The sequence below is a fragment of the Amycolatopsis camponoti genome, from assembly GCF_902497555.1.
Classification (GTDB): Bacteria; Actinomycetota; Actinomycetes; order Mycobacteriales; family Pseudonocardiaceae; genus Amycolatopsis; species Amycolatopsis camponoti.
The window spans coordinates 125,094-181,164 of the sequence record NZ_CABVGP010000002.1; the positions used below are offsets into that span (position 1 = coordinate 125,094).

54 protein-coding genes and 1 pseudogene (2 of these 55 only partly in view) are annotated in these 56,071 nt (G+C 71.4%); 25 read left to right on the plus strand and 30 right to left on the minus strand.

Features of this window, described 5'->3' with window-relative positions:
• The 7 genes in view from AA23TX_RS21365 to AA23TX_RS21395 are tightly spaced (at most 28 nt apart) and all read left to right on the plus strand, a layout consistent with a single transcriptional unit that may run on beyond the window.
• On the plus strand, positions 1-1,498 hold the 3' portion of the coding sequence (locus AA23TX_RS21365; RefSeq protein WP_155544651.1) for a fibronectin type III domain-containing protein. 515 nt of this gene lie to the left of the window's left edge; the window shows 1,498 of its 2,013 coding nt (coding positions 516-2,013); its start codon lies beyond the left edge, outside the window; its stop codon occupies positions 1,496-1,498.
• Positions 1,476-2,363, plus strand: coding sequence for a carbohydrate ABC transporter permease (locus AA23TX_RS21370; RefSeq protein WP_155544652.1), 888 nt, complete (start codon positions 1,476-1,478; stop codon positions 2,361-2,363). The genes AA23TX_RS21365 and AA23TX_RS21370 overlap by 23 nt, the downstream gene beginning before the upstream one ends.
• An 8-nt stretch (positions 2,364-2,371) precedes the next feature.
• Entirely contained in the window at positions 2,372-3,250 is an 879-nt protein-coding gene (locus AA23TX_RS21375; RefSeq protein WP_155544653.1) for a carbohydrate ABC transporter permease, read from the plus strand.
• The gene (locus AA23TX_RS21380; protein WP_155544654.1) at positions 3,247-5,532 is read left to right on the plus strand and encodes a glycosyl hydrolase family 95 catalytic domain-containing protein; all 2,286 of its coding nucleotides are present in this window, start codon (positions 3,247-3,249) and stop codon (positions 5,530-5,532) included. The genes AA23TX_RS21375 and AA23TX_RS21380 overlap by 4 nt, the downstream gene beginning before the upstream one ends.
• Complete coding sequence (locus AA23TX_RS21385) at positions 5,532-6,491, plus strand: acetylxylan esterase (protein WP_155544655.1); 960 nt, start codon at positions 5,532-5,534, stop codon at positions 6,489-6,491. Before AA23TX_RS21380 ends, AA23TX_RS21385 begins: the two co-directional genes overlap by 1 nt.
• Position 6,492: 1 nt before the next feature.
• Complete coding sequence (locus AA23TX_RS21390) at positions 6,493-7,848, plus strand: ABC transporter substrate-binding protein (RefSeq protein ID WP_155544656.1); 1,356 nt, start codon at positions 6,493-6,495, stop codon at positions 7,846-7,848.
• Positions 7,849-7,876: 28 nt separating this feature from the next.
• Positions 7,877-8,548, plus strand: a complete 672-nt coding sequence (locus AA23TX_RS21395; protein WP_155544657.1) for a GntR family transcriptional regulator — start codon at positions 7,877-7,879, stop codon at positions 8,546-8,548.
• A gap of 60 nt (positions 8,549-8,608) precedes the next feature.
• Here AA23TX_RS21395 and AA23TX_RS21400 read toward each other — a convergent pair whose 3' ends face one another.
• A complete protein-coding gene (locus tag AA23TX_RS21400) occupies positions 8,609-9,172 on the minus strand; it encodes a snapalysin family zinc-dependent metalloprotease (RefSeq protein WP_155544658.1) in 564 nt (187 codons plus the stop codon).
• Positions 9,173-9,348: 176 nt separating this feature from the next.
• Entirely contained in the window at positions 9,349-9,840 is a 492-nt protein-coding gene (locus AA23TX_RS21405; RefSeq protein WP_155544659.1) for a winged helix-turn-helix transcriptional regulator, read from the minus strand.
• A 102-nt stretch (positions 9,841-9,942) separates the two neighbouring features.
• On the opposite strand from AA23TX_RS21405, the gene AA23TX_RS21410 reads away from it, so the two are divergent.
• The 3 genes from AA23TX_RS21410 (at position 9,943) to AA23TX_RS21420 (ending at position 12,653) form a co-directional block, all read left to right on the plus strand.
• On the plus strand, positions 9,943-10,644 hold the full coding sequence (locus tag AA23TX_RS21410; protein WP_155544660.1) for an SDR family oxidoreductase: 702 nt from the start codon (positions 9,943-9,945) through the stop codon (positions 10,642-10,644).
• 151 nt (positions 10,645-10,795) lie between these two features.
• Positions 10,796-11,359 (plus strand): WHG domain-containing protein, encoded by a 564-nt coding sequence (locus AA23TX_RS21415; protein ID WP_155547207.1) that lies wholly within the window; start codon positions 10,796-10,798, stop codon positions 11,357-11,359.
• A 130-nt stretch (positions 11,360-11,489) separates the two neighbouring features.
• Complete coding sequence (locus AA23TX_RS21420; RefSeq protein WP_155547208.1) at positions 11,490-12,653, plus strand: cytochrome P450; 1,164 nt, start codon at positions 11,490-11,492, stop codon at positions 12,651-12,653.
• A 72-nt stretch (positions 12,654-12,725) separates the two neighbouring features.
• On the opposite strand, the gene AA23TX_RS21425 is transcribed toward AA23TX_RS21420, so the two are convergent.
• From AA23TX_RS21425 to AA23TX_RS21435, 3 genes are read right to left on the minus strand one after another with little or no spacing between them, the layout of a single operon-like run.
• The gene (locus AA23TX_RS21425) at positions 12,726-13,616 is read right to left on the minus strand and encodes a phosphotransferase family protein (RefSeq protein WP_230862646.1); all 891 of its coding nucleotides are present in this window, start codon (positions 13,614-13,616) and stop codon (positions 12,726-12,728) included.
• Between the two features lie 16 nt (positions 13,617-13,632).
• Positions 13,633-14,427: a siderophore-interacting protein gene (locus AA23TX_RS21430; protein ID WP_155544661.1), complete on the minus strand. Its 795-nt coding sequence runs from the start codon at positions 14,425-14,427 to the stop codon at positions 13,633-13,635.
• Positions 14,424-16,697 (minus strand): ATP-binding cassette domain-containing protein, encoded by a 2,274-nt coding sequence (locus AA23TX_RS21435; RefSeq protein WP_155544662.1) that lies wholly within the window; start codon positions 16,695-16,697, stop codon positions 14,424-14,426. The genes AA23TX_RS21430 and AA23TX_RS21435 overlap by 4 nt, the downstream gene beginning before the upstream one ends.
• A 76-nt stretch (positions 16,698-16,773) precedes the next feature.
• Between AA23TX_RS21435 and AA23TX_RS21440 the strand changes: the two genes are divergently transcribed.
• On the plus strand, positions 16,774-17,568 hold the full coding sequence (locus AA23TX_RS21440) for a TetR/AcrR family transcriptional regulator (RefSeq protein WP_155544663.1): 795 nt from the start codon (positions 16,774-16,776) through the stop codon (positions 17,566-17,568).
• On the opposite strand, the gene AA23TX_RS21445 is transcribed toward AA23TX_RS21440, so the two are convergent.
• The 8 genes and pseudogenes from AA23TX_RS21445 to AA23TX_RS21475 form a co-directional block, all read right to left on the minus strand.
• Positions 17,546-18,298, minus strand: a complete 753-nt coding sequence (locus AA23TX_RS21445) for a methyltransferase domain-containing protein (protein WP_155547210.1) — start codon at positions 18,296-18,298, stop codon at positions 17,546-17,548. The genes AA23TX_RS21440 and AA23TX_RS21445 overlap by 23 nt on opposite strands.
• Positions 18,287-18,490, minus strand: a pseudogene (locus AA23TX_RS50235) (putative acetyltransferase); the annotation flags it as partial. The pseudogene AA23TX_RS50235 and the gene AA23TX_RS21445, both read right to left, overlap by 12 nt.
• Entirely contained in the window at positions 18,487-18,717 is a 231-nt protein-coding gene (locus AA23TX_RS21450; protein ID WP_155544664.1) for a glutaredoxin domain-containing protein, read from the minus strand. The pseudogene AA23TX_RS50235 and the gene AA23TX_RS21450, both read right to left, overlap by 4 nt.
• Positions 18,714-20,819 (minus strand): phage holin family protein, encoded by a 2,106-nt coding sequence (locus AA23TX_RS21455; protein WP_155544665.1) that lies wholly within the window; start codon positions 20,817-20,819, stop codon positions 18,714-18,716. The genes AA23TX_RS21450 and AA23TX_RS21455 overlap by 4 nt, the downstream gene beginning before the upstream one ends.
• Positions 20,816-21,397, minus strand: coding sequence for a DedA family protein (locus tag AA23TX_RS21460; protein ID WP_155544666.1), 582 nt, complete (start codon positions 21,395-21,397; stop codon positions 20,816-20,818). Before AA23TX_RS21460 ends, AA23TX_RS21455 begins: the two co-directional genes overlap by 4 nt.
• Positions 21,394-22,185, minus strand: a complete 792-nt coding sequence (locus AA23TX_RS21465) for an MBL fold metallo-hydrolase (RefSeq protein WP_155544667.1) — start codon at positions 22,183-22,185, stop codon at positions 21,394-21,396. The genes AA23TX_RS21460 and AA23TX_RS21465 overlap by 4 nt, the downstream gene beginning before the upstream one ends.
• A gap of 75 nt (positions 22,186-22,260) precedes the next feature.
• Complete coding sequence (locus AA23TX_RS21470; protein ID WP_155544668.1) at positions 22,261-22,434, minus strand: hypothetical protein; 174 nt, start codon at positions 22,432-22,434, stop codon at positions 22,261-22,263.
• A 1-nt stretch (position 22,435) separates the two neighbouring features.
• Entirely contained in the window at positions 22,436-24,466 is a 2,031-nt protein-coding gene (locus AA23TX_RS21475) for a terpene synthase family protein (RefSeq protein ID WP_196425684.1), read from the minus strand.
• 202 nt (positions 24,467-24,668) lie between these two features.
• Here AA23TX_RS21475 and AA23TX_RS21480 point away from each other — a divergent pair, with 202 nt between their 5' ends.
• Positions 24,669-24,962, plus strand: coding sequence for a GNAT family N-acetyltransferase (locus AA23TX_RS21480; protein ID WP_155544670.1), 294 nt, complete (start codon positions 24,669-24,671; stop codon positions 24,960-24,962).
• 162 nt (positions 24,963-25,124) lie between these two features.
• Positions 25,125-26,141 carry a S1 family peptidase gene (locus AA23TX_RS21485; RefSeq protein WP_155544671.1) on the plus strand — a complete coding sequence of 339 codons (1,017 nt, stop codon included), beginning with the start codon at positions 25,125-25,127 and terminating at the stop codon, positions 26,139-26,141.
• A gap of 60 nt (positions 26,142-26,201) precedes the next feature.
• Here AA23TX_RS21485 and AA23TX_RS21490 read toward each other — a convergent pair whose 3' ends face one another.
• Both AA23TX_RS21490 and AA23TX_RS21495 read right to left on the minus strand, forming a co-directional pair.
• Positions 26,202-26,825 (minus strand): SAM-dependent methyltransferase, encoded by a 624-nt coding sequence (locus AA23TX_RS21490; RefSeq protein WP_155544672.1) that lies wholly within the window; start codon positions 26,823-26,825, stop codon positions 26,202-26,204.
• A 76-nt stretch (positions 26,826-26,901) separates the two neighbouring features.
• Positions 26,902-28,479: a discoidin domain-containing protein gene (locus tag AA23TX_RS21495; protein WP_155544673.1), complete on the minus strand. Its 1,578-nt coding sequence runs from the start codon at positions 28,477-28,479 to the stop codon at positions 26,902-26,904.
• A 173-nt stretch (positions 28,480-28,652) separates the two neighbouring features.
• On the opposite strand from AA23TX_RS21495, the gene AA23TX_RS21500 reads away from it, so the two are divergent.
• The 4 genes from AA23TX_RS21500 to AA23TX_RS21515 all read left to right on the plus strand — a co-directional run bounded on the left by AA23TX_RS21500 (position 28,653) and on the right by AA23TX_RS21515 (position 32,359).
• Positions 28,653-29,381, plus strand: a complete 729-nt coding sequence (locus AA23TX_RS21500) for an SDR family oxidoreductase (RefSeq protein ID WP_155544674.1) — start codon at positions 28,653-28,655, stop codon at positions 29,379-29,381.
• A 97-nt stretch (positions 29,382-29,478) separates the two neighbouring features.
• On the plus strand, positions 29,479-30,684 hold the full coding sequence (locus AA23TX_RS21505; protein WP_155544675.1) for a cytochrome P450: 1,206 nt from the start codon (positions 29,479-29,481) through the stop codon (positions 30,682-30,684).
• A 10-nt stretch (positions 30,685-30,694) separates the two neighbouring features.
• On the plus strand, positions 30,695-31,540 hold the full coding sequence (locus tag AA23TX_RS21510) for an SCO6745 family protein (RefSeq protein WP_155544676.1): 846 nt from the start codon (positions 30,695-30,697) through the stop codon (positions 31,538-31,540).
• 63 nt (positions 31,541-31,603) lie between these two features.
• Complete coding sequence (locus AA23TX_RS21515) at positions 31,604-32,359, plus strand: SDR family NAD(P)-dependent oxidoreductase (protein WP_155544677.1); 756 nt, start codon at positions 31,604-31,606, stop codon at positions 32,357-32,359.
• Between the two features lie 241 nt (positions 32,360-32,600).
• On the opposite strand, the gene AA23TX_RS21520 is transcribed toward AA23TX_RS21515, so the two are convergent.
• Together AA23TX_RS21520 and AA23TX_RS21525 are read right to left on the minus strand one after the other, a co-directional pair.
• Positions 32,601-33,008, minus strand: a complete 408-nt coding sequence (locus AA23TX_RS21520; RefSeq protein ID WP_155544678.1) for a VOC family protein — start codon at positions 33,006-33,008, stop codon at positions 32,601-32,603.
• Positions 33,009-33,080: 72 nt separating this feature from the next.
• Positions 33,081-33,641 carry a TetR/AcrR family transcriptional regulator gene (locus AA23TX_RS21525; protein WP_155544679.1) on the minus strand — a complete coding sequence of 187 codons (561 nt, stop codon included), beginning with the start codon at positions 33,639-33,641 and terminating at the stop codon, positions 33,081-33,083.
• A gap of 112 nt (positions 33,642-33,753) precedes the next feature.
• On the opposite strand from AA23TX_RS21525, the gene AA23TX_RS21530 reads away from it, so the two are divergent.
• Positions 33,754-34,590 carry an oxidoreductase gene (locus AA23TX_RS21530; protein ID WP_155544680.1) on the plus strand — a complete coding sequence of 279 codons (837 nt, stop codon included), beginning with the start codon at positions 33,754-33,756 and terminating at the stop codon, positions 34,588-34,590.
• Positions 34,591-34,728: 138 nt separating this feature from the next.
• On the opposite strand, the gene AA23TX_RS21535 is transcribed toward AA23TX_RS21530, so the two are convergent.
• Positions 34,729-35,292, minus strand: coding sequence for a CGNR zinc finger domain-containing protein (locus AA23TX_RS21535; protein WP_155544681.1), 564 nt, complete (start codon positions 35,290-35,292; stop codon positions 34,729-34,731).
• 102 nt (positions 35,293-35,394) lie between these two features.
• Between AA23TX_RS21535 and AA23TX_RS21540 the strand changes: the two genes are divergently transcribed.
• Both AA23TX_RS21540 and AA23TX_RS21545 read left to right on the plus strand, forming a co-directional pair.
• Entirely contained in the window at positions 35,395-36,249 is an 855-nt protein-coding gene (locus AA23TX_RS21540) for an alpha/beta fold hydrolase (protein WP_155544682.1), read from the plus strand.
• Positions 36,250-36,534: 285 nt separating this feature from the next.
• Entirely contained in the window at positions 36,535-38,601 is a 2,067-nt protein-coding gene (locus AA23TX_RS21545) for a PQQ-dependent sugar dehydrogenase (protein WP_230862647.1), read from the plus strand.
• Here the strand turns inward: AA23TX_RS21545 and AA23TX_RS21550 are convergent.
• The 5 genes from AA23TX_RS21550 to AA23TX_RS21570 all read right to left on the minus strand — a co-directional run bounded on the left by AA23TX_RS21550 (position 38,598) and on the right by AA23TX_RS21570 (position 42,678).
• Entirely contained in the window at positions 38,598-38,999 is a 402-nt protein-coding gene (locus AA23TX_RS21550) for a hypothetical protein (protein WP_155544683.1), read from the minus strand. The two genes, AA23TX_RS21545 and AA23TX_RS21550, sit on opposite strands and share 4 nt — an antisense overlap.
• Positions 38,999-39,817, minus strand: a complete 819-nt coding sequence (locus tag AA23TX_RS21555) for a heavy metal-binding domain-containing protein (protein ID WP_230862648.1) — start codon at positions 39,815-39,817, stop codon at positions 38,999-39,001. Before AA23TX_RS21555 ends, AA23TX_RS21550 begins: the two co-directional genes overlap by 1 nt.
• A 9-nt stretch (positions 39,818-39,826) precedes the next feature.
• Positions 39,827-40,624 (minus strand): heavy metal-binding domain-containing protein, encoded by a 798-nt coding sequence (locus AA23TX_RS21560; protein ID WP_155544684.1) that lies wholly within the window; start codon positions 40,622-40,624, stop codon positions 39,827-39,829.
• A gap of 303 nt (positions 40,625-40,927) precedes the next feature.
• Positions 40,928-41,650, minus strand: a complete 723-nt coding sequence (locus AA23TX_RS21565; RefSeq protein WP_230862649.1) for a heavy metal-binding domain-containing protein — start codon at positions 41,648-41,650, stop codon at positions 40,928-40,930.
• The gene (locus AA23TX_RS21570) at positions 41,650-42,678 is read right to left on the minus strand and encodes a PfkB family carbohydrate kinase (RefSeq protein WP_155544685.1); all 1,029 of its coding nucleotides are present in this window, start codon (positions 42,676-42,678) and stop codon (positions 41,650-41,652) included. The genes AA23TX_RS21565 and AA23TX_RS21570 overlap by 1 nt, the downstream gene beginning before the upstream one ends.
• A gap of 113 nt (positions 42,679-42,791) precedes the next feature.
• Here AA23TX_RS21570 and AA23TX_RS21575 point away from each other — a divergent pair, with 113 nt between their 5' ends.
• Complete coding sequence (locus tag AA23TX_RS21575; RefSeq protein ID WP_155544686.1) at positions 42,792-43,535, plus strand: DeoR/GlpR family DNA-binding transcription regulator; 744 nt, start codon at positions 42,792-42,794, stop codon at positions 43,533-43,535.
• A complete protein-coding gene (locus AA23TX_RS21580; RefSeq protein ID WP_155544687.1) occupies positions 43,532-44,839 on the plus strand; it encodes a 6-phospho-beta-glucosidase in 1,308 nt (435 codons plus the stop codon). Before AA23TX_RS21575 ends, AA23TX_RS21580 begins: the two co-directional genes overlap by 4 nt.
• On the opposite strand, the gene AA23TX_RS21585 is transcribed toward AA23TX_RS21580, so the two are convergent.
• Both AA23TX_RS21585 and AA23TX_RS21590 read right to left on the minus strand, forming a co-directional pair.
• Positions 44,800-45,528 carry a nucleotidyltransferase domain-containing protein gene (locus AA23TX_RS21585; RefSeq protein WP_155544688.1) on the minus strand — a complete coding sequence of 243 codons (729 nt, stop codon included), beginning with the start codon at positions 45,526-45,528 and terminating at the stop codon, positions 44,800-44,802. The genes AA23TX_RS21580 and AA23TX_RS21585 overlap by 40 nt on opposite strands.
• Before the next feature lie 10 nt (positions 45,529-45,538).
• Positions 45,539-46,246, minus strand: coding sequence for an SDR family oxidoreductase (locus AA23TX_RS21590; protein WP_155544689.1), 708 nt, complete (start codon positions 46,244-46,246; stop codon positions 45,539-45,541).
• A 204-nt stretch (positions 46,247-46,450) separates the two neighbouring features.
• Between AA23TX_RS21590 and kstD the strand changes: the two genes are divergently transcribed.
• Complete coding sequence (gene kstD, locus AA23TX_RS21595; protein ID WP_155544690.1) at positions 46,451-48,181, plus strand: 3-oxosteroid 1-dehydrogenase; 1,731 nt, start codon at positions 46,451-46,453, stop codon at positions 48,179-48,181.
• Here kstD and AA23TX_RS21600 read toward each other — a convergent pair.
• From AA23TX_RS21600 to AA23TX_RS21625, 5 genes are all read right to left on the minus strand, one after another.
• On the minus strand, positions 48,178-49,206 hold the full coding sequence (locus AA23TX_RS21600; RefSeq protein WP_155544691.1) for an LLM class flavin-dependent oxidoreductase: 1,029 nt from the start codon (positions 49,204-49,206) through the stop codon (positions 48,178-48,180). The genes kstD and AA23TX_RS21600 overlap by 4 nt on opposite strands.
• A gap of 39 nt (positions 49,207-49,245) precedes the next feature.
• Positions 49,246-50,415, minus strand: a complete 1,170-nt coding sequence (locus AA23TX_RS21605) for a Glu/Leu/Phe/Val dehydrogenase dimerization domain-containing protein (protein ID WP_155544692.1) — start codon at positions 50,413-50,415, stop codon at positions 49,246-49,248.
• Positions 50,416-50,442: 27 nt separating this feature from the next.
• Positions 50,443-51,060, minus strand: a complete 618-nt coding sequence (locus tag AA23TX_RS21610; RefSeq protein WP_155544693.1) for a TetR/AcrR family transcriptional regulator — start codon at positions 51,058-51,060, stop codon at positions 50,443-50,445.
• A gap of 50 nt (positions 51,061-51,110) precedes the next feature.
• Entirely contained in the window at positions 51,111-51,950 is an 840-nt protein-coding gene (locus tag AA23TX_RS21615; protein WP_230862650.1) for a hypothetical protein, read from the minus strand.
• A 925-nt stretch (positions 51,951-52,875) separates the two neighbouring features.
• Entirely contained in the window at positions 52,876-54,609 is a 1,734-nt protein-coding gene (locus AA23TX_RS21625) for a TIGR03086 family metal-binding protein (RefSeq protein WP_155544694.1), read from the minus strand.
• Between the two features lie 92 nt (positions 54,610-54,701).
• Between AA23TX_RS21625 and AA23TX_RS21630 the strand changes: the two genes are divergently transcribed.
• Together AA23TX_RS21630 and AA23TX_RS21635 are read left to right on the plus strand one after the other, a co-directional pair.
• A complete protein-coding gene (locus AA23TX_RS21630) occupies positions 54,702-55,331 on the plus strand; it encodes a TetR/AcrR family transcriptional regulator (RefSeq protein ID WP_155544695.1) in 630 nt (209 codons plus the stop codon).
• Between the two features lie 176 nt (positions 55,332-55,507).
• Positions 55,508-56,071, plus strand: the 5' portion of a protein-coding gene (locus AA23TX_RS21635; RefSeq protein ID WP_155544696.1) for a DUF11 domain-containing protein. The gene runs 264 nt beyond the window's last position; the window shows 564 of its 828 coding nt (coding positions 1-564); its start codon is at positions 55,508-55,510; its stop codon lies beyond the right edge, outside the window.

The following is a 56,071-nucleotide window of genomic DNA, read 5'->3' on the forward strand; positions in this document are numbered from 1 at the left end:
CCCGGACCTGCGCAAGACCAACGGCTGGGACTCCGCCTACAAGATCGACTTCGCGAACCCGTGCGCCCAGTCCTACGTGGACTCGGTGGCGCAGCTGCTGGCCGGCTGGGGCGTCGACTTCCTCAAGCTCGACGGCGTCGGCCCCGGCTCCTTCAAGGGCGGCGAGAACTACACCAACACCACCGACGTCGAGGCGTGGCACCGGGCGATCGCCAAGACCGGCCGCCCGATGGAGTTCGTCATCTCCTGGGCGCTGAGCCACCGCCAGGCGGACGTCTGGAAGGCCAACACCAACGGCTGGCGGGTCGACACCGACGTCGAGTGCTACTGCGACACGCTCGTGACCTGGGACAACTCGGTCAAGCAGCGCTGGAACGACGTCGTGCAGTGGATCCCCGACGCCGGCCCCGGGCACTGGAACAACCTCGACTCGCTCGACGTCGGCAGCGGCAAGATGGACGGCCTCACCCCGGCCGAGCGCCAGAGCTACCTGACGCTCTGGGCGATCGAAGCCGCGCCGCTCTACATCGGCGACGACCTGACCCAGCTCGACGACTACGGTGTCGAGCTGCTCACCAACGACGAGGTCATCGCGCTCAACCAGGCCGGCGTCCCGGCCAAGCTCGTCAGCCAGACCACCGACCAGCAGGTCTGGTACAACCGCAACGCCGACGGCAGCTACACGGTCGCGCTGTTCAACCTCGCCGCGACGCCGGCTCGCGTCAGTGCCGACTTCGCGCAGCTCGGCATTTCCGGTCCGGTCGAAATCCGCGACCTCTGGGCGCACGACACCGTCAGTTCCGCATCGGCCGATCTGCCGGTGCACGGTTCGCGCCTGTTCAAGGTCACCCCGCGCGACCGCAACGCGCTGCAGGCGCCCGCTGTCGTGCACGGCACCGCGGCCACCGGCACCAGCGTCTCGCTCGCCTGGGACGCCTCGAAGGGCGCGCAGAGCTACGACGTCTTCGCCGGGACCAAGAAGGTCGCCACGACCGGCACCCCGAGCGTCACGGTCACCGGTCTCAAGCCCTCGACGAACTACGACTTCACCGTCGTCGCGAACCAGCGGTACGGGCGGCCCTCGGCCGCGAGCAAGAAGATCGGCGTGACCACACCCGCGGCGGACGGCCCGAAGTCCTACGAGGCCGAGAACGGCAGTCCCCAGGGCGGCGCGACGGTCTACGACTGCGCGTGCAGCAACGGCAAGAAGGTCGGCTACCTCGGCGGCAGCGGCTACGTCGTGCTGCCGACGGTCACGACGGCCAAGGACGGCACCTACCTGATGCAGCTGTCCTATGTGGACGGCGACTCCAGCCGCACCGGCATCGTCACGGTGAACGGGACGTCCTTCCCGCTGCCGGTCGCCGGGAGCAACGACAACGACTGGAACACGCCGCAGACGGTGACCGTCCCGGTGTACCTGCGGGCCGGCGCCAACACGATCCAGGTCGGCAACCAGGCCGGGTACGTTTACGATGTCGACAAGATCACCGTCTAGGGGCCGGGACGCGCCGGTCGCGTGGCTGCTCATCGCCCCCGCGCTCGCCGGGTTCGCCGTGTTCTTCGCCTACCCGACCCTGCGCGGGCTCTACCTCAGCTTCACCGAGTTCCACGTCCTCAGCGAGCCGCGCTGGATCGGCCTGGGCAACTTCCACGAACTGCTCCAAGACGCCGAGTTCTGGCACTCCCTGCTCGTGACGGTCTACTTCGTCGCGCTGTCGGTGGTCCTGGGCGTGCTGGTTTCGCTGGTGACGGCGGTGATCCTGCACCGGCTCGCGGTGTCGGCGACCGTCCGCGGGCTGATGATCCTGCCGTTCCTCATCTCCGGTGTGGTCACCGCGCTGGTGTGGTCGTGGATGCTCGACCCGCAGCTCGGCATCGTCAACATCCTGCTCACGAAGCTCACCGGCGAGCCGGTGCTGTTCTTCGGCTCGGGCGGCTGGGCGGTGCCGACGCTCGCCGGGCTCAACATCTGGAAGTCCATGGGCTACAACGCGGTGCTGATCTTCGCCGGGCTGCAGACCATTCCGTCCACGGTGTACGAAGCGGGCCGGATCGACGGCGCGAGCGAGCTGCAGATGTTCCGCCGGCTCACCGTCCCGCTGCTGCGGCCGATCCTGGTGATGGTCGTGGTGCTGACCGTGATCAGCTCGTTCCAGATCTTCGACATCGTGCAGGTGACCACCAAGGGTGGGCCGGCGAACGCGTCGAAGGTGCTGCAGATGTACATCTACGACAAGGCGTTCGGCCAGTTCGACTTCGGCTACGCCGCGACCATGTCGCTGGCCCTGTTCGTGCTGCTGGCCGCCGTCACGTTCGCCCAGCTCCGGATGGCTCGCGCCGGCGAGTCCGACACCAACTAGGAGGGACCGTGCGCCGGATCTCGCCGGGCCGGGTCGTCGCCTGGGCGTACCTCGTGCTCGTCCTGGTCGTCACGATCTTCCCGTTCTACTGGATCGTGCGGACCGCGCTGTCGAACAACTACGCGCTCGCGACGGACCCGTCGTCGCCGGGCCCGGTGGGCTTCACGCTGGGTGCGTTCGAACGCGCGCTCGGCCTGGCGACGCCCGCCGAAGCCGCCGCCCAGGGCGGGTCGGCGGCGTCGATCGACCTGTTGTCCGCGCTGCGGAACTCGATCGTCTACGCCGTGCTGCTCACCGTCTGCACGGTGTTCTTCTCCGCGCTGGCCGCGTTCGCGTTCTCGCGGCTGCGGTGGAAGGGCCGCGACGCCGTGTTCGCCGTCCTGCTGAGCGCGCTGATGGTGCCGCAGGTGCTGACGCTGCTGCCGAACTTCGTGCTGATCAAGGATCTCGGCCTGCTCAACAGCTTCGGCGGGATGATCCTGCCGACGGCCTTCTTCTCGGCTTTTAACATCTTCTTCCTGCGCCAGTTCATGCAGGGGCTCAGCACGGAGATCGAGGAGGCCGCGATCATCGACGGCGCCGGGCCGCTGCGCGTCTGCTTCCGGATCGTGCTCCCGATGAGCGCCGCCCCGATCGCGACGCTGGCGCTGCTGACGTTCATCAACACCTGGAACGACTACCTGTGGCCGTTGCTGGTCACCAACGACGACACCGTCCGCCCGCTGACCCTGGCGCTCGCGGTGTTCAAGCAGTCCTCGCCGCAGGCGGCGCTGGACTGGGCCGGCCTGATGGCCGCCACGCTCGTCGCCGCGCTGCCGATGCTGCTGCTGTTCGTGGTCTTCGGCCGCCGGCTCGTCAATTCCATCGGCTTCACGGGGGTGAAATGACCGATCTCCTGCTCTCCTGGCCCCGGCCGGCGATCGACTGGACCGAGGCGATGCCGGTCGGCAACGGCCGGCTCGGCGCGATGGTCTTCGGCGGCGCCGGCCGCACGCGGATCCAGGTCAACGACGCCACGATCTGGTCCGGTACCCCGGGCGGCCCGGCCGCCGCGCTGGCCGGGATCGACGCCGGACCGGACCGGCTCGCCGAGGTGCGCGAGGCCGTGTTCGCGAAGGACTTCCGGCGCGCCGAAGAACTCCTGATGACGTTCGAAGGCCCGTACAGCCAGGAGTTCCTGCCCTATGTGGACCTCTGGCTGACGCTGCCCGAAGGCACCTCGCACGGCCGGACCCTCAACCTGGACAACGGCGTCGCGACCGAACGGCTGACCATCGACGGCCACGACGTCGAACGGACGACCTGGGTGAGCCGTCCGGCTCAGGTCCTCTGCGTCGCGCTGTCCGGTCCGATCGACGTGGATGTCGATGTGTCGACACCGCTGCGGGAAGTCTCGCGCGACGGTCTCGACCTCGGCATCGAAATCCCGATCGACGGCGCACCACGGCACGAGCCGCGGGTCGAGGAGCCGCTGCGGTACGGCACCGCGGCCGGGTACGACCCGTTCGGTGCCGTCGCCGTTCGCGTGGCCCGGACCGACACGCAAGTCCTGATCGTCCTGGCCAGTTCGACCAGCGCGTACGACGCCTGGATCGGCGACCGGCAGCACACCCGGGACGAGCACCGGCGACGCGCGGCGGTCCTCGCCGAACGGGCCGCGGCGACCGGGATCGAGGCGTTGCGACAGGCGCACGAGGCCGACCTTCGCCCGCTCCTCAGCGCGTCTTCGCTGCGAATCGGCGACCGGCGAGGCGGCACCCACGACGTCGCCGAGCTGCTGTCCGGAAAGGACGAGCAGCTCACCGCCACCGTCCTGTTCCAGTACGGCCGCTACCTCCTGGCGAGCGCGTCCCGGCCCGGCGCGCCGCCGGCGAACCTGCAGGGCATCTGGAACGACGACCTCCGCCCGGCCTGGTCGTCGAACTACACGATCAACATCAACACCCAGATGAACTACTGGGCCGCCGAGACGACCGGGCTCGGCGAGTGCCACCTCCCGCTGTTCGACCTGCTCGGCAAGCTCGCGGTCACCGGCGCCGACGTCGCGCGCGAGCTGTACGGCACCCGTGGCTGGGTCACCCACCACAACGCGGACCCGTGGGGCTGGGCGCTGCCGGCCGGGATGGGGCACGGCAACCCGTCGTGGGCGATCTGGCAGCTGGGTGGCGCCTGGCTGGTCCAGCACGCCTGGGAGCACTACGACTTCACCCGCGACCGCGCCTTCCTCGAAAGGACGGCGTGGCCGTTGCTGCGCGGCTGTGCCGAGTTCTGTCTGGACTGGCTGGTCGAACGCGACGGCGTCCTCGAGACGTGTCCTTCGACGTCCCCGGAGAACCTGTTCCTCTCCGAGGCCGGGACGAAGGAGTCGCTGACCCACTCGGTGACCATGGACGTCGCGCTGATCCGCGCGGTGTTCGAGCGCGGTCTCGCCGCGATGGACGCCCTGGAGGTGCACGACCCGCTGTACGCCGAGATCGAGGCCGCCCTGCCGCGGTTGCGCCCCCTGCCCGTCCTGCCCGACGGCCGGCTGGGGGAGTGGGCCGACGACCTGCCCGAGGACGACTCGACGCACCGGCACATGTCCCACCTCGTCGCGCTGTACCCGCTCGGGCTGATCGACGCCGTCGCGACGCCCGGCCTCGCCGACGCGGCCCGGCGGGTCATGGAGCAGCGCGGGCCGGGGGCGATGGGCTGGTCGTGGGCCTGGAAGATCGCGCTGCGCGCCCGCCTCGGCGACGGCGAAACCGCCCGGAAGCTGCTGAGCGAAGCCACGCAACCGTTCACCGGCGACCGCCACCGCGACGCGCCGGTCGACGGCTCCGAGTGGGGCGGGCTGCTGCCCAACCTGTTCAGCACGCACCCGCCGTTCCAGATCGACGGCAACTACGGCTTCCCGGCCGGCCTCGCGGAACTGGTGCTGCAGAGCCAGAACGACGTGCTCTCGCTGCTGCCCGCCCTGCCCGCGGACTGGCTCGAAGGCGAGGCACGCGGGCTGCGCTGCCGCGGCGGGCTCGCGGCCGACCTCGAGTGGCGCGACGGCGAGCTGCGGTACGCCGTCGTGCGGCGGTTGTCCGGCGACCCGGCCGAGCCGATCCGGGTGCGCTACCGCGGCCGCGAGACCGAGCTGCGGCTGCGGACCGGCGAGTCGACCGTCCTGAAAGGACTGTGATGCTGACCGACCTCGGCCTCGAAGCGCTGTGGGAGTACCGCAGCGACTACGCGGCACCACCGGACTTCGACGAGTTCTGGACGTCGACGCTCGCCGAAGCCCGCGACCACGACCTCGCTGTGGCGCTGACGCCGGTCGGGACACCGTTGCGGACACTCGACGTGTTCGACGTGACGTTCGCCGGCTTCGGCGGCCATCCCCTCCGCGCTTGGCTCCGGCTTCCGCGCGGAGCGGAAGGGCCGCTGCCGGCGATCGTCCAGTTCCACGGCTACGGCGGCAGCCGGGGGAGTGCGCTGCAGGAGCTGACCTGGGCGTCCGCCGGGTACGCGCACCTGCAGGTCGACGTGCGTGGCCAGGGCGGGGTGACGCCCGACCCGGTGGGCAGCGGACCGGCGTACCCGGGCCACCTGACCCGCGGCATCGAGAGCCGCGAAACCTACGTCTACCGGCGGATCTTCACCGACGCGGCTCGCGCGGTCGATGCGGTCCGGACGCTCCCGGGCGTTGATCCGGCGCGGGTGGCGGTGCTCGGCAACAGCCAGGGCGGCGGCATCGCGCTCGCCACGGCCGGGCTCGTGCCGGACGTGGCGGCCCTGCACGCCCAGGCGCCGTTCCTCTGCGACTTCCGGCGCGCGAGCCTGGTCGGCGGCGAACGGCCCTACGTCGAACTGTCCCGGTACCTCGCCGAGCACCGGGACGCGGTCCCGCGGGTGTTCGAAGTGCTGTCCTACTTCGACGGTGTCGGCTTCGCCTCGCGCGCGACGGCGCCGGCCTGGTTCAGCGCCGGGCTGATGGACGGCATCGTGCCGCCGTCCACGGTGTTCGGCGCCTACCACGTCTACAAAGGACAGAAGCGGCTCGCTGCCTGGCCGTACAACGGCCACGAAGCCGGTGGCGCCGACGACGTCCAGGCCGTGCTCGAAGGATTCCGGCCCATCCTGCATCCCGACGGGAGTTGACATGAAGATTCGCACGATCGCGGCCACCGGACTGGTGGCGACGCTCGGAGCGCTGGTGGCCGCCTGCGGCGGCGGGCCGGCGAGCGGCAGCGGGACCACCGTGAACTGGTGGACCTGGGACGACAAGCAGGCCGCGGCCTACCAGACGTGTGCGTCGGCGTTCGAAAAGGCGAACCCCGGCACCACGGTGAAGATCACGCAGTACAACGTGGACGACTACTTCACCAAGCTGACCGCCGGGTTCGTCGGCGGCACCGCGCCGGACGCGTTCCAGAACAGCGTCCAGTACTTCCAGGCGTACGCGTCCCAGCACCAGCTGCTGCCGCTGGACGACCTGATCGCCCGCGACAAGTTCGACCTGAAGCGGTTCTCCGTCGGCGTCGACGCGTGGAAGTTCACCGACGGCAAGCAGTACGGCCTGCCCCTCGACTGGTCCGCGACCGGCCTGTTCTACAACACCGACGCGATCACGAAGGCCGGCTACACCCCGGCCGACATCGCCGGGCTGACCTGGAACCCCGACGACGGCGGGACGTTCGAGAAGGTGGCGGCTCACCTGTCCGTGGACAAGAACGGCGTCCGCGGCGACCAGCCCGGGTTCGACAAGGACCACGTCGCGACCTACGGCACCGGGCAGCTCGCTTCACGCGACTTCATCGGCGAGTCGACGTGGAGCTCGTTCGCGATGACCACGGGCTGGCGGATGGCCGACAAGCAGTCGTGGCCGACGACGTTCACCTACGCCGACCCGGTGTTCGCCAAGACGCTGAGCTGGGTGCGGTCGCTGGCCGACCGCGGGTTCGCGCCGAAGATCGGCACGTTCACCACCGGCGGCCAGGCGAGCATCAGCGACACCGACCTGCTCGGGTCGGGCAAGGTCGCGATGGAGACGGCGGGTTCGTGGACGGCGGGCACGTTCGCGAAGCTGCCCGGGGTGAAGGTCGGGATCGCGCCGACCGTGCTGGGGCCGTCCGGCCAGCGCGCGGTGCTGTCCAACTCGAACGGCGACAACGTCTGGGCCGGCACGAAGAACCCCGACCTGGCCTGGAAGTGGGTCTCGTACCTGGGATCGCCGGAGTGCCAGTCGGCGGCGGGCGCGTCCGGCACGTTCTTCCCGTCCATCCCGGCATCGATGGACGCGGCGACGTCGGCGATGAAGGGCCAGGGCGTCGACCTGTCGGTGTTCACGTCGATGCTGAAGGACGGCACGCTGGTCCCGGCGGTCGTCTACGGCAACGGCGCGGCCCTGCAGGACGCCGAGCGGCCGCTGTTCGAGGCGTACTTCGCCCACCAGCGCGACGGCGACGTGTTCGCCGAAATGGCGCAGAAGAGCCGGGACGTCCTGGGCAAGCAGTAGCCTGTGGTCACGACACGTGAGGGGAGTCATGGTGGAGGGTCGCCGCCTCGAAGCCCTGCCGGGCCGGCAGGTGCTGGCCGACGGCGTCTACGAGCAGATCCGGGCGCTGATCATGAACGACGGCATCGAGCCGGGCGCCCGGGTCAACATCGACGAGATCGCCCGCGAGCTGGGTGTGTCGGGTACGCCGGTGCGCGAAGCACTGGCCCGGCTGGAGTCCGAGGAACTGGTCAGCCGGCTCCCGTTGCGGGGCTACCGCGTGACGGAACTGCTGAACCGCAAGGAAGTCGACGACATGTACGCGCTGCGGCTGCTGCTGGAGCCGCCGTCGGCGGCGCTGGCGGCTTCCGCGATGTCGGATTCTTCCGTGGCCGCGCTGGAGGCGGAACTGGCCACGTGTCCTTCCGCGCCGGCCGAGGACGCGTACAGCGACTACAAGGCGTTGACGGCGCACGACGCGCGGCTGCACGAGCTGATCCTGCGCCTGGCGGGCAACGTGGCGGTCGAGCAGGCGTTCGCGCGGACCCACTGCCACCTGCACTTCTTCCGGCTGAACTACAACCAGCCGTTCGGGGAGCAGACGATCTCCGAGCACCGGGTGATCGTGGACGCGCTGGTGGCGGGAAACGCGGCGGGCGCCCGGAAGGCGATGACGGACCACCTCGAAGTGGCGCGGGACCGCCTCCTGTCGAGGCTTTGACGTGCGAAGGCCGCACCGGGCGTACCCGGTGCGGCCTCCCCCGACGACGTCACACGCTGATCACTTGACCGGCATCGTCACTTCGTAGATGCGGTGCTGCTGGGCGGCCGCCGCGCGGAAGCCGTTGGCCCACAGGGATTCCACCTGGGCCGACTCCTCCGAGTTCGGGTTCGCGTTGGTGCACGACGGGCCGGGGCCGCCGCCGGACATCAGCTCCGAGCACGGGCCTTCGTAGTGGTCCGGCAGGCCCAGCGCGTGGCCCGTCTCGTGGGCCGTGATGCGCGTCTGGTCGTACTGCTCGGCCTGCGTGTAGTCGATGAAGATCGTGCCGCTGCCGTGGCCGTCCGTCTGGGCGTACGAGCCCTGCGGGTCGTTGCCCTCCGTGTAGTGCAGCGTGGCACCCGAGGAGCTTTCCTGGAGCTTGACGTTCGACACCGCCGCGTTCCAGTTCGCCGCGCCCGCGTTGATCTGTGCGCGGAAGGTGGGGGCGTCCGAGGTGTCGTAGTAGACGATCGTGGCCGCCGCCGGGGCAGCCGGGGCCGCGAAGGCCGGGGCGGCGGTCAGCGGGGTCGCGATCATCGCCAGCGCGACGGCGGCGCCGGGCAGCAGGTACTTCCGGGACATCGGGACGACTCCTTGCCGTGGGGAATTTGCCGGGTTTGCGCGCGCTGGGTGTCGAACTTACGTAATCGCCCGGCTCTTGTGACCCGACTTTCGTACTGCGCTGCGAACGGTGATTTACCAACCATTTCGTCTGGTTGACATGCACGGCAGCGCATACGAGGATGCCCCGCCCGGGGTCAGCCGACGGGGTCCGCCAGCGGGATCTCGCCCTCGCTGAGCCACGAGCCGCGCCACGCCAAGTCGTCCCTGATCAGCGGTTTTCCGCAGGCGTCGCACTTCTCGCCCGGCCGGGTCAGCTCGCCGCAGGAGCAGTGGACGAGCTGCATCGGGCCGTACGCGTTTTCCGACGACGTGTGGGCGTCACCCCACGCGCCGAGCGCGTGCAGTACCGGCAACGCGTCCGAGCCGGCCTTCGTGAGGCGGTACTCGTACCGCGTCCGGCCGCCGTCGCGGTAGGGGAGCTTCGTCAGCAGCCCGCGCTCGACCAGCTTGGCCAGCCGCGTCGTCAGCACGTTGTCGGCGATGCCGAGCTGGGTGCGGAAGTCCTCGAACCGGGTGGTGCCCGCCGTCGCGTTGCGCAGGATCAGCAACGTCCACGGCTCGGCGAGGACGTCGGCGGCGCGGGCGATGGGGCAGGACGCGTCCTCCCAGGTGATGCGGCGGCTCATGACTGTGATCCCTCCTACCTGACTTGCTCCCGGCAAGTCTACGTCGTACAGTCGGCCGTAGCTAGCTTGCAACGAGCAAGCCAGGTGCGAGAGGGGCTCGTCATGGAGATCACGGGTGCGGTGGCGCTGGTCACCGGAGCCAACCGGGGGCTCGGCCGGCGGTTCGCCGCCGCTCTCCTGGAGCGTGGTGCGGCCAAGGTCTACGCCGCCGCGCGCAATCCGGAGTCGATCGACCTGCCGGGGGTCGTTCCGCTGAAGCTCGACGTCACCGATCCCGAGTCGATCCGGGAAGCCGCCGCGCGGGCGGGCGACGTCACGCTGCTGGTCAACAACGCCGGCTCGTCGACCGGGGCGTCGCTGCTCGGCGGCTCGCTCGACGACATCAAGCTGGAGATGGACACGCACTACTTCGGCACGCTCGCCGTCACGCGCGAGTTCGCGCCGATCCTCGAGCGCAACGGCGGGGGCGCGGTCCTCAACGTCCTGTCGGTGCTGTCCTGGTTCACCGCGCCCCAGGTCGCGGCGTACTCCGCGGCGAAGTCGGCGGCCTGGTCGCTGACCAACGCGCTGCGCCTGGAGCTGGCGGCGCAGAAGACGCAGGTGACCGCGCTGCACGTCGGGTACATGGACACCGACATGGCCAAGCACGTCGACGGCCCGAAGATCGACCCGGCCCTCGTCGCCGGGCTCGCCCTCGACGGCGTCCAGCAGGGTCGTTTCGAGGTGCTCGCCGACGACCTCAGCAAGAACGTGCGGGCCGGGCTGTCGGGTGACCTCCCGGGGCTGTACCCCGCTCTCGCCTGACCGGCGTTTTTGTCAATTCCCGACAATTCCGGGGTTCTCCGGGACCCCGGAATACGGTCGTCGCCACGGCGGGCGTATGAATGGCGGGGTGCCGGAGAACGTCGAAGCCGGAAACGGCCGAACGAGGAACCGCTGGGGCGAAGGCGAACGGTTGCGCGGGGAGATCCTCGCGGCGGCCGGGCGGTTGCTGGCCGAGCTCGGCGGCGAGGACGGGCTGACGATCCGCGGCGTGGCGCGCGCGGTCGGCATCGCCCCGGCCAGCATCTACCAGCATTTTTCCGATCGTGCGGAATTGGTGCGCGGGCTGCTCGACCACGAATACGTGCGGCTGGCGGAATCGATGCGCGCGGCGGAGGAGACGCTCGGGGAAACCGACGTCGTCGGCCGCGTCCGGGCGCAGATTCACGCGTACTGCACGTTCGCCATGGAGAACCCCGGGCATTACCGGCTGATGCTCGCGAACGGTGCCTCCCGCGCCGAGCCCGGTGGTCAGGCGGAAGGCCCGCTGCTGGACGTGATCGACCGCTTGACGGCGGGTTTCGAGCGTTGCGTCGAGGCCGGTCACGGGCTGCGGGTCACCCCGGGCCGGGCGGCGGCGGTGGTGTTCGTCGGGGCGCACGGGCGGGTCGCGCTGTTCCACAGCGTGCTGAACCGGACGGGCGCCGAGCTGGTGGAGCCGTTCGTGGACGAGTTGGTGTCGTTGGTGTTCGCCTGACCCTCGGCTCGGGGCGAATGCGCCGGATGGTGGAGCCCGGTGGCGAAGCACCGGAAAGATGCTTAGCATAGCTATGTAAATTTCCGGCGGCTCCGGGAGGTATCCGGTGGACGGTGTGCCCGCGTTTCCGATGACCCGGGGGTGTCCCTTCGACCCGCCCGCCGAACTCGGCGAACTGCCGCCGGTTTCCCGTGTGCGGCTGTGGAACGGCAGCACGCCGTGGCTGGTCACGCGCTACGACGACGTCCGCGCCGTCCTGCGCGACTCGCGGATCAGCGCCGACTCCGACCGGCCCGGCTACCCGCACCAGAGCGCGGCTTCCGCGGCCCGGCGCAAGCGCGCGAAGTCGTTCATCACCATGGACGGCGCCGAGCACGCGGCGCAGCGGCGCCTGCTCACCGGCGACTTCCTCGTCAAGAAGATGGAGGCGCTGCGGCCCGCGATCCAGCGGATCGTCGACGGCCTGATCGACGAGCTGCTGGCCGGCCCCAAGCCCGTCGACCTCGTGACGGCGTTCGCGCTGCCGCTGCCGTCGCTGGTGATCTGCGAGCTGCTCGGCGTGCCCTACGACGACCGCGAGCTGTTCCAGGACATCACGAAGGTCATGGTGTCGAGGACGGCGACACCGTCGGAAGCGGTCGAGGCCACCGAAGAACTGCTGGCGTACCTCGGCGGGCTGGTGGAGCGGAAGGCGTCGGCCCCGGGTGACGACGTGCTCAGCAAGCTGGCGGTCACGCAGTACGCGACCGGCCGGATGACCGCCGAAGACGTCGCGTCGATGGGTCAGCTGCTGCTGGTGGCGGGCCACGAGACGACGGCGAACATGATCGCCCTCGGCACGGTCGCGCTGCTGGAGCACCCGGACCAGCTGGCGCTCGTGCGCGCCGGCGACGCGGACGTGCACCGGCGCGCGACCGAGGAGTTGTTGCGCTACCTGAACATCACGCACACCGGCCGCCGCCGGGTGGCGGTCGAGGACATCGAAATCGGCGGCGAGGTGATCCACGCGGGCGAGGGCGTCATCGCGGCGGGCGACGTCGCCAACCGTGACGGCGCGGTGTTCGCGGAGCCGGACCGCCTGGACGTGACGCGCGAGGCCCGCCACCACGTCGCGTTCGGGTACGGCGTGCACCAGTGCCTCGGGCAGACGCTGGCGCGGGTGGAGCTGCAGGTGGTCTACGGGACGCTGTTCCGGCGCATCCCGGATCTGCGGCTCGCGGTTCCGATCGAGGAGCTGGCCTTCAAGGACGACATGCTGGTGTACGGGGTGCACTGCCTGCCGGTCACGTGGTGACGGGCTAGCCGAAGACCATCCGGTGACCCTGAGCGGGACAGCGGGTTCCGGGCCGGCGGCTTCGCGACGTCATCACACCGTCCGCCGCAGGGCGTCGAGGTCCTCGGTCAGCCGGGCCCGGAGGAACCGCGCCCGGTCCGCGTCATCGTCCTTGCGCGGCACCATCTCCACCAGCATGATCAGGTCGAGGTAGACCCGGTACAGCCCGAGCCGCGCCCACGCCGGCATGCCGAACTCCGCCGGGCCGCCGCCCGCGCGGTAGCCGTCGAGCAGCTCGCGGTCCGGGTCGCCGAACAGCGTCAGCGAGACGAACTCCGCCATCGGGTCGCCCCAGAACGCCCGCTCGGCGTCGATGATGCCGGACACCCGGCCGCCGTCGAGGAGGATGTTGCCCCGCCACAGGTCGAAGTGCACCAGCACCGGCGTGGTGACCAGCTCGAGGAGCGGCTCGTGCCGGCGCACGAGGTGGGCGATCTCGGCGGCCGGCCGCGGCAGCTGCACCCCGTGGGTGACGGCGTCCGCGAGCACCGCGTCGGCCATCGCCGTGAACGCCACCGGCCACGTCGGACGCAACGGGTCCTGGAGGTAGCCGAACCCGTCGCCGGTCGTCTTGTGCAGGCCGGCGACGATCCCGCCCAGTTCGGTCCGCAGCCGCGGGCCGGCGTCGGGCACCTGGGACCAGGGCACGCCCGGCAGCTCCGTCATCAGCAGGAACCCGGGCCCGGCCCCGACCACCGACGGCAGGGGCCCGGAAACCCGGCGGTAGTACTCGGCTTCGGTGGCCAGGAGGTCGTGCTCGTAGGACAGTCCCGGCGCGACCGGCGCGAGCTTGAGCACCAGCCGCCGCCCGTCGGCGAGAGCCAGCCGGATCGCCGTGTTGTAGGTGCCGCCGCCGATGTCTTCGCTCGCCACCACCGAAGCCGGGTCGATGCCCGCCGCGGCCAGAGCCTCTTCCGTGCGCACGACGGCGAGTCTGCCACTAGGCGCCCGCTTTCTCCCGCGCGTCGGCGAGGTCCTCGGGGGTCGGCGCGTCGTCCTGGGTCAGTGCGCGCCGCCAGTAGCCGGTGAACTCGATGGCCTCCTTCGCGAGCCCCCGGTCCACGAGGTGGCGGCGCAGCGCCCGCACCGTCCCCGCTTCACCGGCGAGCCAGGCGGCCGACCCGGGGGTGAGCGCAGCCCCGCGCACCGCTTCCAGCAGGCGGCTGCCGTGCGGCGCGCCGTCGCGGTGCAGCCAATGGACTTCGCCGGGCAGCGGCTGCTCCTCCGCCGCATCCGGGACCTCCACGAACACCACCGCGTTGTCCACTTCGGACAGCAGGGTGGCGATGGCGGGCAGCGCGGTCTCGTCCCCTGCCAGCAGCACCGTGTCCGCTTCGGGCACGGGACGGCGGTAGGCCGCGTCCGGCCCGTAGCGGCCGAGGACGGCGCCGGGCGACGCCGTCCGGGCCCACGCCGTCGCCGGGCCGTCGGTTCCCCCGGCGTGCAGCACGAAGTCGACGTCGATCGTCGCGCCGTCCCGGCCGCGCACGGTGTAGCTGCGCATCACCGGGCGCTCGTCTTCGGGGATCGCCAGGAACGCCTGGTACCACCGCAGCACGTCGTCGTCGTCCGAGGGCAGCCGCACCGGACGGCCGGGCGGGGGGAACAGGAGCTTGAGCTGCTGGTCCGGCCACGCTTCGAGCGTGTCCAACCCGGCGCCGGTGAAGGTGACGCGGACGGTGCGCGGGGTCGGCCGCCGCACCCCCGTCACTTCGAGCAGCCCGGCCGGGTTCACGGCTTGCCCAGGTATTCACGCAGGTGGCGGGCGGTGAGCGTCGACGCGTCGGCCACCAAAGAGGCCGGTGTGCCCTCGAAGACGACGCGGCCGCCGTCGTGCCCGGCGCCGGGGCCGAGGTCGATCAGCCAGTCGGCGTGGGCCATCACGGCCTGGTGGTGCTCGATGACGATCACCGTGTTGCCCGCGTCGACGATCCGGTCGAGCAACGCCAGCAGCTGGTCGACGTCGGCGAGGTGCAGCCCGGTCGTCGGCTCGTCGAGGATGTAGGTCGAGCCCTTTTCGGCCATCCGGATCGCCAGCTTGAGCCGCTGCCGCTCGCCGCCGGAGAGCGTGGTCAGCGGCTGCCCCAGCGTCAGGTAGCCGAGGCCGACGTCGGCGAGGCGGTCGAGCACCCGCCGCGCGGTGCCGGTGGGGAAGAACTCGCGCGCCTCGGCGACGGACATACCCAGGACCTCGCCGATGTTCTTGCCGCGCAGCAGGTGCGTCAGCACCTTGGCCGTGAACCGCCGGCCCTCGCACTCCTCGCAGACCGACGCGACGCCGGCCATCATCGCCAGGTCGGTGTAGATGACCCCGAGGCCCTTGCAGTGCGGGCAGGCGCCCTCGGAGTTGGCGCTGAACAGGCTCGCCTTGACGCCGTTGGCCTTGGCGAACGCCGTGCGGATCGGGTCGAGCAGGCCGGTGTAGGTCGCCGGGTTGGACCGCCGGGACCCGCGGATCGCCGACTGGTCGACCACGACGACGTCGTCGCGACCCGCCAGGGAACCGTGGATCAGCGACGACTTCCCGGAGCCGGCCACGCCGGTGACCACGGTCAGCACGCCGAGCGGGACGTCCACGCTGACGTCGCGCAGGTTGTGCAGCTTCGCGCCGGTGATGGTCAGGTGCCCGGACGGCTGACGCGTCTCGGAGCGCAGGGTGACGCGGTGGTCGAGGTGGCGGCCGGTGAGCGTGCCGGACGCGCGCAGGCCGTCGACGCTGCCGGTGTAGCAGAGCCGGCCGCCGTCGGTGCCCGCGCCGGGGCCGAGGTCGACGACGTGGTCGGCGATCCGGATCGTCTCCGGCTTGTGCTCGACGACCAGGATCGTGTTCCCCTTGTCCCGCAAGCACAACAGGAGATTGTTCATCCGCTCGATGTCGTGCGGGTGCAGCCCGACGGTCGGCTCGTCGAAGACGTACGTGACGTCGGTGAGGCTGGATCCCAGGTGTCGCACCATCTTCACGCGCTGCGCCTCGCCGCCCGAGAGCGTCGCGGACTCGCGGTCGAGGGAGAGGTAGCCGAGGCCGATCTCGACGAGGGAGTCGAGCGTGTCGCGCAGGGTGCCCAGCAGCGGCCGGATCGACGGCGCGTCGAGGTTCCGGATGAACTCCGCCAGGTCGCTGATCTGCAGGGCGGCGCAGTCGGCGATGTTCTTGCCGTCGATCTTCGCCGAGAGCGCGGCCGGGTTCAGCCGGGCGCCGCCGCACGCGTCGCAGGTCTTGAACGTCGCGGCCTTCTCGATGAACGCGCGCAGCCGCGGCTGCAGCGACTCGGTGTCCTTCTGCAGGTAGAGCCGCCGGACCTTCACCGCGAGGCCCTCGTAGGTGATGTTGGTCTTGCCGACCTTCACCTTGCACGGGCCCTTGTGCAGCAGGTCGTCGAGCTGTTCGGGGGTGAAGTCGCGGATCTTGGCGTCCGGGTCGAAGAAGCCGCACGAGAGGTAGGTCTGCACGTACCAGTTGTCCGGCGTGAAGCCGGGCACGAGGATCGCGCCGTCGTGCAGGGACCTGTCGGAGTCGAGCAGGGCGTCGACGTCGAGGTCGGACACCCGGCCGAGACCCTCGCAGGCCGGGCACATGCCCTCGGGCAGGTTGAAGCTGAACGCGCCGGACGTGCCGACGTGCGGCTCGCCGAGCCGCGAGAAGGCGATCCGCAGCATCGCGTAGGCGTCGGTCGCGGTGCCGACCGTGGAGCGCGAGTTGGCGCCCATCCGCTCCTGGTCGACGACGATGGCCGCGCTGAGGTTCTCCAGCAGGTCGACGTCCGGGCGCGAGAGGCTCGGCATGAACGACTGGAGGAAGGCGCTGTAGGTCTCGTTGATCAGCCGCTGGGACTCGGCCGCGATGGTGCCGAAGACCAGGGACGACTTGCCGGAGCCGGACACGCCCGTGAACACCGTGAGCCGGCGCTTCGGGATGTCCAGGTCGATGCCGGTGAGGTTGTTCTCCCGGGCTCCCCGGACCTCGATCACGTCGTGGGTGTCGGCGGCCCGCCTGGGTGAGGTCATACCGTCCTTCTCGATAGTTTAGGCTGTAAAGTGATTGTTCAGCGTACATTACTTTAGGGTGTAAGGAGTCGGCAAGGTGGTCGTCTTCGCGGGTCAGGGCGACGCCCGGCGGTCCATGGAGCTGCTGTGGGGGCCGCGCGTGGTCGCGCCGCGCACGGGCCCGGGGCCCAAGCCGGGGCTGTCCGTCGAGGCGATCGTCGCGGCGGCGATCGACATCGCCGACGCCGAGGGCATGGCGTCGCTGTCGATGCGTTCGGTGGGGGAGCGGCTCGGCCGCACGGCGATGGCGCTCTACACGTACGTCCCGGGCAAGACCGAGCTGGTCGACCTGATGTACGACCGGACGCTGGGGGAGTTGCCCTCATCGTTTCCGTCGTCCGACGGGTGGCGCCCGGCGGCTTCGGCTTTGGCCGACGCGCTGTGGGACCTGCACCTGCGCCACCCGTGGCTGCTGCAGGTCTCCCCGGCGCGCCCGGTGCTCGGGCCGGGGGAGTTCCACGTGCAGGAGACGCTGCTGTCGGTGCTGGCGGCCACGGAGTTGCCGCTCGCGCGGGTTCGGTGGGTGGTGTCGGCGCTGTTCAACGTCGTGCGCGGCTCGGTCCAGGCGGCGGCGGAGTCCCGGCAGGCGGCGCGCGAGACCGGACTGTCCGAAGAGGACTGGTGGGGCGCGCGATCGGCGTTGCTGGGGGAGCTGGTGCCGGACTTGACCGCGCGGTTCCCGACGGTGGCGAAGCTGGGTGCGTCGGTCGAGGCGGTGTCGTCCGATGAGCCTTATTTGGAGCGCGAGGCGCGGCTGTCGTTCGAAGCGGGCGTGGAGTTGTTGCTGGACGGCGTCGAAGCGGCGATCGTCAAGGCTTCCGGGCTTCGATGAGGAACCGCGTGGTGTGCGCGACGAAGGGGCCGTCGCGCTCGATCAGCTCGTGCAGCTCTTCGAGTCGCGAGTGGTACTGCTCGACCGTGAACCCCGGGACCATCCAGATCACCTTGCGCAGGAAGTAGACCACCGCGCCGATGTCGAAGAACTCGGTCCTCAGCGACTCCGACCGTAGATCGACCACCTCCAAGCCCGCGCCGGCAGCGGCCGCCACGGCTCGGTCCGGGTGGCGGCTTTCGCGGGCCTCGGATGGTTGCGGGCCCAGGAAGAACTCGACCAGCTCGAACACGCTCGCCGGGCCGACCTGCTGCGAGAAGTAGCTGCCGCCGGGACGCAGCACGCGAGCGATCCCGGCCCAATCAGTCGTCACCGGATGACGGCTGGAGACGAGGTCGAACACGTCGTCCCCGAAGGGGAGGTCGTCGGTGGCCACGACCACGACCCCGCGTGGGCGCAAGCGAGCCGAAGCGCGCGCGACGTTCGGCGGCCACGACTCGGTCGCCGCCATCAAGGGCGGCAACGAAGGACAGCCGTCCAGGACTTCACCGCCGCCGGTCTCGACGTCCAGCGCCGCCTCGACCCTGGCGAGCCGTGAACCCAGCAGGCGTTGGTAACCCCAGGACGGCCGCTGTTCGGTGGCGCGGCCGTCGAGCCAGGAGAAGTCCCAGCCGTCCACCGAAACCGCTTCGGCTTCGGAGACCAGCGCGTCGAACTTCGACTGCCGCACCGGCGGCGGAGGTACCGGCTTGGCCAGCGCGACGGCTTCGAACTCCACCACCACCGGGCCGCGCCGGGTCTCCACCGTGCACGTCGTCGAGTCGCGGGCCACCAGGTTGCCGAGCGCGTCGGTGAACCCGCCCTCGATCCGGTAGCGCACCACGACCCGCGTGCCGAGCGGCAGGTCCCGCAGCAGCTTCACAGCCGCGCGCTCAGCTCGTCGTCGGACGGTTCGACCAGGAAGCTGCCGTCGTCCCACACGATCGTGGGAATCCGGCGCGCGCCGTCCTGCAGCTCGCGGACCCGGGCTTCGGCCGCCGCGTCCGCCTCGACGTCCACATAGGAATACTCGACGCCCTCCCGGTCGAGCAGCGCGCGGCTGCGCTTCACGTCCGGGCACCAGGAAGCGCCGTACACGGTCAAACTCACGAAACAACCTCCGAAACAGCGTCGGGAACGGGTGCAGGGTGCCCCAGCTCGGTCAACCACCCGCGGAACACGCGGTGCAGTGCCTCCGCCCCGACGACCTCGCCGAGCGGCGGCAGCTCCCGCGGGTGCACCACGAAGCCGCGCTGCTGCGGCCCGCCCAGTCCCCCGTGCGAGCCGACGTGGGTCTCGAACGGGGAGGCCTGGTCGGACTCCGGGTCGTAGCGGCTGTTGATCATCACGTCCGCGCAGTGCGGGAACGTGTCGACGCGGCGGATCAGGTCCGCCGCGTGCGGGCCGTACGGCAGCAGCGGGTCCTCGCCGATCACCACGCCCGTCGCCAGCCGGTGCAGGCCGTCGCGGCCCAGGACCACCGGGCCGAACTCGCGGCTGCGGACCAGCAGGAACCCGACCCCGGGGTGATCCACGAGTGACGGCAGCAGGTCGGGGAACTCGCGCTCGATCGTCTCCAGCTCGACGCGGCCCTCGTGCTCGGTGAACGACACCATCGCCACGTGCCCGGACACCACCGCCACCACACCCGGCGCCACGCGGGTCACCGCGCCCGGCGAACCGGACGTCGTGCGCGGCCGGTCGTCGGCGCACTCCGCGTTCTCCACCCGGGCGCGCAGCCGGCGCGCGATCAGGCCGCCGCTCCTCGTCGCCTCCGCCAGCGCCGCGTTGATCTGCCAGCTCTCGGCCTGCCGCCGCTTCCCGGCGGACGCCGACGGCGAACCGCCGCACAGCCGTCCGACGTACGCCTCGATCGTCTCGCCGAACCGTTGTGAGAACGCCTGTCCTTGCGTCTGGCCGTGGTCCGACAGCGCGACGACGTGGTAGCGGCGCGGGGCGAGCCGCGAAGCCCGGTGCAGCCGCGCGATCTGCTGGTCGATCGAGCGCAGCACCGCCAGCGTGTCGAACCGCTCGATGCCGGAGTGGTGCGCGACCTCGTCGTAGCCGAGGAAGTCCGCGTACACCACCGGGCGCCCGGCCAGCATGTCGCCGAGGATGGCCGACACGACGACATCGCGCGCGATCACCGTCGTGCCCGGCCGCGCGAGCGGGTACCAGCCGCCGCGCGGGACCCGCGGCACGACGCCCGCGCGGCGCTGGCGCACCGACGCGCTGATCTCGCGGAAGACGTCGGCGAGCGCGACGACGAACGTGCGCAGCGCGTTGATCGGGTTCGCGAAGTAGGCGTAGTAGCCCGCGCCGAGGCGGTCGCGGCGGCGGTGGCGCAGGGTCTTCGGCACCAGCACGGGGATCGAGCTCATGGTGAGGCTGACGTGGTCGGCGTCGCCGGAGAACAGGTTCCCGTGGCTCGCCCCGCCGCCGGAGAGCAGGCCCTTCCCGTCCGAGTGACGCCGTTCGATCTCGGCCGCGTCGGTCGGGTGCGCGCACGCCATCACGTGGTCGCGATCCTTTTCGTACCAGCGGAAACCGAGGATGTCGTGGTTGGAGCCGTGCAGGATGCCGCAGACGCTCGCGCCGGTCTGCGAGCTCCAGTCGGTGTGCCACGGCGTCAGCGTGTGGCTGCCTTCGGCGAGCCAGGCGGCGAACGTCGGCATGTCGCCGTCGCGGATCGCGCGGCGGACGGTGTCGTGGCCGAGACCGTCGATCTGCAGGAACAGCACGCCGGGCGGCTGTTCGCCGGCGCCGGGCGCGGGCGTGTGCCGGCGGCGGCGGTTGGCGCGCCGGAAGAAGATCTCGTCCTCGTCGATGGCCAGCACGGCCGAGATGAGCGCGCCGACCCCGGCCATGGCCACGGTGACGATCACCGCCGTCCGGAAGCCGTCGAGCTCGACGCCCGGCACGGTCCCGAACACGGCGAGCGTCCCGGCGCCGAGCAGCAGGAAGCCGAAGAGGCCGAAGGTGAAGAAGGCCAGCGGGTAGGCGATGCGCATGACCAGCGGCCAAACGACGCCGGCGAGCAGCCCGAGCAGCAGCGCGCACACCGTCGGCTGCCACCAGTGCGTCATCCGGAAGCCGGGCAGGAGGACGTCGAGCAGGCGCAGCGCTCCGGTCACCGCGGCCCACACCAGCAGGACGCGGGCGACGGCCCGGCCACCCCGCAGCAGCCTGCCCTTCGGCGCGGACGTCGTCACACTCGCTCCTTGGTCTTGCGCCGCCACTTCGCGACCAGGTTCGCCAGCACGGTGACCAGCAGGACCAGCACCGTCGCCAGCACGGTCGCGATGATCGGCGAGTCGAAGATGCCTCCGCTGACGATGCCGAGCAAGCTGTACGCGCTCGCCCACAGCACGCACGCGACGAGCGCGGCGGGCAGCAGGCGCCGCCACGGGTAGCCCAGCGCGGCGGCGGCCAGCAGCACCGGGATCCGGCCGGCCGGGACGAGCCTGCCGATCACGACGAGCTGCCAGCCGCGGCGGGCGAACTGGTCACGGGCCTTCTCCAGCCGTTCGGCGGGCTGGCGGCGGCTGATCCAGCGGAACGCGGCTTCGCTGCCGAAGCGCGGGATCCCGAACGTCACGACGTCGCCGACGTACGCGCCCAGCGTGGCCACGACGATGACCAGCGGCAGGGACAGGTGGCCGGTGGTGGTCGCGACGGCGGCCGCGGCGCCGACCACCGCGCCGGTGGGCACGATCGGGATGATCGAGCCGAGCAGCACGCCGCCGAACAGCGCCGGGTACCCGATGGCGGCCGGGTCGGTCCAGTTCACGCGCGGTCCTCGCGAGCGGGGAGCACGACGTCGGCGCCGGGCTCGGTGAACAGGACTTCGGTGGCGACGCCCTGGTTGCGCACCTCGGCGGCGAACACCCGGGGCGGGTCGGCGAGCAGCCTCCGCATCCGCGCGGTGCGTTTCAGCCCGGGCACGGCGAGCGTGCCCCAGTGCACGGGCACGACGGCGCGGGCTTGGACGATCCCGGCGGCTGTCGCGGCGCGGGCCGGGTCCAGGTGACCCGGCCCGAGGTTCGGCCCCCAGCCCCAGACGGGCAGCAGGGCGACGTCCACCGGGCCGAAGTCCGCCATTTCGTCGAAGAGGTCGGTGTCGCCCGCGTGGTAGATCTTCGTGTCCCCGGTGCGGATCAGGTGCCCGATCGCCGGGCTCTGCGGACCGTGGGTGAGCCGCGGGCCCCAGCGGTGCCCGGAGTGGACGGCCTTCGTCGCGGTGATTTCCAGCGCGCCCTCGGTGAGGGTCTCGCCCGGCGCGATCTCCTCGACGTTCGCGAAGCCCTTCTTGGCGAGCCAGGCCCCGGCCCCGCGCGGGACGACGATGCGGGTGCGCCGGCCGAGCAGCTCGAGGGACGGCAGGTGCAGGTGGTCGCCGTGCAGATGCGAGAGGAGGACGAGGTCGACGTCTTCGTAGGTCTCACGGGCCGGCACCGGCACGACGCGGGTCAGGCCCCCGACGCGCGCGGTGAGCACGGGATCGGTCAGCACCACCCGGCCGCCGAGGTCGATCCGGACCGTCGAATGGCCGAGGAAACGCAGGTTGAAGCCGCTCACGCTGTCGAGTATCGCCCCCTCCCCGGACGAATGCCCGGCGGAGTGGCGCGAACGACGCTGCCCGGTGACGGCGGGTCAGCGCGGGTGTCGCCGTCGCGCCCGCGCTCGCCCGGCCCACCGGAGGCGCAGGCGACGGCGGGTCCGGCGCCACCTCGCCCGGAGGTCCGTGCGGAGCGCTTGCTCGGCTTCGCGGTGCATGCCGATCTCGTGCAGCAGCTCGGCGACCCGGATCTGCTTGTCCGTCGGCACTTCAGCGACCGGCGGGCAGCAGCGAGGAGATCCGCAGCGACGACGTCCCGATGCCCGTCGGACCGCCGAAGCGGGGGTGGTGACCGAGCTCGGTCTCGCGGTACCGGCCGGCGTTCTCGTGCCAGTGCGCTGTCCCGGCCAGCCAGTTCCGGAGCGCCTCGACGTAGGCCGCCGGCAGGTCGGGGGCCGCGGCCGCCGCGTGCCGGAACTCCGCGAGCCGCGCCTCGGCCAGGTCCGCGACGATCCGGAGGGCCCGGTCCTCGGGGCAGCCGAGGAAGTTCCGCACCACCAGCACGCCGTTGTTCAGCTCGCCCTCGAACCGGATCTCCTTGCGGTGGGAGCGGAGGTCGTTGAGCAGCCCGGCGTAGTCGGCCGCGGTGTGCTCGAGGGTCTGCGCGGCCCGGCCGCCGCGCGCCCCGGGAGGCAGCGTGAGGCTCATCGAAAGCTCCACGCCGAACGTCCGGCGCCGCATCTCGACGTGGTCGATCGGGTCCGGGATCCGGTTCTGCGCCAGGTTCGCCAGCTTCCACAGCCAGCTCGACGTCATCGACGCGACCGCACGGCGCACGGCGGGCAGGTCCGGCGTCCTCGGCCGGAGATCGGCGAGCGCGGCTTCGAGGGGGCCCAGCGGCGCGGGCGGGTCGTCGCCCAGGAGCAGCGTCAGGCGTTCGTGGCAGGCCTTGGCCGCGGCGAGGTCCCGCGTCGCGCCGAACACCTCCTGGAAGTGGTCGTCGGCGTACGTGCTCCAGGTCAGCCAGTCGGCGATGACGTCGAGCTCCGCCGCCGTCGCGTCCGGCCGGATACCCGCCGCGCACAGCGGCAGGTCGGCGGCGCGCAGCTTGCGTTCGTCCCACACGACACCGTCGAGGAGCCCGGTGCTCCGCGCCCAGTCGACGTTGCGGCGGCGGCCGGACTCCAGGTGCGGGCTCAGCCGCACCGGGAGCGGCGGCTCCACGGCCGGCCGGGACGCCGAAACGGCGCCGAACGGCGGGTGGCTGTAGGCCCGCAGCCGTCGCGGAGCCGTCGTGAGCAGCGACGAGAGGATCGGCCCGCGGCCGTCGAGCGCGCCTTCGTTCATGTACCGGCCGGACCGCAGGTGCCACTCGTGGCCGCCGGACTGCCAGTCCTGGAGGCCCTTGACGTAGGCGAACGTCGCCGCGCGGGCGGCCGGGTCGACGCCGTGCTCGTCGAACAGCGCGGGCACCTCGGTGAGCGCGGTGTGCTCGAACTGGTGCAGGCGCGAGGTGATGAGGTCGTTGACGGCGTCGGCCGCCTCCTGCGTGGTGAGCCCGAGGAACTTCTCGACCACGAGCACGCCGTTGGACAGCTCGCCTTCGTCCTGCACTTCGCGTTGGTAGGAGAAGAGGTCGTTGCGCAGGTGGACGCCGTCGGCGAAGCAGTCGCGCAGGACTTCGAGGGGCCGCGACGCGGCGATCTCGTCCGGCACCTCGGCGTGCACCGAGTGCTCGACGAGGTTCGCCGACCACGGCGCGCCGCCGACCTTCCGCCGCATCTCGACGTATTCGATCGGGTTGGCGAGCCGGCCCTCGTTGATGTTGGCCAGCTCCCACAACGACTCTTCGAGCAGCGCCTTCGTGCTCTCGACGAACCGGCGCCGCCACGCGGCCGAGCGGTGCGGGACCGTCCGGTCCCACAGGTCGGCCAGGCCGCGCTCGACCGGGTTCTCCGGTGTCGCGGTGATCTCGCCTCCGGCGGGCATGAACAGCGCGATCCGGTCGAGGTGGGCGCGCGCATTTTCGATGTCGCCGGTGCGCTTGTAGAGCTCGAGGAAGTGGTCGTCGAAGTAGAAGACCCAGACGTACCAGTCGGTGATCAGGTCGAGCTCGTCCGCGCCGGCGTCCGGGTGGGTGTAGGCGCAGAGCAGCGCGTAGTCGTGGGAGTCGAGGTCGTGCTCGTCCCAGATGACGGTGCCGTGCTGCGGGACGCCGACCATGTCCATCCCGTACGCCCACGCCTTGCTGTGCGTGCGCGCCCGCTCGAGGTGCGGGTTCACCCGCGCCGGGTAAGGCATGTAGAACTCGGGGAGGACGAACGGCTGCTGAGGCACGCAGTGAGGCAACCAAACGAGGCCGGTGCCCGCCAAGGGAAGCAGCCCGGTTGCACACGAACGGGCCGCGCGCGTCCCCCGGCCGGCCCAGCGGTGTGCACGGGCCGGTCGGCACGCGGCAGCCCGCCGTCGCACGATGGAGGACGTACCCGACCGAGGAGAACCGATGACCGAGACCCGAGTGGTCGACAACCCCGACGAAGGCCGCTACGAGATCTGGGCCGGGGACAAGCTGGCGGGGTCCGCGTTCTACGACCTGCGCGGCGACCTCACGGTGTTCACCCACACCGAGATCGACGACGCCTTCGCGGGCCAGGGGCTGGGCAAGGTCCTGGCCGCCGCCGCGCTGGACGACGTCGTCGCGAAGGGCCGGACGATCGTGCCGGTCTGCCCGTTCGTCGCCGGATATCTGCGGAAGAACCCGGGCTACGAGGACCACGTTCGCTGGCCGAAAGGGTGATTGTTACGCCGAACGTGGCAGCGTCACTGGGCTGTTCGGGTCTGAGTTGAGAGGTATGTCCGGATCGATTGGTTATTAACCAACCTTAGTCGGTGGTGCGTTGGTTGCTCGGCAACGAAAGTGACCGGCGCAGGCTTCGAACCGGCAAACTGGAGGAAGTTGATGACTCCCCGGAAAACCGCCCTCAAGACCTTCGCCGTCTTGTCGGCCGCCGCGCTGACGTCCGGCGTGTGCGCGTCGGCGGCCACCGCGTCCCCCCAGGCCTTCGCCCAGGTGCAGGCCGCCGCGATCAGCAACGCCACCCAGGTCGCCGACTCGCTGGGTGCCACCTCGGGTGGCATCTACCTGGAGAACGGCAAGGCCGTCGTGAACGTCACCGATGACGCTTCGGTGCAGAAGGTCGAGGCCGCCGGCCTCACCGCGAAGAAGGTCAAGCACACCTTCGCGGCGCTGACCGGCGTCAAGAACCAGCTGGACGCGGTGAAGAACGTCCCGCAGACCGCGTGGGGCATCGACACCAAGACCAACCAGGTCGTGGTGAAGGTCTACGACGCGGCCAGCAAGGGCACCGCCGACAAGGTCGCCGCGGCCGCCGCCCAGTACGGCGACAGCGTCCGGGTCGAGCACCGCACCGGCAAGCTTTCGCTCTACATCGCCGACGGCGACGCGATCCAGAACGACCAGGGCCGCTGCTCCCTCGGCTTCAACGTGACGCGCGGCGGCGAGCCGTTCCTGCTCACCGCGGGCCACTGCACCAACCTCGGCGGTACCTGGGCCGGCGGCGACGTCTCCGGCGCGCAGGTCGTCGAAAGCGACTGCCCGGGAGCCGACTCCGGTCTGCTGACCCGTCCGAACGGCTCCGGCCCCGGCGAGATCAACACCGGCCAGGCGATCACGAGCGCGGCGACCCCGACGGTCGGCGAGCAGATGCAGAAGCAGGGCTCGACCACCGGTGGCGGCAGCGGCGAGGTCACCTCGGTCGACGAGTCGGTCAACTTCGACGTCGGCGTCCTGAACCACGAGTTCGGCACCACCGCGCACACCGACCACGGCGACTCGGGCGGCCCGGCCTACGACGGTTCGAAGGGCCTCGGCACGCTGTCCGGCGGCGACACCGTGACCAGCTACTTCTACCCGCTCACGCTGGAGCTGCAGAGCTACGGCCTCGAGCTCGCCTGACAAGACCCGCAGGGCCCCTTCACACGCGTCGAGGGCGTGTGAAGGGGCCCTGTTTCCCTTTCAGAGCCGCTTCGCGCGGTAGACGGCGTCGGTGTGGTGGCCCTCGCCGCGCGTCTCGCAGGTCTCGACGATCCACTCCCAGGCGTCGCCGAGGAAGTTCGTGATCTCCTCCGGCTCGAAGAACAGCTCCAGCGGCGGCGCCTGGCCGTCGAACTCGCGCATGGCCTTCGGCGAGTGCCCGACGACCAGCAGCGAGCCGCCGGGCCGGACGGCCGCCGCGGCCGCCGTGAAGACGTCGCGGCGCAGGTCCGGCGGCAGGTGCATGTACTGCGCGGAGATCAGGTCGTACTGCTCTTCCGGCTGCCACTTCAGGATGTCGCGGTGCAGCCAGCGGACCTCCACACCGGCCTCCTTCCCGGCTTCCTCGGCGCGGGCGAGCGCGATGGTCGAGATGTCGGCGCCGTCGACCGTCCAGCCCTGCTTCGCGAGCCAGATCGCGTCCCCGCCTTCGCCGCAGCCGAGGTCCAGGGCGCGCCCGGGTTTCAGCCCGGCGACCTCGGAGCTGAGGTTGCGGTTGACGTTCCCGCTCCAGATCCGGTGCTCGTCGCGCTGGTAGAGCGCTTCCCAGAAGTCCTGCTTGAGCATGTTCTCGACGGTCATCGGCTGGTCGTGCGTGTGCGCCATGGCTCCTCCTCGGTGACGTCCCCCAGCATGCGGAGGACGTCACCGAAGAGGCAAATCGTGTTGCCGATCCGGCAACTCAGGCCGTGCCGTACACCTGCATCTCGTACAGCGAGTAGCCGTACGACGTGCCGCGCGTGACGCCGTTCATCCGCACGTAGCGGCCGCTGCCGGCCAGGCCGGTGAGGTCGTCGGTGGCACCGTTGCCGGTCGTGGTGCTGTAGATCGTCGTCCAGGTCGTGCCATCGGCCGAGGTTTGGATGCTGTACGCCTTCCCGTACGCGGCTTCCCAGCTCAGCTTGACGTGCGAGACCGCCTTGGTGGCGCCGAGGTCGACGCGCAGCCACTCGTTCGCGGAGCCTTCCTTCGACGCCCAGCGCGTGCTGGTCAGGTTGCCGTCGAAGGCCGCGCTCGCCGGGTAGGACGACGACTCCGTCGACGACGCCGTCGCGGTCTTGCCCTGGGAGAGCAGGCTTTCGGTGCCGCCGCCGGTGACCGTGACGCCGAGCGAAGCGGTCTTCGTCCCGCCGGTGATGGTGATCGTCGCCGAGCCCGGGCTCGCGGTCGCGACAGCGGTGACCGTGGCGGTCGAGGTTCCGCCGGCCGGCACCGACGCCGGGGAGAAGGACACGGTGACGCCCGCGGGAGCGCCGCTCGCGGACAGCGTGACGGCGTCCGTGGAGGTGACGGTGGCCGTCGCCGACGCCCCCGGCGCGACCGACACCGCCGACGGCGTCACGCCGAGGCCGCTCGGGGTCCCGGCCGCGGTGAACGTCCAGCGGGCCTGCGTGCCGGAGCAGCTGCCCGCGGTGAGTGTCGTGCCCGAGGCGCGGAAGCACTTCTTGCTCGTCTGGATGTCGGAAATGGTGCCGTCGGGGTTGATCGACCACTGCTGGGCCGGCCCGCCGGTGCAGGTCTGCAGCACGATCGAGCTGCCGGAGATGCCCGCGCACTTGTCGTCGATCACCAGGAAAGCGCCGTGGAAGGTGAAGCGCTGGGCGTCGGTTCCGGTGCAGGCGGCGACTTTCAGCGTCGTCCCGCTGCTCGGGGCTTCGAGGCACGTGCCGGTCGAGTTGTTCTTGTACTGGCCGACGGTCGTGTTCGGCTGGGCCCCGCCCCAGCACTCGCCGGTGCTGGTGTTGAAGATCGGCGTCGCGTCGTAGTCCTCGTTCGACGGCGGGTCGACGACCACCGGCTCCATCACCGGTGTGTTGTCGGCGTTGTAGTGCGTGAGCGCGTCTTCGCAGTCGATCGCGTCGAAGGCGCTGCCGCCCTTGCCGCCGAGCCAGAGGTCGATGTGCCGCAGGCCGGGGCCGCCGTTCGGGCCCTTGCTGTTCCAGTCGTCGGAACACTCGTCGCAGCCGTCCTCCATGATGAAGTACTTCTTCACCCGCGGGACCCAGACCTTGGTGCCGGGCTTCAGTTCGTCGCTGCTGGTGGCGAAGGTGATCGGGTCGGCGTAGCTGCCCTTGCCGCCCGCGGTGTCGTGGATCTTCGGGTAGGCGATGTCGCCGCCGGGCGGGGTGTTGTCCCACCAGCCGTAGAAGGTGAGGAAGGTGGGCTGCGTGGTGGCCGCGTTCGCGGTGGTCGCGCCGGCGAGGGCGGAGGCCAGTGCGAGGAACAGGGTCACGACGAGCACGAGAGCGCGCCGGGTCATGCTGCCTCCGGGAAGGGGTGGGCGGACGATGACGTGCGGCGTTCGTTCAGGTTCGCCGGACGGCGGCTCGCCGTCAAGACCTATTCGTAAAGTTTCCTAACGAATCCGGTTCTCGTGTCCCGGTCGGCGGGAAAGTCGAGCGGGGGCCCGCTTTCGTCGGCGAAGATGGCGCCATGAGCGAACAGCGGGAAGTCGTGGTCACCGGGGGCGGCACGGGCATCGGGCTGGCGATCGCCGCCCGGTTCGCGGCGGCGGGAGAGCGGGTGACCGTCACGGGACGGCGCAAGGACGTCCTCGAAGCCGCGGCGGAACGGCTCGGCGCGCGGGCGGTGGCGTTCGACGCGAGCGACCCGGCGGCGGTGCAGGCCGCGCTGGCGGAGCTGCCGGGCCGGGTGGATGTCCTGGTCAACAACGCCGGCGGCAACACCGATCGCGTCCGCGAAGCCCCGGCGCCGGGCGACCTCGCCGGGCTGGCCGACGCGTGGCGCGCCAACTTCGAGGCCAACGTCGTTTCCGCTGTTCTCGTGACGGCCGCGCTGAAGCCGCGCTTCGCGGACAACGTGCGGGTCGTGACGCTCGGCTCCATCGCGGCGAAGCAGGGCTCCGGCTCGTACGGCGCGGCGAAAGCGGCCGTCGAAGCGTGGAACACCGACCTCGCACGCCAGCTCGGCGCCGGCGGTTCGGCCAACGTCGTGGCGCCCGGCGTCACCCTCGACACGGAGTTCTTCCACGGCACGGTCACCGAAGAATGGGTCGAGGCGCGGGTTTCCGTCGCGTTCGACAAGCGCGCCGGGCGTCCGGAAGAAGTCGCGGAGACCGTGCAGTTCCTCGCCTCGCCGGGAGCCGGGCACATCACGGGACAGGTCGTGCACGTGAACGGCGGTGCTTACGGGGCCCGCTAGGCCATTCCGGTCGGAAGTGGGTCGATCGTCCCACGACGGCGCCGGTTCTCTCCATGGTGGAAGTGACCTGACCACCGCAAGAGAGGTGTGATCCGCCGTGACGGCAGCATCCGAAACCCCGGCCCTCCCCACGGCACGACCGGCCGGATGCCCGTACGACCCGCCCGGGAACTACGCCACGCTGCGGGAAACCGCGCCGACGTCGCAGGTGCGCTGCCCGGCGGGCATGGACGCCTGGCTGGTGACGCGCTACCGCGACGTCCGCGCGGTGCTCGCCGACCGCACGATGAGCTCGCGCGGCGCGTCCTCGGTGCACGTCAAGCCCGACGCCGACCTCGACGAGGAGGTCAGTCCCGGGTCCATCATCCAGCTCGACGGCGCCGACCACGCCCGCATCCGGAAGATGGTGATCGCGGAGTTCACCGTGCGGCGCGTGGAGGCGATGCGCGGCTACGTCCAGGAACTGGTGGAGAGCCACCTCGACGCGATGCTCGCCAAGCCGGGTCGCGCGGATCTGGTGCGGGACTTCGCGTTGCCGATCCCGTCGCTGGTGATCTGCGAGCTGCTCGGTGTCCCGTACGCGGATCGGTCGCGTTTCCAGCGGCAGAGCGGGTTCCTGGTCAGCACCGACGCCACGCCCGAAGAGGGGAAGCAGGCGTACGACGAGCTTTCCGGCTTCCTGGCGGAACTGTTCACCGACCGGCAGCGGAATCCGCAGGACGACCTGTTCAGCAGGCTGATTTCCCGCGGCGCCGCCGCCGGTGACCCGCTCACGATGGAAGAGCTGGTCGTGCTCGGGCTGAGCCTCCTGGTGGCCGGCCACGAGACGACGGCGAACATGATCGCGCTCAGCGCACTGGTGCTGCTGGAACACCCCGCCCAGCGCGACGTCGTGCTCGCCGCGCCCGAGCGCGCGATCGAGGAGCTGCTGCGGTACCTGTCGGTCGTCCAGTTCGGCGTGCTGCGCTACGCGACCGAGGACGTGCAGGTCGGTTCCCGGTCGGTGAAGGCGGGGGAGTGGCTGGTGGCGGCGTTGAACTCGGCCAACCGCGACGAGGAGCTGTTCCCCGGCGGCGACAAGCTCGACTTCCACCGCGAGTCGCCGCGCACGCACGTCGCGTTCGGGTTCGGCGCGCACCAGTGCGTCGGGCAGCAGCTGGCCCGCGTCGAGCTGCAGGAGGCGTTGACGCGGCTGTTCCGCCGGGTGTCGGACCTGCGGCTCGCGGTGCCGCGGGAGTCGTTGGCGTACAAGCACAACACGCTGGTGTACGGCTTGCGGGAGCTGCCCGTCGCCTGGGGGTGAGAATGGCGGCATGAGCACATCACCGGCCCGGCGGCTGTGGGCGGCCGTGGAACCGTTGCACGCGGTCGTCTACTTCGCGCCGGAGACGGCGTCGGCGGCGAAGGAGGCCGGCCTGCGGGGGTACTGGATGGGGTACTTCGCGGGCCGCCTCGCGCCGCTGGGCCCGATCGGTCCCACGGCGGCGACGGCGGTGTTGTTCGGCTTCGCCCCGGCGATGGTGGCGCGGGCGCTGCCGGACGCGTGGTCGTTCGCCTCGCCTTCCGCGGTGCTTCGCGCTCGGCTTTCGTCCGTCGAGGCCGCTCTTTCGCGCGTCTTGGGTTCCGCGGGCCACTCCGAGCTGGCGTCGCTGCTGGAGCGGGCGGTTGCGGCGTGCCGGTTCGACGGGCGCCCGCTGGCGGCGGCGTGGTCGGCGGTGCCGCGGCCGCCGGGGGTGCTCGGCCGCCTGTGGCTGGCGGCGACGGTGCTGCGCGAGCACCGCGGCGACGGCCACGTCCTGGCGGCGGTCCACGCGGGCTTGACGGGCCTGGAGACGACGCTGACCCACATCGGCGACGGCGTGATCGAGCGTGGCGACGTCCAGCCCCACCGAGGCTGGTCCGACGCGGAGTGGACGGCGTCGGTTTCGGCGTTGCGGACCCGCGGCCTGCTGGACGCGTCCGGCCGCCTGACCCCGGCCGGCGCGGCGGTGCGGCGCGGGATCGAGGAGGACACGGACCGGCTGGCGGCGGCCCCGGTGGAGGCACTCGGCCCGGCCGGCCTGGCGCGGCTGCTGGAGCTGGCGGTGCCACTCGGTCGGGCGGTGGTGGACGCGGGGGTGGTCCCGGTCCCGAACCCGATGGGTGTTCCGCGTCCGTGAGTGTCGATTTCCGGGGGGCTTGTTCGACGCACCGGTGAACGCACCCGGACCTCGGAGGGACCCATGACGTTGCTCGCCGGCAAGAACGCGGTCGTGTACGGCGGCGGAGGTCGCATCGGCGCGGCCGTGGCCACGGCTTTCGCCGCGGAAGGCGCTCGAGTCTTCCTCGCGGGCCGCACCCGCGCACGGCTGGAGGAGGTCGCTTCGCACATCCGCGCGGAGGGCGGCTCGGCCGAGGTGGCGGAGGTGGACGCCCTGGACGAGCGGGCGGTCGACGACCACGCGTCCGCGGTCGCGGCCGAGGGCGGCCTGGACATCTCGTTCAACCTCGTCTCTCATGGCGACGTCCAGGGCACGCCCCTGATCGACATGGCAGTGGCGGACTACGAGCGCCCGGTCCTGACGGCGGTCCGAACCCAGTTCCTGACGGCCCGAGCGGCGGCCCGCCACATGGTGAAGCAGGGGTCCGGAGCGATCCTGTTCTTCGGTGGCGCGGGCGAACCGGTCCGGGAGTTCGCGGTGGGCGGGCTCCAGGTGGCGTTCCACGCGCTCGAGGCGATGCGCCGCCAGCTGGCGGCCGAGCTGGGCCCGCAGGGGGTACGGACGGTGACGCTCCGAACGGGCGGAATCCCGGAGACCCTCCCGGCGGAGTTCCGTGGCCGCGAGGAGCTGGAGCGGAACATCGCGGGCAAGACAATGCTCGGCCAGGCGGCAACATTGGCCGACGTGGGCGCGGTGGCGGCGTTCGTGGCATCGGACCGGGCAAGGACGATGACGGCCTCAACGGTCAACATAAGCTGCGGCGCCCTGGTGGACTAGCGAGGGTCGCGGTGAGCCGGGGAGGGCTTTCGGGGCGGCCCGGCTCGCCGCCGCCCCCGGACCCGTGGCGTACTCGGTCATCGCCGGTCGCCTTCGCGACGCGAAGCGGCTGTTGGTCGTCGACCAGCAGCCGCGCTGATCCGCGGTCGGCCTCGTTCAGCCGGGTCACCCGCGCGCCGGCGAGCGCTGGTAGTGGCAACCGGCCACCCACCCGCGCAACCGGCCGGCCGTCAGCCCGCGCTCATCGGCGTGCCGTGATCTGCTGCACCGTCCATCCGTTGCCGTCCGGGTCGGCGAAGTGCACGAAACCCACGTTGTTCAGGTCCGCTTCTCCGTCCCAGGTGCCCATGCCGTGGACCTGGATCTCGCTGACCTCGACGCCGCGCTCGGTGAGCATCGCGTGCGCCTTCGGCAGGTCGTTGACCACCAGCTGGAGGCCCTTCAGCGACCCCGGCGGCATGTCGGGCACCGCGCCGCGGCCGAACACCACCGAGCAGCCCGACCCCGGTGGGGTCAGCTGCACGATGCGGACGCCCTCGGCGGGCGTCACGTCGTGGTCGAGGGTGAATCCGACCTGGTCCGCGTAGAACGCCTTCGCGCGGTCCACATCGGACACCGGCACCACGACCACTTCGAGCGTCCACTCCATCGCGCGTCCTTCCGTCGGCCAAGCCAGGCGGAGCACACGCTACCCGTGCCCGGGGTGTTCGCGTACCGCTCGTCAATCCTCCGCGATCAGCCGCCGCACCGCGTCCACCACGAGCTCGCGCCGTTGCTCGCGGGAGAGGGTGTTGCGCACGCCGAGTTCCGAATTGGTCGTCGCCCACGCCGTCGAGATCGACTGGATCAACACCAGCAGCTCCATGGGCGTGTAGTGCTTGGACAGTCTCCCTTCATCCTGGGCTCGTTGCAGGTCGAACAGCCGGATTTCGTTGGCCAGCACGATCTCCGTGACCCACTTGCCGTCGGGTCGCTCCAGCCGGTGCCAGACCGCCAGCCGCAGCGTTTCCGGCTGCTCTTCGTACCGGTCGAAGAGCTTCCCGGCGTAGCCCGGCAGGTCGTCGGCGTCGACCGGGACTTCCATGACGAACTTGCCGACCGACTCGCCGAAGACCGTGTCGAACAAGCTGTCCTTGTTGATGAAGTACTTGTAGAGCATCGCCTTGTTGCAGCCGGCGGCGTCCGCGATCCGGTCCACACGGGCGCCCGCGATGCCCCGTTCCGCGAACTCCTCCGTGGCGGCGGCGAGGAGTCGCCGCTTCGTCTCCGCCGCATCTCTCATGCCGGCCAATATAGCAACTAACTGGTTGGTTGACAAACTCGCCAAGCCGGTGTTTTCTGGAAGCAACCAACCGGTTGGTTAGCCGGTTCGAGCGAGCGAGGAGAAGAGCGTCATGAGCAGGACTTGGCTGATCACCGGCAGTTCCCGGGGGTTCGGGCGGGAGCTGGCCCGGGTCGCGCTCGAGGACGGTGACCGGGTGGTCGCCACCGCGCGCCGGCCGGAGCAGCTGAAAGATCTGGTGGCCGAACACGGTGACAACGTCCGGGTGTTCGCGCTGGACGTCACGGACCCCGCGGCCGCGCGAGAGGCCGTTGCCTTCGCGGTGCGTGAGTTCGGCGGGCTCGACGTCGTGGCCAACAACGCCGGTTACGCGAACAGTGCGCCCATCGAGGACATGCCGGAGGACGACTTCCGGGCCCAGGTGGAGGCCAATTTCTTCGGCGTCGTCAACGTCACGCGCGCGGCGCTGCCGGTGTTCCGCGAGCAGGGCTCGGGGCACTTCCTGCAGTTCTCCTCGGTCGGCGGCCGGGTCGGCGGCTCGCCGGGGCTGGGTGCCTACCAGGCGGCGAAGTTCGCCGTGGAGGGGTTCTCCGAGGTGCTCAACGCGGAGGTGAAGCCGTTCGGCGTGAAGGTCACGATCGTCGAGCCGGGCGCGTTCCGCACGGACTGGCAGGGCGTCTCGATGGAGCGCGCACCGGTCCGCCCGGAGTACGACGCCTCGGTGGGCGAGATGCACCGCCTCCGCGACGCGACCGATGGCAAGCAGGCGGGCGACCCGGCTCGCGGAGCCCGCATCCTCGCCGACGTGGTCCGGCTGGACGCGCCACCGCTGCGCCTGTTGCTCGGCGCGGACGCGGTCGAAGCCGTGCAACGGTCGGACCGCGCGCGGGGAGCCGAGGTGGAGGAATGGGCCGAGGTGAGCCGATCCGCGGCGTTCGCCGCGAACTGAGCGGCCGGCGCGGACAAGGAGGGCGATGGGAGCTGACTGGGCGCCCTGGGGAACGGCGCCGGGTAGGTGGCGAGTTGCGGCTCTTCGGCCACGCGTCGAGCCGGGCGGGACCTTGCCGAGCGCGCCGGTGAGGTGACCTCACCCCTGGGCTGACTCCCGCTGCTCGACCACCAGCCGCTGGTGCCGGGCCGCGCGGACGCGGTCGCCGCAGGTTGTCGAACACCAGCGGCGGCGGGCGTGCTCGCGGAAGAAGAACCGTACGCAGCCGTGGGCCTCGCACGGGCGCACCAAGGGGCCGAGGTCGCCGGTGACCACCTCGATCGCGTCGCGGGCCAGGGCGGCCAGAGCCGCCGAAAGGCTGCCCGGGCTGGCGCTGTGCCACTCGCGGTGGGGCCCCGACGGCCAGGTGAGCTGGGGCGCCGCGGCGTCGGCGCGGGCGGCCGCGTTCACCGTCTCCACCGCGCCGGTCGACGGTGCGCGGTCTTCGGCCAGGGCGGCCAGCAGTTCGCGGACGGCCGCGCGGAGGTCCGTGACGCGGCTCAGGTCGTCCGCGGCGAGTGAGGTGGCCGGGGGGAGGCCCAGCCACGACGCGGCCGCGGGCGGCTCGGCCAGGTCGTCGACCTCGCCGCCGGCGCCGAGCCGGCGGGTGTTGACCAGCGCCAGCGCGGGGGAGCGCTCCTCGCCGGGTGCCGCAGTGACCACGTTCGCCTCCCGAAGTTCGGCCCTCATTGTCCAGATCCGTTGACAGTCTACGTCGTCTCATGGATAAATAAGCAAGTAAACATGAGACGTGAGGAGAGACCGATGGTCGCCGTGTATCACCGCTTTGCCACCGTTGCCGGGCGCCGGCTGTTCTACCGGGAGGCCGGGCCCGCCGACGCGCCCACGATCGTGCTGCTCCACGGGTTTCCGACCAGCTCGCACATGTACCGGCACCTCATCCCGGCGCTGGCCGACCGCTACCACGTCGTCGCGCCCGACTACCTGGGCGCGGGCGCGTCCGACGCGCCGCCGGTCGGCGAGTTCGCCTACACCTTCGACGCCCTCGCCGAGCTCACCCTCGGCCTGCTCGACGAGATCGGCCTGGACCGCTTCGCGCTCTACATCCAGGACTTCGGCGCCCCGGTCGGCCTGCGGATCGCGGCCGGGAACCCGGAGCGGGTCACCGCGATCGTCACGCAGAACGGCAACGCCTACGTCGACGGCTTGGGGGCCGGGCTGCCGCAGCGCCTCGCCGCCGGCACGCTGACCGAGGAAGACCTGCGCGGCATGGTCAGCCTCGAAGCCACCAAGGCGCAGTACCTCGACGGCGTGCCCGACCCGGCACTGGTCAGCCCGGACGTCTGGGTCCACGACCAAGCCCTGCTCGACCGGCCCGGCGGCGCCGAAATCCAGATGGCGCTGCTCGCGGACTACCACCACAACATCGGGCTGTACCCGAAGTTCCACGAGTACTTCCGGACCAGCCAGGTCCCGCTGCTGGCCGTCTGGGGAGGCAACGACGGGATCTTCATCGCCGACGGCGCCCGCGCCTACGCCCGCGACCTGCCCGACGCCGAGATCCACCTGCTCGACTCGGGCCACTTCGCGCTCGAAACGCACCTCGACGCCATCGCCGGGTATGTCCGCGGATTCCTCGGAAGGGTGGTGACGCCGTGAAATCCGTTCTCCCTCAACGGGTTCGGTGAGCGGGACACCGGCGCGGCGCCGGTTGACCGGTCCGGCGTCCCGCTCGTAGGGTCGTCCCGAGATCGCCCTGGCTCCAGGTCGGTCCCGGTCCCGGAGAACCCCGCCGTCGTCGTCAGGCATCCGCCTCTGCCTGTGCCGACGGGTCGTTCGACGACGGGCCCGGGCGCGCAGCGGATCGGAGCCTTGGCGGCCGGACGGTGTTCCGCGGAGGCGTGCCGAATCGTCGACCCTCCGCACCGGAAGCGTGGAGGACGGATGACCAGACGGATTCGGGTGGGGGCGATCGTGGTCGCGCTCGTCGCCGGAGCGATCAGCACGGCGGGGCCGGTGCAGGCCGCCGACACCCTGCTGTCCCAGGGAAAACCGGTGACGGCGTCGTCGGCGGGCGGGTGCTGCCCGGCGCCGGCCGCCGTCGACGGCGACTCGGCGACTCGCTGGGCCAGCGCGGCCGGCGTCGATCCGCAGTGGATCTACGTCGACCTCGGCGCGACGGCGCACGTCAGCCGCGTGCGGCTGCAGTGGGACGCCTCGTGCGCGACGGCCTACGAGATCGACACCTCCGCCGACCACGCCACGTGGACGCGGATCTACTCGACCACCACGGGAAAGGGCGGTGTCGAAGACCTGACCTCGCTCGACGGCACCGGCCGCTACGTGCGGGTGTACGGCACGAAACGCTGCCGCACCGACGCGTCGAAGGGCTACTCGCTGCAGGAGTTTGGCGTCTACGGGTCGACCGGGGACGTCGTGCCGCCGTCGCCGCCCGGCACGCCGACGCTGGACAGCGTCACCCCGACCAGCGCGACCATCTCGTGGACCGCGGCGACCGACGACAAGGGTGTTGCGGGCTATGACGTCTACCGCGACGGCCAGCTCTGCGCCAGCACGACCGGCGCTCTCACCGCGACCTGCGGCAACCTGAGTCCGAACGGCACCTACGGCTTCTACGTCAACGCGCGCGACGCGGCCGGGAACGTCTCGCAGGCCAGTGGCACCCTGTCCGTGAAGACGCCGCCGTCCGACGACCACACGCCGCCGTCGGTGCCGGCGAACGTGCACACCACCGCGGTCAACAGCACGTCGATCGGCCTGGCGTGGACCGCTTCGATCGACGAAAACGGCGTCACCGGCTACCGGATCTTCGACTCCGGCACGCAGATCGGCACGTCCGACACGGCGAGCACGACCCTCGGCGGCCTGACCCCGAACACCGCCTACCACCTGCAGGTGCGGGCCGTCGACGGCAACGGCAACCAGAGCGACCCGAGCACGCCGGTCCTGGACGTCACGACCACCGGCGGATCGAGCTGCTCGCCGTCGCAGGGGGTCTGCGGTGCCACCCAGGTCGGGACCGATGACGACGTCGTGTGGGGCCTGGTCACCCTGCCGGACGGCACGATCCTCTACAACCAGCGTGACGCTCATTCGATCGTTCACCTGAACCCCAAGACCGGGGCGAAGAAGACGATCGGCACCGTGCCGAACGTCCAGAGCACCGACGGCGAAGGCGGCCTGACCGGGCTGGAGATCAACCCGGCTTCGTTCGCCTCCGACCACTGGCTCTACATCATGCACACGTCGCCGAACGACAACCGGATCGTCCGGATCAAGTACGACCCGGCCGCCGACTCGTTGACCACGAGCACCGAGCAGATCCTGCTGACCGGCATCGCGCGCAACAAGTTCCACAACGGCGGCCGGCTGCGGTTCAGCCCGGACGGCCGCTACCTGTTCGCCGGCACCGGTGACGCGCAGAACGGCGCCAACGCGTCGAACACCAGCAGCCCCAACGGAAAGGTGCTGCGCATCAACCCGGACGGCTCGATCCCGGCCGACAACCCGTTCCACAACGCGGTGTGGAGCTACGGGCACCGCAACGTCCAGGGCCTCGCCTTCGACTCACAGGGCCGGCTGTGGGAGCAGGAGTTCGGCAACAGTGTCATGGACGAGACGAACCTGATCGTCAAGGGCGGCAACTACGGCTGGCCGTCGTGCGAGGGAACGTCGGGTTCGTGCGGCACCGCCGGGTTCATCGCCCCGAAGAAGACGTACCCGGTGGCGCAGGGTTCGTGCAGCGGCATCACGATCATCCACGACGCGCTCTACGTGGCGTGCCAGCGCGGCACGCGGCTCTACCGCGCGGTGATCAGCGGCAGCTCGCTGACGAACTTCCAGACGTTCTTCAACGGGACGTACGGCAGGCTCCGCACGGTGGAGCCGGCTCCGGACGGTCAGATGTGGCTGGCGACCAGCGTGGACGGCGACAAGGACAGCACACCGCACAACAGCCACAACAAGATCCTGCGCGTGACGGTCGGTTAACCGCCGAGGAGACGCGAGAGCGCATCCCGCGCTCTCGCGTCCTTCGCCGCCAACGCCGTCAACTCCTGGGCCAGCGCCGCCAGCCAATCGTCGACCGCCGCTTCCTTCCGGCTGATCACCACTCCGCGCACCACCTGGTGGATCTCCGCCGCGACCCCGCCGTGCTTGCCCGTGCTCAGCACCAGAACCCGGTCCGGCGTCCGGACCCGCACCGCGACCGCCTGGCCGTCGCGGCCGGCGACGCGGTCGGCGAACGTGCGCCGCCGCTCGACCTCGACCATGCCCGGCGGCAGCGCGCTGCCCAGCGTGTCGGACAGGACGCGGTGGTAGGACTCGACGTCCGCGCGGTCCGTGCGCAGGGCCGCCGCCACCAGGTGGAAGTCCAGTTCGCCGCTCATCAGTCGGTCAGGGGCAGCACGAGCTGCGGCTTGGCGATGTGGTGGTCGTCGCGCAACGGCTTCACCGCCGTGCCGATCGCGAAGAACTCCGTCGTGTGGCCGCCCCAGCGGTGCGGCAGCGACAGCAATTGCACGCCGACGATGCCTTCCGCTTCCAGCTGCTCGGCTTCCGCCTGCATCCGCGACATCGCGAGCTCACGCGCGTCGTACAACGCCTCCGTGTACTGCGGGATCTCGACGTTCTGGCCGATGTTGCCCATCATCTGCCGGAACCGCTGGTGCGCGATGTGGTAGACGCACGTGCCCATCACCATGCCCAGCGGCGCGTAACCGGCCTGCACCAGCGTCCAGAAGTCCTGCCCGGACAGGTCCGAGGTGAACGGCTTCCCGGTGTTGTTGCGCCATTCGCCGGGTTCGTCGGCCTTCACCGCGGTGCCGACGGCGATGAACTCGGCGAGGTCGCTGCCGAACTCCTTGAACTCGATCTCCAGGCGGACCGCGACGATCCCGTCGGCGCCGAGGACGTCCGCCTCCGCCTCCATCCGGGACATCGCGAGCTCGCGGGCGTGGTACATCGCCTGCGAAAGCCGGTCCATCTCCTGGTTCTTGCTCCACCGTCCCATCTGGAACCCGACGTGGTAGATGCTCGAGCCGAGCACGAGCCCGAGCGGCCGGAACCCGGCTTCGCGCACGAGGAGGAACTCGTTGACGCTCAGGTCGGACGTGAACAGGCTGGTCTTCTGGCCCGGCCGCATCTCGGCGAGCCGGCGCATCGCATCCTCGGGGATGTGCTGCGCGGCGGGGTCCGCGGTGGTCACGAAGCCTCCTCAGGAACGGTTCAACGGCAGGATCTTGAGCGCGCTGGTCGGGGCGGCGCGGCCTTCGTGGAAGCGGGCGATCGCGGTGCCGGTCACGGTGGCGATGCCGGCCACCGCGACTTCCTGCACCGGCCACGTCCGCAGCGTCATGCCCGAGACGATGCCGCCGTCGGCGCCGCAGTCGCGGATCGCGCGGGCGAACTCGGCCCGCGCCGCGCCTCGGACATCGGTGACGACCTGCGTCGGCGCGTCGACTTCGGTGTTCCCGGCGAGCACGTTGACCTGGTACTGCATGTTGTAGTCGAAGCGCGCGCGGCCGGCGACGCCGACCGCCATCCGCACCGGCACCCAGCCGGCCTGCATCAGCTTGCCGACGTCCTGGCCCGGCAGGTCGGTCGTGAACAGGCGCCTCGGCCGCTGGGTGGTTTCGGCGCGCACGGCCGTGCCGAGGGCGGTGAACTCCTGCATGACATCGTCGAGCGCGGTGACGGTGACCTTGATGCCGAGGACGCCGTCGGCGCCGAGGGCGGTGGCTTCCTGCCCGAGCCGGTCGAGCGCGGTCGCGTAGCCCTGGCGCAGCATGTCCGAGAGCAGCTTGACCTGGTCGGCGGCCCACGCGGCCGGCCCGGTCCAGCCGACCTGCTGCACGACGCAGCCCATGACCTCGCCCACGGGGGTGAAGCCGGCCACTTCGGCACCGACGGCCCCGGGCACGCTCAGCAGGGAGGTCTTCAGCCCGGACGCGGCATAGCGCTCGACACGAGCCCGCGCGACCGGCGGCAGGCCACGACCGTCCCACTCGGGCACTGGCTGACCTCCTTCGACCGGCTCTCGCTCCCATCGTGGCACGGATCCGCGCGGGCAGGCGCCGGGCGCGGGTGATCAACGGGGTATGTCCGGAAGGTCCGATCACGCGACGGCGCGAGGCCGGGGGCGGCGGCGCGGGCACGCCTGCGCGACCGCGCCGTCCGGGCGGTCGCGGGGCGCTCGCGACCCTGTGCGTGGCTGCCCGGCAACCGCGGGGTGCTGGCGAACATGTGCGCGGCTGCCCGGCGGCCGCGAGGGCCTGACCGACCCTGCGCACGACCGCGCCCGGCAACGGCACCGCCCTCACCAGCCTGCGCGAGGTGGCTTCCCGTCCAGCGGCAGCACCGGAAGCGCCGCGGTCGGCGCCGGACCCTCGCCGAACCGGGCCACCGCCGTGCCGAACACGCTGGCCACCGCCGTTGCTCCCGTGTGGCCCAGTGCCCACGCTCGCAACGTCGTCGACGACACCAGCCCGCCGTCCGCTCCCGATTCGCGCACCGACTCCAGGAACTCCGCCCGCGCGCCCGCTCGGACCCGTGTCACCAGCGAGGTCGGCACCGGTGCCTCGGTGCCCGGCCGGTCGGTCATCGCGATGTCGTACGCCGTCGCGCTGGCGATGCCGATCGCCAGCGTCACCGGGATCCAGCCCGCCAGGACCAGCTTCGCCACGTCCGGACCGGACAGTCCCGTCGTGAACGGACGGACCCCGCGGACCCCGCGGACCGCGCGCACCGCCGTGCCCAGGACGACGAACTCGTGGACCGCCTTGCTCGCCCTCGTCACCGTGCAGGCGATCGACAGGACGCCGTCCGCGCCCAGTGCGACAGCTTCCTCGCGCAGGCGGTCCAGCGCCGTCGCGTAGCCGTGGCGCAGGCCCGAGGTCACGTCCTCGTGCCGCGAAACCACGCAGCCCATCACCTCGCCGATCGGCCGCAGCCCGACCGCCTCCGCGCCGACCGTCCCCGGCACCGAGAGCAGCGACGTCCGCAGGCCCGACGCCGTGTAGCGGCCGGCGCGGGGGTGCACTAGCGCCAGCTGTCGTCGCCGAAGCCGAGGGTCACCGGGCCCCGGCGGGACGTCTCGGCGATCGTTTCGGCGGGCAGCACGTCGTCGAGGAACGCGTAGTCCGGGCGCCGGTTCCGCGCGTGCCACTCCGCGATTTCGTGCCAGCCCGGTGCGGCCAGCGCGCCGCCGAAGTGCTGGACCGACAGGCCGGCCGTGAGGCCCGCGAACCGGAGGCGGTCCGCCAGTGGCCAGCCGGTCAGGGTCGCCGCGACGAACCCCGCGCCGAAGACGTCGCCCGCGCCGGTCGCGTCGAGCACGTTCACCGGCAGGGCCGGGATGTCCGCCGTCTCGCCCGTCGTTCCGTCGACCGCGAGCACGCCCGCCGCGCCGCGGGTGATCACCGCGACCGGCACGAGGTCGGCGAGGGCCGCCAAGGCCGCTTCCGGGGTGTCCGTGCGGGTGTAGCGCATCGCCTCGACGTCGTTGGGCAGGAACGCGTGGCAGCACGCCAGCTGGTCGAGCAGCGCCGCCGACCACGCCTCCGACGGGTCCCAGCCGACGTCGGCGAACACGAGACTGCCGGCCTGGTGCGCGGTGTGGACCCAGTCGGCCGTGTCGAGGCCGATGTGCGCGACGGTCGCGCGGCTCGGCGGCGGCGAGCCGGCCAGCTCGGCGACCGGGACGGGCGGCGGGTGGCCGTGCGTGACCATCGCCCGGTCACCGGCGTAGGCGAGCGAGACCGTCACGGGGGAGTGCCACTCCGGGAATCGCCGTGACCGCGAAAGGTCGATGTGCTCCTGCCGCGAAAGCACGTCCCAGCAGTAGCGCCCGTAGACGTCGGTGCCGAACGCCGCCGCCAGCGACGTCCGGAGGCCGAGGCGGCTCAGCGCGACCGCGAAGTTCGCGATGCCGCCCGGCCCCGAGCCCATGCCGCCCGTCCACACCTCCGTGCCCGGTTCCGGCGGTCCTTCCAGCCCGGTGAAGACCAGGTCGAAGAACAGCAGGCCGGACAGGAAGACATCGATGTCGGGGACGGAGTCGGCCGGCACGGGCACCTCCCGGGATCGAGGATGCGCACGAGCGTGCTTCACCTGCGCGGAATGCGCAAGAGACGCGCAAACTCGTTCGCCGGTTGAGCGAGTTTGACTGCTATCGTCCCGGCATGCTGCCCCAGCGTCGTCACGAGCTGATCCTGCGGGCTCTCCGCGCGGAGGGGCCCGCGCCGGTCGGTGTGCTGGCCGAGCGGCTCGGCGTCAGCCAGGCCACCGTGCGCCGCGACCTGGTGCGGCTCGACCGCGAGGGCCGGTTGACTCGCGTCTACGGCGGCGCGATGGCGGCTGACGACGAGCCGTTCGCGCGCGTGGCCGCCGAACGGGCCGGGGAGAAGGACGCCGTCGCGCGGCGCGCGGCCGGCCTGGTCGCCGACGGCGACACCCTGCTCCTCGACATCGGCACCACCGCGCACCGGCTGGCGCGGCACCTGCGCGACCGCGCGCTGACCGTGATCACCAGCAGCCTCGCCGTCTACGACGAGCTGAAGGACGCCGACGACGTCCAGCTCGTCCTCCTCGGCGGCGTGGTGCGGCGCAGCTATCACTCGATGGTGGGATTCCTGACCGAGGACGCGCTGCGCCAGGTGCGCGCCGACACCGTCTTCCTCGGCACCAGCGGTGTCCGCTGCGACGGGCACGTCATGGACTCGACGGTCGTCGAGGTGCCGGTCAAGCGCGCGATGGTCGCCGCCGGCGACCGCGTGGTGCTGCTCGCCGACGCCGGCAAGTTCCCCGGCACCGGCCTGGCCCGGGTCTGCGGGCCGGACGCGCTCGACGTCGTCGTCACCACCACCGGGGCCGACGAGCCGACCTGTTCGGCGTTGCGCGAAGCGGGCGTCGAGGTGCTGCGATGAGGCTCGCGATCCTCGGTGGAGGCGGGTTCCGCGTGCCGCTCGTGCACGGCGCGCTGCTGGCCGGCGGCGGGGTCACCGAGCTGGTCCTGCACGACGTCGAGCCCGGGCGCCTGGCCGCGATCGAACGCGTGCTGGCGGAGCAGGCCGCCGGGGCGAAGACCGCGCCGCGGGTGCGGACCACCACCGATCTCGCCGCCGCACTGTCCGATGTGGACTTCGTCTTCTCCGCCATCCGGGTCGGCGGGCTGCGCGGCCGACGGCTCGACGAGCAGATCGCGCACGCGGAAGGCGTGCTGGGCCAGGAAACCGTCGGTGCGGGTGGGATCGCCTACGGGCTGCGGACGGTCCCCGTCGCCGTCGATCTCGCGCGAAAGATCAAGGAGCTGGCCCCGGAAGCGTGGGTCATCAACTTCACCAACCCCGCCGGGATGGTCACCGAGGCGATGGCCGCGCACCTCGGCGAGCGGGTGATCGGCATCTGCGACTCGCCGGTGGGCCTGTGCCGCCGCGTCGCGCGGGCCTTGAAGATCGACCCGGCGACGGCGTGGTTCGACTACGCCGGGCTCAACCACCTCGGCTGGCTGCGCGCGGTCCGCGTCGGTGGCGAGGACGTCCTGCCGCGGCTGCTCGCCGACGCCGGCGCGCTGGAGTCGTTCGAGGAGGGCAAGCTCTTCGGCGCGGACTGGCTGCGCGCTCTCGGCGCCCTGCCGAACGAGTACCTGCACTATTACTACTTCGCGCGTGAGGCCGTGAGCCCGCAGTCGCGCGGGGCCCAGTTGCTGGAGCAGCAACGTGGCTTCTACGCGGAACCTTCGCTGGCTTCATGGGAACGCACGCGCTTGGAGCGCGAAGCGACGTACATGGCCGAGACGCGCGAAGGTGAGCGTGACGATCTCGAAGGCGGCGGCTACGAAAAGGTCGCGTGCGCGTTGATGCGGGCCATCGCGTACGGCGAGCGCACGACGCTGATCCTCAACGTCCGCAACGGATCCGCGCTCCCGGGCGTGCCCGGGGACGCCGTCGTCGAAGTGCCGTGCGTCGTCGACGCGAACGGCGCCCGGCCGCTGGCGGCCGAGCCCTTGCCCGGCCACGCACTGGGCCTGGTGACGGCGGTCAAAGCCGTCGAGCGGGCGACGATCGAAGCGGCGACAACGGGTTCGCGCGAGGCGGCGTTGCGGGCGTTCGCGCTGCACCCGCTGGTCGACTCGGTCTCCGTCGCGCGGCGGCTGCTCGACGCCTACGCCGCCGCGCACCCGGAACTCGGTTACCTGGCCAGCTCGCGCAGCAGGGGCGCCAAGCGCTGAGCCAGGTCGGCGTCGACCAGCTCGATCTCGCCGACGAGCAGTTCCGTGACGGCGTGGAACGGCGTCTTGAGGTCGTCGAGCCCGCGGACGAGCGTCGCTTCGAAAGGCTTGGTGACGTCAGCGGGCAGCTGGTCGAGGCCGCGGCCTTCGACCGCCGGGACGTCGTGGCGCAGGCAGGCCAGGCCCAGGGCGTACTCCCGGACGCGGCCGATCATGTACTCGGCCTGCCAGCCGCGGCCGCGTTCGATGCTCGACCGCGCGTGCAGGGCGTGCAGCCAGGCCAGGTCGGCCAGCCGCCGCGCGTCCGGCGGTGACGACTGCGGGCGGTCCCGCGGCGTCCCGAACAGCAGCCGGAACTTCGGCGTCGTCGCGCCGAAGTCCGCCTCCGGCCAGAACGCCAGGTCGACCTGCAACGTGTCCGCCAGCAGGAACACGCGGAACACGGTCCGCTCGAACACGACGTCCAGGTGGTGCACCGCGCCGTGCTCGCGGTACATCCGCGCGGTGAAGTCCGCGAGCACCGGCTCGGTCTCGCCGGCGACGGCGAAGGCGAGGTCGATGTCCGACCACGTGTCTTCGGCGTCGAGGGCGGCGGAGCCGGTGAGCGCGGCGCCGGTGACGCGCTCGTCCGACCGGGCCGCCTCGACCAGCGCTTCGCGGAGCAGGTTCCGATCCCCCGGGGTGAACATGATCCCCAGGCTAGACGGCCGCCATCGCGGTGAACTCCGCTTCCGCGACGTCGCGCTCGACGTACAGCGACCACGCCTTTTCGGCGATGTCGTCCGGGTCGAGGGTGCCCATCGCGAAACCGTGGTCCCGCTTGGTCAGCTCCCGGTGGATGTCGCCGCGCTCGATGAGCCCGCCGATCGTCAGCGCTCCCGCGTAGACGCCGGTTTCGCGCAGGGCCGCGTTGAGGGTCAGGACGTACATGCGCAACGCCGCCGAGGCCGGCGCCAGGCTGCCGAGCATCGGCATCGGGTACTTGCCGCTCAGGCCGCCGGCGAAGAGCAGCGAACCCGAGCCGCGCTCCAGCATGCCCGGCAGCACCGCTTCGACGAGCCGGGCCGCGGGCGAAACGATCGCGTCGAACGCCGCGCGCACGGTGTCCGCGCCGGCCGACGGGAGGGGGACTGGACGGGGGCCGGCGATGTCCGCCGGGCCGAAGTACACCGTGTCGAGCTCGCCGGCCTCGGCGGTGATGCGCGCTAGAACCGCTTCCACTTGGGCGGGGTCGGTCACGTCGGCCGCGTAGGTGTGCGTGGTGCCGATCAGGGACTCGCGGTAGCTCGCGTGCCGGGTCTCGGTGCGCGAGACCAGCGCCGTCGTGAAGCCTTCACGGTCGAAGCGCCGGGCGATCGACAGACCGAGACCAGGGCCGACACCCAGGACGGCGATGACTTTCGGCAAGGGTCCTCCTCGAGAGAAGTTGAGACTGTTCTCAAGTTATTCATAAGATGAGGAGGTCGTCAACTTTCTCGCGGCGTGCGGCGAATGTCGTCATGGGTTGCGGCCACTGGCCTACCAGGCTGCTCCAAGCGTGTAGAACATGTTCCAGTTTCCCGAGTGGACCGACACCATGACCTTCGCCGTTCCGCGAGCGAGGAGTGCGCCATGGATGCCGACCTGACCCGCCGCCAGATCCTGCGCGGCACCGCGGCGGGCGTGGGCCTCGCCGCGACATCCGGGCTCTTCGCCGGACCGGCCGGCGCCGCGTCGCTGGTGGGGGAGTACGACGTCGTCGTGGTCGGCTCCGGCGCGGCCGGGATGACCGCGGCGCTGACGGCGGCCAAGCGGGGGCTGAGCGTCGTCGTGCTCGAGAAGGCGCCGACGTTCGGCGGGTCCGCGGCCCGGTCCGGGGCGGGCATCTGGATCCCGAACAACCCGGTGCTGCTCGCCGCCGGCGTGCCGGACACCCCGGCGAAGGCGGCGCAGTACCTCGCGGCCGTCGTCGGGCCGGACGTCCCGGCCGCGCGGCAGCAGGCGTTCCTGACCAACGGCCCGCAGATGATCGCGTTCGTCATGGCCAACAGCCCGCTGCGGTTCCGGTGGATGGAGGGCTACAGCGACTACTACCCGGAGCTGCCCGGCGGGCTGCCGAACGGCCGCTCGATCGAGCCGGACCAGTTCGACGGCAACCTGCTCGGTGCGGAATTGGCGAACCTGAACCCGGCGTACCTCGCGACGCCACCCGGGCTGGTCGTCTTCAGTGCCGACTACAAGTGGCTGAACCTGGCCGCGGTCAACGCGAAGGGCGCGGCGGTCGCCGCCACCTGCCTCGCCCGCGGCACGGCCGCCGCGCTGGCCGGGCAGAAGCCGTTGACGATGGGGCAGTCGCTCGCCGCGGGCCTGCGGGTGGGACTGCAGCAGGCGAACGTGCCGGTGCTGCTGAACACGCCGTTGCTCGACCTGAACGTCGAAAACGGCGCGGTGACGGGGGTTCTCACGCCCGGCGGGCTGGTGCGCGCGCGACGCGGTGTGATCGTCGGCTCCGGCGGGTTCGAACACAACGCCGCGATGCGCGCGCAGTACCAGCGGCAGCCGATCGGTACCGAGTGGACGGTCGGCGCCAAGGAGAACACCGGCGACGGCCACCGCGCCGGGCAGCGCGCCGGCGCCGCGCTCGACCTGATGGACGACGCGTGGTGGGGCCCGGCCATCCCGATCCCCGGCGACCCGTACTTCTGCCTGGCCGAGCGGACGCTGCCGGGCGGGCTGATCGTGAACCAGGCCGGCAAGCGGTTCGTCAACGAAGCCGCGCCCTACAGCGACGTCGTACACACGATGTACGACAAGAACCCGGCCGCGCCGGACATCCCCGCGTGGCTCGTCGTCGACCAGAACTACCGGAACAAGTACCTGTTCCGCGACACCCTGCCGCTGCTGCCGCTGCCGGACGCCTGGTACACCGCGGGCGCGGTCTTCAAGGCGTCGAGCATCCAGGCGCTCGGCTCGGCCATCGGCGTCCCGCCGGCCGCCTTGAAGTCCACTGTGGACCGCTTCAACGGCTTCGCGTGGTCCGGAGTGGACGGTGACTTCCGGCGCGGCGCCAGCGCGTACGACCACTACTACACGGATCCGCTGGTGCTGCCCAACTCCTGCCTCGCGCCGCTGTGGGCGCCGCCGTTCTACGCGTTCAAGATCGTCCCCGGCGACCTCGGCACGAAGGGCGGCATGCGCACGGACGCCCGGGCGCGCGTGCTCCGCCCGGACGGCTCGGTGATCCCGGGCCTGTACGCCGCCGGCAACGCGAGCGCGGCGGTGATGGGCCACAGCTACGCGGGCGCCGGCTCGACCATCGGCCCGGCGATGACGTTCGGGTTCATCGCCGGGAACGACGTCTAGAACTCCTTCTCGACCAGCGGAAGGACTTCGGTGCCGAGCAGTTCGATGGCCCGCATGACCTTCTTGTGCGGGACGCCGGACCAGTCCATCTGCAGCGCGTAGCGGTCGGCGCCGGTGAGCTTCCCGACGGTGATCAGCCGGTCGGCGATCTCCTGCGGGCTGCCGACGAACAGCGCCTGCGCGTCGTGGGTGTACTGGTCGTACTCGGCGCGGGTCGGAACGGCCCAGCCGCGGGCTTTCGCGCCGTACTTCATCGTCTCGAGCCAGTACGGGTAGAAGGTCTCCTTGGCGTCCTGCGAGTTCTCGGCGACGAAGCCGATGGCGCTCATGGTGACGTGGAGGTCCTTTTCCGCGTGCTCGCCCGCCTCGGCGGCCCGCCGGTAGAGGTCGACGAGCGGGGCGAAGCGCTCGGGGCGCCCGCCGATCACGGCGTACACGACCGGCAGGCCGAGCAGCCCGGCCCGGATCGACGACTCGGGGTTGCCGCCGGTGCCGACCGAGATGCGCAGGTGGTCGCCGTAGGGGCGGGGGAGGATCCGCGCGTTCTCGAGGGGCGGGCGGAACTTGCCGGACCAGGTCAGCGGGTCTTCGCGGTCGATGTGGAGGAGGAGGGCGAGCTTCTCTTCGAAGAGCTCGTCGTAGTCACCGAGGTCGTTGCCGAAGAGCGGGAACGACTCGGTGAACGACCCGCGGCCGGCGAGCAGCTCGGCCCGGCCGTGGCTGAGCTGGTCGAGGGTCGTGAACTGCTGGTAGAGGCGGACCGGGTCTTCGGTGCTCAGGACCGTGACCGCGGAGCTCAGGGTGATCCGGCTGGTGACGCTCGCCGCCGCGGCCAGGACGGTGCCCGGGTTGGAGATGGCGTACTGGTCGAGGTGGTGCTCGCCGAGGCCGTAGAAGCCGAGGCCCAGCTCGTCGGCGAGCTTGATGCGCTCGAGGGTGTTGGCCAGCGTCTGCGCGACGGACGGCTGGTCGCCGGTGCCCGGGTCCGGTGCGCGGTCGCCGAAGCTGTAGATGCCGAGTTTCATAGAGCGTTCAACTATCTGGAGGGTGGATTCGTTCCCGCCTCAGCCGAAGCGGGCCTGGATGGCATCGAGGTTCCTCTCCGACAGCTGCAGGGCGGCGGCGCGGAGGCTGAGCCCGTCGAGGGTGGCGCGCTCGAACATGGCCGTCACCAGGTCGCACATCCGGGTCCGCACCTTGCCGAATGCCTCGTCGGCGTCCGCGTTGACGTCGCCGAAGAGGGTCCACCACCACCAGGAGTTCGTCGCCGAGTTGGCCACGAAGTCGGGCAGCACCCGGATGCCGCGGGCGGCGAGTAGTTCCTCGGCGTCGGACGTCACCGGCATGTTCGCGGCCTCGACGATGAGCTTCGCGCCGATCTCGGCCTGGTTGTCGCTGTCGACGCAGTACGAGATCGCGGCCGGCACGAGGACCTCCGCCGGGACGTCGAGCCACGCTTCGGGCGGGAGGAGCTCGTCGCCCGGTTTGAGGTTGTCGCGGTCGATGCCGCCGAAGCGGTCGCGGTGGCGCAACAGGTTCTCGACGTCGAGGCCGTCCGGGTTGACGACGACCCCGCGCACGTCCGAGACGCCGACCACCTGGAGGCCGGCTTCGGCGAGGAACCGCGCGGTCGCGCCGCCCATCGAGCCGAACCCCTGGACGACCACCCGGTTCGGGCCGGTGAGGCCGAGCATCTCGAGGCCGGTGAGCGTCGCTTGGGCGACGCCGAGGCCGCCGACCAGCTCGTCGAGCCCCAGGCCGCCGACCTCGATGCGGAAGGCGTCCGCGAGCCGTTCGGTGGCCGCGTCGCGGTCTTCGAGCAGGGGGTACACCGCCTGGACCGAGCTGAGCAGGCCGATCTCCGCGATGACGCCGTCGATGACGTCCTGGCGCAGGCCGAGGTCCTCGCCCATGGTCCAGTAGCGCTCGATCAGCGGGCGCATCGCGTGCAGGTAGCGGGCGACCACGTCGCGGGCGCGCTCGTCGTAGGGGTCGAAGTCGATGCCGCCCTTGGCGCCGCCCAGCGGGATGTACCGGCCGTCGGGGTCGTAGTTGAGGCCCTCCTTGAGCGTCATGCCTCTGGCCAGGCCCCGGACCTCGAAGAGCGTGCACCCGCGGCGCATCCGCAAGCCGCCGCTGGCCACGCCGCGAACCAGCCTGTCGATCACCAGGTAGCCCCGGCACCCGGTGATCGGGTCGGTCCACGCCACTTCGAGCAACGCCGGCTCGGTCATCGTCCTCCCTCGCTCCTGGACGGCCGGTCAATACCAGCCGCATTCCCCGGTTCCGTCAACCGCCGTGCCGAGCTCGTGCGCCGTCGCCTGCTCGACCCACCGGGCGCAGTCGGCGGCGGTGACCGTGCCCTCGCGCGCGACGACCTGCACGGCGAGCCCGTCGAGCAGCGCGGTGAGCCGCCACGCCGTGCCGTGCGGGTCGGGGCAACGGAACTCGCCGGCGGCGACGCCCTCGGTGATGAGCGAGGCGACGGCGTCGCGCCACCGCAGGTCGAGCCGCTGGACGACCTCCCGCAGCTCGGCGTCGCGCATCGCGGCGGCACCGGCTTCGATCCACAGGTGCCAGCCGGCGACGGGCTTGGTCGGGCCGTAGAGGACGAGGACGGCGCGAAGCCGTTCGCTTGCCGTGCCGGGACGGGCCAGCTCCTCGCGCAGGACGGCGAGGTTGCGCTCGGCGGCCTGGCGGAAGGCCTCGATGATGAGGGCTTCGAGGGTGCCGAAGTGGTAGAAGATCAAGGCGGTGCTGATGTCCAGGGCCTTCGCGACATCGGCGGCGCGCACGCCGGCGATGCCGCGGGCCCGGACCTGGTCGAGCGCGGCGAGCACGATCTCTTCCCGCCGGACTGCCACCGCCTTGCGCGCCATGCGGCCACCGTACCCAGCGGCGCTCGCGGGGACAGGACCCGAACGTCGGGTCAGCAGCGAAGCTCGGTGACGAGCGCCCGCAGCCACGGCCCGGCGATCGCGGGCTCGGCCGAGATCGTCCGGACGAGCCTGTCCCGCACCTCCGCGGAGCGGCCGGCGTCGACGAGCGCGAATGCTTCGGCCAGCGCGCGGCGCGTCGCCTTGCCGTGGTCGGGAGTCCGGACGGTCTCGTCGGTCCACCGCTGCCGCGGGAAGGACGGGGTCAGCTTCGGCTGGTCGTTGCCGAAGTAGAACCAGACATCCCGAGCGAGCGACACGTTGCGCACCGCCGCGGCGGGCAGCTCGCGCGTCCAGGCGACGTCCTCCTGCCAGCGCCAGGCATCCGGGCGGATCGGCTGGCGGAGGGTGACGCCGAGGAACCGCAGCTTGCGCCGGATGACGTGCCAAGCTTCGCGGTCTTCGTCGATCCAATCGCGGAGCTGGACGTACAGCTCGGTGAAGGTGTCGCCTTCGTAGACGAGGTCGACGAAGACGGTCGGCCGCGTCCCGCGGGCGAGCGCGTAGGGGGTGATCCCGGCGGCGGCGAGGTTCTCGCGCAGCAGCTGGACATCCCGGCGCCCGAAACCGTTTCGTGGCTTGAGGGAGAGCGGCAGCTGCCGCACGCGATCCCGCCACGAAGTCTGTTCGAGGGCGCCGCCGAGGAGGTCGTGCATGCTGTCCAAGGAGCGGCCGACGAAGTGGAGTTCGCCGTCGCCGCAGCGGGCGAGGACCTTGGCGGTGCAGGTGGTGAGGTCGCCGAGGAACCAGAGGTGCGGCTGTGCGGTGTCGTCGAGCAGCGTCCCGACCTGGTCGGGACGCACCAGGTCCCACCGGAACGGTCGGTTCGTCATGGAGGCCAGGGTAGGTTCGGGATTCGTTGGGCGGCAACGGGTTTTCGGGGATGCCTTGGGGCGCCGGGGTTGGGGAGTCCGGTGTGGTCGGTGGGGGCGGGCGGCGGTTTTGGTGGGGGATGCCGCGGGTTGGTGGGCTGCTTGTGGTTGCGGGACTCGGGAAGTGGTGATGGGGACTGCTGCGGTGGTGGAGGTTTGGTGGATCGCCCGGCTGGATTCGGGGCCGGGACGCGGGTTGCGCGGTGGAGTGGAGTTGGTCGGGAGCCGGGAGCCGGGAGCCGGGAGCCGGGAGCCGGGAGCCGGGAGCCGGGAGCCAGGCGCGGGGCGCGGGGTGCGGGGCGCTGGGGCGGGGATCCGGGAGGTGAGCACTGGAAGCCGTGCGCGGGAGCTGGGAATTGAGTGCCGGGCGGGGCGCTGGGAGCCGGCGGCCGGGAGCCGGGAGGTGAGCGCTGGGAGCGGAAGCGGAGCTGGGAGTTGGGTGCCAGGCGCGGGGGAGCCGGAAGCCGGGCGGGGGAGCGGGGAGTTTCCGGGTGGAACTGGGCTGTAGTGGAGAACCGCCCCGCCGACATCGAGGTGGTGCGGGGCCGGCCGGTCGGACCGGCTGCTGCGACGCGGCGCACGAACGGACCGTCCGGCGCTCCGAAAATCTCGACGGCGTGGGTTGGTCGCCTGCCGTGAGATCGGCGAGCCGCTGGTGGCCGCGTCGAGAGACTCGTTGGAGAAAGGGCGAGCCACCGGTGGCCGCGTCGAGGAACTGGGTGGTGGGAGCGGCTCGGTGAGCGGAGGGCCGGGTGGGCCGCAGGTATGCGGCGGCTTCGCTGTGGTGGCAAGAGGTCCTGGGCGGGCGCGGGCGGCGCCGCCGGGGGAAATGGCCGTGCCGAGGGACCGCCCTTGCGGTTCCTCGGCCCGGCCTTCGGAACGGCCCTCAAGCCGTCCACTTCGGATCGCGGCCCAGGTAGCGCAGCAGCTCCGCTGCCGCGTCGTCGTCGGGGTGGGGGGTCAGGGCCGGGGCGTAGGCGAATCCTCGCAACGGCTCCGCCAGTTGCTTCGCCACCGGCAGCAGCGCTTCCGCCATCTCCGTGGTCAGCGGGGACTCCTGGCCCGTCGCGATCGCGATGTCCCACGCGTGCACCGCTGCGTCCAGGGCTGCCGCTCCCATCGCCACCGCCGCCGGGAGGGCGCCCTGCGGGAGGGGAGTCGGCACCGCTTCCGCGTCCGGGGACACCGTCGCGAACGCCGCTGCCGCCGCGGCCATCTTGGGCTCCAGGAACTCCGGCGCGTCGGCCAGCTCGCCCGACGGCGCGAACGGGTTGAAGTCCGGGCCCGGCTCTCCCGTGATCGAGGCCGCGTAACCCTGCTGGTCGCCGCCCGCGTGCTGGAGGACCTGCGTCACGTTCCACTCCACGCACGGCGTCGGGAGGGACCAGTCCGTTACCCCCGCCGTCGCCGAACGCAATGCCTGGTGCGCCGAAGCCAGCAGCGGCCACGACGACGGAAGCGACGGCGAAACCGGCGATGAGACCGGCGAAGACAGATCCGCGAAGAACGCTCGGATGTCCGCCACCAGGACCTCCGGGGCCTCGTGCGCCGAGTAGTGGCCGGCCGCGTCGCGGGGGCCGCCGCTGCCCGACCGGGTGTCGTACGCGTTCCAGCTGACGATGTTCGCGTGGTCGCGCTCGGCGAAGCGGCGGATCGACTGGAAGTCGCCCGCGAACATCGCCAGGCCCGTCGGCACCGTCGTCGGGCCCTCCGGGTGGGCCGTCGTGTGCGCGTCCTCGTAGTAGAAGCGGATCGACGAGCCGCCCGTGCCGGTCAGCCAGTACAGCGCCACGTTCGCGATGACGAAGTCCGCGTCGAGGTGCTCGCCGAACAGCTGCGCGTTCCACGCCAGCAGCGCCAGCGGGGAGTCGGCCAGCGCGAACGCGAGGGTGTGCGGCTGCTGGCTGTGCAGCGTGTTGAAGGAGAACATGTTCTCGTAGAACCACTGCAGGTGCGCGAGCGCGGCCTGGTCGGCCTCGCTCAGGTCCGCCATCTCCGCCGGATCGCCGGACGGGAACGAGAACAGCTGCGTGACGTGCACGCCGACGACCTTCTCCGGCGCGAGCCTGCCGATCTCCGGCGAGATCATCGAACCCGCGTCGTTGCCCGCCGCGCCGTACGACTCGTAGCCCAGCCGGCTCATCAGCTCCGCCCACGCCGCCGCCGTGCGGTGCGTGCCCCAGCCCGCCGACCGCGTCGGGCCCGAGAACCCGAAGCCCGGCAGCGACGGGATCACCAGGTGGAACGCCGGCGCGTCGGCCGACTCCGGCTCGGTCAGCGGGCCGATGACGTCGAGGTACTCGACGATCGAGCCCGGCCAGCCGTGCGTCAGCACCAGCGGCGTCGCGTCCGCGCGGGACGACCGGACGTGCAGGAAGTGGATCGTCTCGCCGTCGATCTCCGTGACGAACTGCGGGTGCGCGTTGAGCCGCGCCTCGAACGCCCGCCAGTCGAACTTCGCCAGCCAGTGCTCGGCCAGCGCCCGGACCCGCTCGTTCGTGACGCCGTACTCGGCGGGCAGGTCGTCCGGCCACAGCGCCCGCTGGAGACGAACCGCCAGGTCGTCCAGGGCGGACTGCGGGATCTCGGCGCGGAAGGGGCGAAGGGCGGGGACCGTCATGGCTGGCTCCTGGGACTCGAAGACTGGAACGGAATGCTTTGTTCCGAACTGTACCAGAGCGGAATGATCCGTTCCAGTGGTAATCTCGATCCATGCCCGAGACCGCACTGCCCGGCCGCGCCGGCCAGGCCGCTCGCAACAACGTCGTCATCCTCGACGCCGCCCGCCACGTCTTCCTCGCGGACCCCAAGGCGCCGATCTCGCAGGTCGCCGAACGCGCCGGCGTCGGCATCAGCGCCCTCTATCGGCGTTACGCCAGCAAGGAGGTCCTGCTCTCCCGGCTCTGCCACGAGGGCCTCCGCACCTACATCGCCGAGGCCGAGGCCGCCGACGAGGAGCCGGACGGCTGGACGGCGCTCACCGGCTTCCTCGGCCGGGTGGTCGACGCCGACGTCCACTCGCTGACCGTCCACCTCGCGGGCACGTTCACCCCGACCGAGGAGATGGGCGCCGACGCGCGCCGGGCGAACGAGCTGTCAGCGGCCCTCTTCGCGCGGGCGCGGGCGACCGGGCGGCTCCGCGAAGACGCCGTCACCGAAGACATCGGCATGATCCTGGAGTGCTGCGCGGCGATCCGCGTGGACGACGCGGAACGCACCACCGAGCTGCGCCGCCGATACCTGGCGATGCTCGTCGAGGGCCTCGAAGCGGGAAAAGACCGTGCCCTGCCGGGTCCGCCGCCGCGCCCGGGTGAGATGAACGGCCGCTGGCGTCCGTCCTGACGGACCCTCCGCGGCGCGTCCGGATGGCGGTAACGAATGTCGGGATTGCGACGACTGAACAGCGTCGGATGTCCACGAATACCACGCAGCATCAGTCAGAGCGGCATTCCCCGGACCGGAACAGCGAGACCACGACTATGCAAAGAACCTGGCGACGGATCACGATCCTGTCCTCGGTGGCCGCACTGGCCACGGCGTTCGTCGCGATGGCGCCCGCCGCGCAGGCGGAAACGCCCACGAGTGCTGTCGAAGTCAGCACCACCACCGTGGTGCCGGGACAGACCTTCACGCTCACGCAAACCATTCACAACGACCGCGATTTCACGGTGACTTTCGCGAAGGGCGCCATTTACGGCACCCCGACCCCGATCGTCGACGTCGTCGACGTCGTGTCCTGCACCAACACGACGGCGGTCGGCTGCTTCCAGGCCGGCGGCAGCTACCGCGCCGCGTTCGGCGACCTCGAGGCGGGCGGCACGAAGACCACGGTGTGGACCTTGCGCGTCAAGGACACCGCCACGCCGGGCCAGTTCACGCTGCAGCACCAGTTCGTCGGCGACAACTACTCCTTCGACACCTACGACGGCCCGGTCATGACGGTCGCCAACCCGGCGACCAACGCCGACGTCAAGGTCGCGCTCGCCGCGACCGGCCACGGCGGCCTCAGCGCGCGCATCGACTACACGCTGACCGTGACGAACAACGGCCCGTCCGCCGCGACCGGGATCCGCGTCGTGGCA

Coding starts and splice junctions, on each gene's coding strand:
- AA23TX_RS21370 (WP_155544652.1), top strand. CDS start 1,476: ATGTCGACAAGATCACCGTCTAGGGGCCGGGACGCGCCGGTCGCGTGG.
- AA23TX_RS21380 (WP_155544654.1), top strand. CDS start 3,247: ATGACCGATCTCCTGCTCTCCTGGCCCCGGCCGGCGATCGACTGGACC.
- AA23TX_RS21385 (WP_155544655.1), top strand. CDS start 5,532: ATGCTGACCGACCTCGGCCTCGAAGCGCTGTGGGAGTACCGCAGCGAC.
- AA23TX_RS21390 (WP_155544656.1), top strand. CDS start 6,493: ATGAAGATTCGCACGATCGCGGCCACCGGACTGGTGGCGACGCTCGGA.
- AA23TX_RS21395 (WP_155544657.1), top strand. CDS start 7,877: ATGGTGGAGGGTCGCCGCCTCGAAGCCCTGCCGGGCCGGCAGGTGCTG.
- AA23TX_RS21400 (WP_155544658.1), bottom strand. CDS start 9,172: ATGTCCCGGAAGTACCTGCTGCCCGGCGCCGCCGTCGCGCTGGCGATG.
- AA23TX_RS21405 (WP_155544659.1), bottom strand. CDS start 9,840: ATGAGCCGCCGCATCACCTGGGAGGACGCGTCCTGCCCCATCGCCCGC.
- AA23TX_RS21410 (WP_155544660.1), top strand. CDS start 9,943: ATGGAGATCACGGGTGCGGTGGCGCTGGTCACCGGAGCCAACCGGGGG.
- AA23TX_RS21420 (WP_155547208.1), top strand. CDS start 11,490: ATGACCCGGGGGTGTCCCTTCGACCCGCCCGCCGAACTCGGCGAACTG.
- AA23TX_RS21435 (WP_155544662.1), bottom strand. CDS start 16,697: ATGACCTCACCCAGGCGGGCCGCCGACACCCACGACGTGATCGAGGTC.
- AA23TX_RS21475 (WP_196425684.1), bottom strand. CDS start 24,466: ATGCCTTACCCGGCGCGGGTGAACCCGCACCTCGAGCGGGCGCGCACG.
- AA23TX_RS21480 (WP_155544670.1), top strand. CDS start 24,669: ATGACCGAGACCCGAGTGGTCGACAACCCCGACGAAGGCCGCTACGAG.
- AA23TX_RS21485 (WP_155544671.1), top strand. CDS start 25,125: ATGACTCCCCGGAAAACCGCCCTCAAGACCTTCGCCGTCTTGTCGGCC.
- AA23TX_RS21490 (WP_155544672.1), bottom strand. CDS start 26,825: ATGGCGCACACGCACGACCAGCCGATGACCGTCGAGAACATGCTCAAG.
- AA23TX_RS21495 (WP_155544673.1), bottom strand. CDS start 28,479: ATGACCCGGCGCGCTCTCGTGCTCGTCGTGACCCTGTTCCTCGCACTG.
- AA23TX_RS21500 (WP_155544674.1), top strand. CDS start 28,653: ATGAGCGAACAGCGGGAAGTCGTGGTCACCGGGGGCGGCACGGGCATC.
- AA23TX_RS21510 (WP_155544676.1), top strand. CDS start 30,695: ATGAGCACATCACCGGCCCGGCGGCTGTGGGCGGCCGTGGAACCGTTG.
- AA23TX_RS21515 (WP_155544677.1), top strand. CDS start 31,604: ATGACGTTGCTCGCCGGCAAGAACGCGGTCGTGTACGGCGGCGGAGGT.
- AA23TX_RS21520 (WP_155544678.1), bottom strand. CDS start 33,008: ATGGAGTGGACGCTCGAAGTGGTCGTGGTGCCGGTGTCCGATGTGGAC.
- AA23TX_RS21525 (WP_155544679.1), bottom strand. CDS start 33,641: ATGAGAGATGCGGCGGAGACGAAGCGGCGACTCCTCGCCGCCGCCACG.
- AA23TX_RS21530 (WP_155544680.1), top strand. CDS start 33,754: ATGAGCAGGACTTGGCTGATCACCGGCAGTTCCCGGGGGTTCGGGCGG.
- AA23TX_RS21540 (WP_155544682.1), top strand. CDS start 35,395: ATGGTCGCCGTGTATCACCGCTTTGCCACCGTTGCCGGGCGCCGGCTG.
- AA23TX_RS21545 (WP_230862647.1), top strand. CDS start 36,535: ATGACCAGACGGATTCGGGTGGGGGCGATCGTGGTCGCGCTCGTCGCC.
- AA23TX_RS21550 (WP_155544683.1), bottom strand. CDS start 38,999: ATGAGCGGCGAACTGGACTTCCACCTGGTGGCGGCGGCCCTGCGCACG.
- AA23TX_RS21575 (WP_155544686.1), top strand. CDS start 42,792: ATGCTGCCCCAGCGTCGTCACGAGCTGATCCTGCGGGCTCTCCGCGCG.
- AA23TX_RS21580 (WP_155544687.1), top strand. CDS start 43,532: ATGAGGCTCGCGATCCTCGGTGGAGGCGGGTTCCGCGTGCCGCTCGTG.
- AA23TX_RS21585 (WP_155544688.1), bottom strand. CDS start 45,528: ATGTTCACCCCGGGGGATCGGAACCTGCTCCGCGAAGCGCTGGTCGAG.
- kstD (WP_155544690.1), top strand. CDS start 46,451: ATGGATGCCGACCTGACCCGCCGCCAGATCCTGCGCGGCACCGCGGCG.
- AA23TX_RS21600 (WP_155544691.1), bottom strand. CDS start 49,206: ATGAAACTCGGCATCTACAGCTTCGGCGACCGCGCACCGGACCCGGGC.
- AA23TX_RS21605 (WP_155544692.1), bottom strand. CDS start 50,415: ATGACCGAGCCGGCGTTGCTCGAAGTGGCGTGGACCGACCCGATCACC.
- AA23TX_RS21610 (WP_155544693.1), bottom strand. CDS start 51,060: ATGGCGCGCAAGGCGGTGGCAGTCCGGCGGGAAGAGATCGTGCTCGCC.
- AA23TX_RS21615 (WP_230862650.1), bottom strand. CDS start 51,950: ATGACGAACCGACCGTTCCGGTGGGACCTGGTGCGTCCCGACCAGGTC.
- AA23TX_RS21625 (WP_155544694.1), bottom strand. CDS start 54,609: ATGACGGTCCCCGCCCTTCGCCCCTTCCGCGCCGAGATCCCGCAGTCC.
- AA23TX_RS21630 (WP_155544695.1), top strand. CDS start 54,702: ATGCCCGAGACCGCACTGCCCGGCCGCGCCGGCCAGGCCGCTCGCAAC.